General features: G+C 37.5%; 53 protein-coding genes, 8 tRNA genes and 1 other RNA gene (2 of these 62 running past the window's edge). 12 read left to right on the top strand and 50 right to left on the bottom strand.

Annotated features, from left to right (window positions below; genetic code table 11):
- The 18 genes from NZD88_RS07830 to NZD88_RS21335 form a co-directional block, all read right to left on the bottom strand.
- Positions 1–469 carry the beginning of an alkaline phosphatase family protein gene (locus NZD88_RS07830; RefSeq protein WP_259828550.1) on the bottom strand. Its footprint begins 815 nt before the window's first position, so only the first 469 of its 1,284 coding nucleotides appear in the window; it begins with the start codon at positions 467–469; the stop codon falls past the left edge of the window.
- 171 nt (positions 470–640) lie between these two features.
- Positions 641–1,423, bottom strand: a complete 783-nt coding sequence (locus NZD88_RS07825) for a T9SS type A sorting domain-containing protein (protein ID WP_259828548.1) — start codon at positions 1,421–1,423, stop codon at positions 641–643.
- 4 nt (positions 1,424–1,427) lie between these two features.
- Positions 1,428–1,955, bottom strand: a complete 528-nt coding sequence (locus NZD88_RS07820; protein WP_259828546.1) for an ankyrin repeat domain-containing protein — start codon at positions 1,953–1,955, stop codon at positions 1,428–1,430.
- Positions 1,952–2,497, bottom strand: coding sequence for a YceI family protein (locus NZD88_RS07815; protein ID WP_259828544.1), 546 nt, complete (start codon positions 2,495–2,497; stop codon positions 1,952–1,954). The genes NZD88_RS07820 and NZD88_RS07815 overlap by 4 nt, the downstream gene beginning before the upstream one ends.
- Positions 2,498–2,509: 12 nt before the next feature.
- Positions 2,510–2,851, bottom strand: coding sequence for a c-type cytochrome (locus NZD88_RS07810; RefSeq protein ID WP_259828541.1), 342 nt, complete (start codon positions 2,849–2,851; stop codon positions 2,510–2,512).
- Between the two features lies 1 nt (position 2,852).
- Positions 2,853–3,695, bottom strand: coding sequence for a DUF5777 family beta-barrel protein (locus NZD88_RS07805; RefSeq protein ID WP_259828540.1), 843 nt, complete (start codon positions 3,693–3,695; stop codon positions 2,853–2,855).
- A gap of 126 nt (positions 3,696–3,821) precedes the next feature.
- The gene (locus tag NZD88_RS07800) at positions 3,822–4,472 is read right to left on the bottom strand and encodes a Crp/Fnr family transcriptional regulator (RefSeq protein WP_169232892.1); all 651 of its coding nucleotides are present in this window, start codon (positions 4,470–4,472) and stop codon (positions 3,822–3,824) included.
- Between the two features lie 228 nt (positions 4,473–4,700).
- Positions 4,701–5,006, bottom strand: coding sequence for a DUF3467 domain-containing protein (locus NZD88_RS07795; RefSeq protein WP_034723398.1), 306 nt, complete (start codon positions 5,004–5,006; stop codon positions 4,701–4,703).
- 87 nt (positions 5,007–5,093) lie between these two features.
- On the bottom strand, positions 5,094–9,359 hold the full coding sequence (gene rpoC, locus NZD88_RS07790; protein ID WP_259828538.1) for a DNA-directed RNA polymerase subunit beta': 4,266 nt from the start codon (positions 9,357–9,359) through the stop codon (positions 5,094–5,096).
- Between the two features lie 82 nt (positions 9,360–9,441).
- On the bottom strand, positions 9,442–13,263 hold the full coding sequence (gene rpoB, locus NZD88_RS07785; protein WP_259828537.1) for a DNA-directed RNA polymerase subunit beta: 3,822 nt from the start codon (positions 13,261–13,263) through the stop codon (positions 9,442–9,444).
- A gap of 446 nt (positions 13,264–13,709) precedes the next feature.
- Positions 13,710–16,310, bottom strand: coding sequence for a T9SS type A sorting domain-containing protein (locus NZD88_RS07780; RefSeq protein WP_259828536.1), 2,601 nt, complete (start codon positions 16,308–16,310; stop codon positions 13,710–13,712).
- 41 nt (positions 16,311–16,351) lie between these two features.
- Positions 16,352–17,524 carry a hypothetical protein gene (locus NZD88_RS07775; protein WP_259828534.1) on the bottom strand — a complete coding sequence of 391 codons (1,173 nt, stop codon included), beginning with the start codon at positions 17,522–17,524 and terminating at the stop codon, positions 16,352–16,354.
- A 132-nt stretch (positions 17,525–17,656) separates the two neighbouring features.
- Complete coding sequence (locus NZD88_RS07770; RefSeq protein ID WP_259828532.1) at positions 17,657–18,205, bottom strand: hypothetical protein; 549 nt, start codon at positions 18,203–18,205, stop codon at positions 17,657–17,659.
- 274 nt (positions 18,206–18,479) lie between these two features.
- Positions 18,480–18,845, bottom strand: a complete 366-nt coding sequence (rplL, locus tag NZD88_RS07765; protein WP_034749652.1) for a 50S ribosomal protein L7/L12 — start codon at positions 18,843–18,845, stop codon at positions 18,480–18,482.
- Positions 18,846–18,891: 46 nt separating this feature from the next.
- Complete coding sequence (gene rplJ / locus NZD88_RS07760; RefSeq protein WP_259828530.1) at positions 18,892–19,488, bottom strand: 50S ribosomal protein L10; 597 nt, start codon at positions 19,486–19,488, stop codon at positions 18,892–18,894.
- Between the two features lie 17 nt (positions 19,489–19,505).
- Positions 19,506–20,198: a 50S ribosomal protein L1 gene (gene rplA / locus NZD88_RS07755; protein WP_169232899.1), complete on the bottom strand. Its 693-nt coding sequence runs from the start codon at positions 20,196–20,198 to the stop codon at positions 19,506–19,508.
- A gap of 11 nt (positions 20,199–20,209) precedes the next feature.
- Complete coding sequence (gene rplK / locus NZD88_RS07750) at positions 20,210–20,653, bottom strand: 50S ribosomal protein L11 (RefSeq protein ID WP_169232900.1); 444 nt, start codon at positions 20,651–20,653, stop codon at positions 20,210–20,212.
- A gap of 233 nt (positions 20,654–20,886) precedes the next feature.
- The gene (locus tag NZD88_RS21335) at positions 20,887–20,976 is read right to left on the bottom strand and encodes a T9SS type A sorting domain-containing protein (protein ID WP_169232901.1); all 90 of its coding nucleotides are present in this window, start codon (positions 20,974–20,976) and stop codon (positions 20,887–20,889) included.
- On the opposite strand from NZD88_RS21335, the gene NZD88_RS21330 reads away from it, so the two are divergent.
- On the top strand, positions 20,940–21,140 hold the full coding sequence (locus NZD88_RS21330) for a T9SS type A sorting domain-containing protein (RefSeq protein ID WP_423738656.1): 201 nt from the start codon (positions 20,940–20,942) through the stop codon (positions 21,138–21,140). The genes NZD88_RS21335 and NZD88_RS21330 overlap by 37 nt on opposite strands.
- A gap of 76 nt (positions 21,141–21,216) precedes the next feature.
- On the opposite strand, the gene NZD88_RS07745 is transcribed toward NZD88_RS21330, so the two are convergent.
- The 7 genes from NZD88_RS07745 to tuf form a co-directional block, all read right to left on the bottom strand.
- A complete protein-coding gene (locus tag NZD88_RS07745; protein ID WP_259828528.1) occupies positions 21,217–21,885 on the bottom strand; it encodes a hypothetical protein in 669 nt (222 codons plus the stop codon).
- Between the two features lie 8 nt (positions 21,886–21,893).
- Positions 21,894–22,541, bottom strand: a complete 648-nt coding sequence (locus NZD88_RS07740) for a hypothetical protein (RefSeq protein ID WP_259828527.1) — start codon at positions 22,539–22,541, stop codon at positions 21,894–21,896.
- Positions 22,542–22,555: 14 nt separating this feature from the next.
- Positions 22,556–23,173, bottom strand: coding sequence for a hypothetical protein (locus NZD88_RS07735; RefSeq protein ID WP_169232904.1), 618 nt, complete (start codon positions 23,171–23,173; stop codon positions 22,556–22,558).
- A 384-nt stretch (positions 23,174–23,557) separates the two neighbouring features.
- Positions 23,558–24,100 carry a transcription termination/antitermination protein NusG gene (gene nusG / locus NZD88_RS07730; RefSeq protein ID WP_073329689.1) on the bottom strand — a complete coding sequence of 181 codons (543 nt, stop codon included), beginning with the start codon at positions 24,098–24,100 and terminating at the stop codon, positions 23,558–23,560.
- Positions 24,101–24,117: 17 nt separating this feature from the next.
- Positions 24,118–24,324, bottom strand: coding sequence for a preprotein translocase subunit SecE (gene secE / locus NZD88_RS07725; RefSeq protein WP_034723808.1), 207 nt, complete (start codon positions 24,322–24,324; stop codon positions 24,118–24,120).
- A gap of 12 nt (positions 24,325–24,336) precedes the next feature.
- Positions 24,337–24,407 (bottom strand) — tRNA-Trp (locus tag NZD88_RS07720).
- A 54-nt stretch (positions 24,408–24,461) separates the two neighbouring features.
- Positions 24,462–25,676, bottom strand: a complete 1,215-nt coding sequence (gene tuf, locus NZD88_RS07715) for an elongation factor Tu (protein WP_169232905.1) — start codon at positions 25,674–25,676, stop codon at positions 24,462–24,464.
- Between the two features lie 343 nt (positions 25,677–26,019).
- Here tuf and NZD88_RS07710 point away from each other — a divergent pair, with 343 nt between their 5' ends.
- Positions 26,020–27,513, top strand: coding sequence for a DUF4394 domain-containing protein (locus NZD88_RS07710; RefSeq protein WP_259828526.1), 1,494 nt, complete (start codon positions 26,020–26,022; stop codon positions 27,511–27,513).
- Positions 27,514–27,599: 86 nt separating this feature from the next.
- On the opposite strand, the gene NZD88_RS07705 is transcribed toward NZD88_RS07710, so the two are convergent.
- From NZD88_RS07705 to rpsU, 15 genes are all read right to left on the bottom strand, one after another.
- On the bottom strand, positions 27,600–30,698 hold the full coding sequence (locus NZD88_RS07705; RefSeq protein WP_259828525.1) for an efflux RND transporter permease subunit: 3,099 nt from the start codon (positions 30,696–30,698) through the stop codon (positions 27,600–27,602).
- A gap of 209 nt (positions 30,699–30,907) precedes the next feature.
- The gene (locus NZD88_RS07700) at positions 30,908–31,993 is read right to left on the bottom strand and encodes an efflux RND transporter periplasmic adaptor subunit (protein ID WP_259828524.1); all 1,086 of its coding nucleotides are present in this window, start codon (positions 31,991–31,993) and stop codon (positions 30,908–30,910) included.
- Between the two features lie 3 nt (positions 31,994–31,996).
- On the bottom strand, positions 31,997–33,238 hold the full coding sequence (locus NZD88_RS07695) for a TolC family protein (RefSeq protein WP_259828523.1): 1,242 nt from the start codon (positions 33,236–33,238) through the stop codon (positions 31,997–31,999).
- Positions 33,239–33,487: 249 nt separating this feature from the next.
- The gene (locus tag NZD88_RS07690; RefSeq protein ID WP_259828522.1) at positions 33,488–34,858 is read right to left on the bottom strand and encodes a HAMP domain-containing histidine kinase; all 1,371 of its coding nucleotides are present in this window, start codon (positions 34,856–34,858) and stop codon (positions 33,488–33,490) included.
- Positions 34,859–35,539 carry a response regulator transcription factor gene (locus NZD88_RS07685; RefSeq protein WP_259828521.1) on the bottom strand — a complete coding sequence of 227 codons (681 nt, stop codon included), beginning with the start codon at positions 35,537–35,539 and terminating at the stop codon, positions 34,859–34,861.
- A 305-nt stretch (positions 35,540–35,844) separates the two neighbouring features.
- Positions 35,845–35,916 (bottom strand) — tRNA-Thr (locus tag NZD88_RS07680).
- Between the two features lie 42 nt (positions 35,917–35,958).
- A tRNA-Gly gene (locus NZD88_RS07675) sits at positions 35,959–36,031 on the bottom strand.
- A gap of 86 nt (positions 36,032–36,117) precedes the next feature.
- Positions 36,118–36,198 (bottom strand) — tRNA-Tyr (locus tag NZD88_RS07670).
- Between the two features lie 20 nt (positions 36,199–36,218).
- Positions 36,219–36,292: transfer RNA gene (locus NZD88_RS07665), tRNA-Thr, on the bottom strand.
- 94 nt (positions 36,293–36,386) lie between these two features.
- A tRNA-Gly gene (locus tag NZD88_RS07660) sits at positions 36,387–36,459 on the bottom strand.
- Positions 36,460–36,549: 90 nt separating this feature from the next.
- Positions 36,550–36,630: transfer RNA gene (locus NZD88_RS07655), tRNA-Tyr, on the bottom strand.
- A 17-nt stretch (positions 36,631–36,647) separates the two neighbouring features.
- Positions 36,648–36,721: transfer RNA gene (locus NZD88_RS07650), tRNA-Thr, on the bottom strand.
- Between the two features lie 107 nt (positions 36,722–36,828).
- A complete protein-coding gene (locus NZD88_RS07645; RefSeq protein ID WP_073329672.1) occupies positions 36,829–37,119 on the bottom strand; it encodes an HPF/RaiA family ribosome-associated protein in 291 nt (96 codons plus the stop codon).
- The gene (locus NZD88_RS07640; protein WP_259828520.1) at positions 37,116–38,003 is read right to left on the bottom strand and encodes a tyrosine-type recombinase/integrase; all 888 of its coding nucleotides are present in this window, start codon (positions 38,001–38,003) and stop codon (positions 37,116–37,118) included. Before NZD88_RS07640 ends, NZD88_RS07645 begins: the two co-directional genes overlap by 4 nt.
- A gap of 83 nt (positions 38,004–38,086) precedes the next feature.
- Positions 38,087–38,284: a 30S ribosomal protein S21 gene (gene rpsU, locus NZD88_RS07635; protein ID WP_034723363.1), complete on the bottom strand. Its 198-nt coding sequence runs from the start codon at positions 38,282–38,284 to the stop codon at positions 38,087–38,089.
- A 300-nt stretch (positions 38,285–38,584) separates the two neighbouring features.
- Between rpsU and ssrA the strand changes: the two genes are divergently transcribed.
- Positions 38,585–38,983, top strand: a transfer-messenger RNA (tmRNA) gene (ssrA, locus tag NZD88_RS07630).
- A 117-nt stretch (positions 38,984–39,100) separates the two neighbouring features.
- On the opposite strand, the gene NZD88_RS07625 is transcribed toward ssrA, so the two are convergent.
- Positions 39,101–39,313 (bottom strand): helix-turn-helix domain-containing protein, encoded by a 213-nt coding sequence (locus NZD88_RS07625; protein WP_259828519.1) that lies wholly within the window; start codon positions 39,311–39,313, stop codon positions 39,101–39,103.
- The gene (locus NZD88_RS07620) at positions 39,310–39,579 is read right to left on the bottom strand and encodes an aldehyde dehydrogenase family protein (protein WP_259828518.1); all 270 of its coding nucleotides are present in this window, start codon (positions 39,577–39,579) and stop codon (positions 39,310–39,312) included. The genes NZD88_RS07625 and NZD88_RS07620 overlap by 4 nt, the downstream gene beginning before the upstream one ends.
- A 447-nt stretch (positions 39,580–40,026) precedes the next feature.
- On the opposite strand from NZD88_RS07620, the gene NZD88_RS07615 reads away from it, so the two are divergent.
- Genes NZD88_RS07615 through pyk form a run of 5 tightly spaced genes read left to right on the top strand, consistent with a single transcriptional unit; the run spans position 40,027 to position 44,205 of the window.
- Complete coding sequence (locus tag NZD88_RS07615) at positions 40,027–40,266, top strand: acyl carrier protein (RefSeq protein ID WP_002976354.1); 240 nt, start codon at positions 40,027–40,029, stop codon at positions 40,264–40,266.
- Between the two features lie 34 nt (positions 40,267–40,300).
- Complete coding sequence (fabF, locus tag NZD88_RS07610) at positions 40,301–41,545, top strand: beta-ketoacyl-ACP synthase II (RefSeq protein WP_073329594.1); 1,245 nt, start codon at positions 40,301–40,303, stop codon at positions 41,543–41,545.
- A gap of 9 nt (positions 41,546–41,554) precedes the next feature.
- Positions 41,555–42,316, top strand: a complete 762-nt coding sequence (gene rnc / locus NZD88_RS07605; RefSeq protein WP_259828517.1) for a ribonuclease III — start codon at positions 41,555–41,557, stop codon at positions 42,314–42,316.
- Positions 42,294–42,767: an IPExxxVDY family protein gene (locus NZD88_RS07600; RefSeq protein WP_259828516.1), complete on the top strand. Its 474-nt coding sequence runs from the start codon at positions 42,294–42,296 to the stop codon at positions 42,765–42,767. Before rnc ends, NZD88_RS07600 begins: the two co-directional genes overlap by 23 nt.
- Positions 42,760–44,205, top strand: a complete 1,446-nt coding sequence (gene pyk / locus NZD88_RS07595; RefSeq protein WP_169232916.1) for a pyruvate kinase — start codon at positions 42,760–42,762, stop codon at positions 44,203–44,205. The genes NZD88_RS07600 and pyk overlap by 8 nt, the downstream gene beginning before the upstream one ends.
- Before the next feature lie 134 nt (positions 44,206–44,339).
- Here the strand turns inward: pyk and NZD88_RS07590 are convergent, their stop codons facing one another.
- The 6 genes from NZD88_RS07590 to NZD88_RS07565 all read right to left on the bottom strand — a co-directional run bounded on the left by NZD88_RS07590 (position 44,340) and on the right by NZD88_RS07565 (position 51,828).
- The gene (locus NZD88_RS07590; RefSeq protein WP_259828515.1) at positions 44,340–45,632 is read right to left on the bottom strand and encodes an aldehyde dehydrogenase family protein; all 1,293 of its coding nucleotides are present in this window, start codon (positions 45,630–45,632) and stop codon (positions 44,340–44,342) included.
- A 138-nt stretch (positions 45,633–45,770) separates the two neighbouring features.
- On the bottom strand, positions 45,771–46,694 hold the full coding sequence (gene hutG, locus NZD88_RS07585) for a formimidoylglutamase (RefSeq protein WP_259828514.1): 924 nt from the start codon (positions 46,692–46,694) through the stop codon (positions 45,771–45,773).
- Positions 46,695–46,832: 138 nt separating this feature from the next.
- Complete coding sequence (locus NZD88_RS07580; RefSeq protein WP_259828513.1) at positions 46,833–48,848, bottom strand: BCCT family transporter; 2,016 nt, start codon at positions 48,846–48,848, stop codon at positions 46,833–46,835.
- Positions 48,849–49,085: 237 nt separating this feature from the next.
- Positions 49,086–50,183 (bottom strand): DUF695 domain-containing protein, encoded by a 1,098-nt coding sequence (locus NZD88_RS07575; RefSeq protein WP_259828512.1) that lies wholly within the window; start codon positions 50,181–50,183, stop codon positions 49,086–49,088.
- Positions 50,184–50,185: 2 nt separating this feature from the next.
- A complete protein-coding gene (hutI, locus tag NZD88_RS07570; RefSeq protein ID WP_259828511.1) occupies positions 50,186–51,412 on the bottom strand; it encodes an imidazolonepropionase in 1,227 nt (408 codons plus the stop codon).
- 47 nt (positions 51,413–51,459) lie between these two features.
- Positions 51,460–51,828 carry a four helix bundle protein gene (locus NZD88_RS07565; protein WP_259828510.1) on the bottom strand — a complete coding sequence of 123 codons (369 nt, stop codon included), beginning with the start codon at positions 51,826–51,828 and terminating at the stop codon, positions 51,460–51,462.
- Positions 51,829–52,019: 191 nt separating this feature from the next.
- Here NZD88_RS07565 and ruvB point away from each other — a divergent pair, with 191 nt between their 5' ends.
- From ruvB to coaE, 4 genes are read left to right on the top strand one after another with little or no spacing between them, the layout of a single operon-like run.
- On the top strand, positions 52,020–53,042 hold the full coding sequence (ruvB, locus tag NZD88_RS07560; RefSeq protein ID WP_073329578.1) for a Holliday junction branch migration DNA helicase RuvB: 1,023 nt from the start codon (positions 52,020–52,022) through the stop codon (positions 53,040–53,042).
- Between the two features lie 6 nt (positions 53,043–53,048).
- Entirely contained in the window at positions 53,049–53,660 is a 612-nt protein-coding gene (locus NZD88_RS07555) for an FMN-binding negative transcriptional regulator (protein WP_259828509.1), read from the top strand.
- 14 nt (positions 53,661–53,674) lie between these two features.
- Positions 53,675–54,541, top strand: a complete 867-nt coding sequence (locus tag NZD88_RS07550) for an MBL fold metallo-hydrolase (protein ID WP_259828508.1) — start codon at positions 53,675–53,677, stop codon at positions 54,539–54,541.
- Between the two features lie 9 nt (positions 54,542–54,550).
- Positions 54,551–55,180, top strand: coding sequence for a dephospho-CoA kinase (coaE, locus tag NZD88_RS07545; RefSeq protein WP_259828507.1), 630 nt, complete (start codon positions 54,551–54,553; stop codon positions 55,178–55,180).
- A 124-nt stretch (positions 55,181–55,304) separates the two neighbouring features.
- On the opposite strand, the gene NZD88_RS07540 is transcribed toward coaE, so the two are convergent.
- Positions 55,305–56,153, bottom strand: a complete 849-nt coding sequence (locus NZD88_RS07540) for a thiopeptide-type bacteriocin biosynthesis protein (protein ID WP_259828506.1) — start codon at positions 56,151–56,153, stop codon at positions 55,305–55,307.
- Positions 56,153–57,671: the 3' portion of a lantibiotic dehydratase family protein gene (locus NZD88_RS07535; RefSeq protein ID WP_259828505.1), read on the bottom strand. Its footprint extends 677 nt past the window's final position; the window shows 1,519 of its 2,196 coding nt (coding positions 678–2,196); its start codon lies off the right edge, out of view; it ends in the stop codon at positions 56,153–56,155. The genes NZD88_RS07540 and NZD88_RS07535 overlap by 1 nt, the downstream gene beginning before the upstream one ends.

The following is a 57,671-nucleotide window of genomic DNA, read 5'->3' as shown; positions in this document are numbered from 1 at the left end:
AACCTACCCACATCAACGAAGCCGAAACCATTCCCTGTTTTTCAGCCAATCCCCAAAGAGGAACTCCGCCATACCAGCTTCCGTCTTCTGCATTTTTTTTATCACTCATGGCATAAAATTCTTTTCTCTTGTAATCGTAGAAAAAATTATCGATCAAGCCGTGATGTGATGGGTATAGGCCGGTAATCAAACTCCAGTGATTAGGAAAAGTGATGCTTGGATAGCTGGGAATCATGGCTTTGGCCTGAACTCCTTCTCCAGACAGTTTTAAAAGGTTCTCCGCATTGTATTTTTTAGCATAATCATAGCGGAAGCCATCCGTTGAGATCATGATCACATAAGGTTTCGTCTGTGCATCAACACTGTTATAACGGTTGGGAATGATAACCTGAGCCGTATCAACCGGTACTTTCTGTGCAAAAAGTGTTAAAGAAAAAATAAGCAGTAAAAAATGCAGTCCTCGCTTCATTATAGAAATTTTCAGCAAAGTTACTGTGTCGAAACCTGAGATGAAAGTTTAATGGGTTAAAAAATCATTAAAAACATTTTTTAGAATTATTTCCCCGAAAAAAGGCAGATAACCATTAAAAAGAAAACCTCTCACACAGGGTAAGAGGTTTTGTTATTTGAGTTTGTTTAATTATTCTTTAATCAGTTTTTCATACGTTAAGCTGCCATCTTGTAATGTAATTTCAAGGTAATAGCTTCCTGACCGCAAATCGGAAATAGTAAAACTGTCTCCGTTCAGTTTTACGGATCTTACTTTTCTTCCCGTTGACTCATACAAATCAATAGATTTTATCTTATTTGCATTTTTAAAGCTGACCATTTCTTTAGCAGGATTTGGATAAAGAATTATTTCTTTGCTGTCTAAAACCGTTTCATTAGTACCTAAAGTACTGCTAAAAGTAACCGCAGTAGTACCGCAACTATCTGCACCATGATAACCAACAGTAAGACTGCCTAATCTTCTTGCATAAGCAATATTCAATGGACTGTTTGGTGGAAAATTAAATACATAATCATTAGCATCACCAGTATTTAAAGCTCTTGTTCCTATTACGGTCCGCACTCCTGATGCTACTGTATTAGATGTTACTGTCCAGTTTTGAGTTGCATCTGTTGTAGGTGCTGTAAAACTTCCAGTAAAATTTCTATCAGTAAAATTTGTACCATCAAAAAGCACAACATCACTGCCTGCATTAGACATACCTGTAGCATTAAACGCCAATCCAAGCCAACTAGTTGATGGGCCTATAAGTGTGACTGTAACCAATGTGTTTGTGACATCTATTTTAGCAGAATACGTTAAATTTGTTCCTCCATTAGAGAAGAGAGGCACTGTTCCTGTCGAATATGCTTGGCTTTTTACATTAAAAAAAGCCAAAAATCCGATTAATAATAAGATAGTTTTAAATTTCATATGATCAATTTTTTAATAGGTTAATAATTTCCTGATTTTTAGAAAATAAAGCATATTCAAAAACTGTTTTGCCTTGTTTATCAGCCAGTGTTTTATCTGCTTTATTCTTTAATAACAGTTCTACCATTTCCTTGTTCTGGGACTGGACAGCATACATCAGTGGTGTTATTCCGCCGGCATTTGTAATATTCGGGTCAGCTTTATTCTGTAATAATTTTTGAGTGAGATTTTTATCTCCTTTAAAGACAGAAGCCGTTAAAGCCGTTCCTTCTCCGCTTGCATAATTTATATTTTTAACATGAGTAATCAAAAATTCAGCAACCGGAGTATTTCCCCTGTAACAAGATAAAATCAATGGTGAAAATCCATTTTCATTGGTCTGGCTGATAATATCCGGATTCTGCTTCATGAGTTCCTGGACTTCAGCTACGGTTCCGCTTCTGGCAATATCAAATATTGATTTTGCTTTTTCCTGAGCAGACATGACAGAAAAACTCAGGAAAATACTTAGGATTAAAATGATGTTTTTCATTGTTTTGTCATTACATAATTATATTCCACCTTAACATTTTCTGCGACTTTCTTGGTCACCATTTTAGGAATGGTCACATTGTGATCCACAGGTCTGGCCATAAAACTTCCCTGCATATACAACTTTCCATCTTTGGAATAAATGGAGGCTGCTGAAGACACGGCCTTATCTACCCCATGAAAATTCAGGGTGCCCTGAACGGTATATTTCTGCGGTGAAGCGGTAAGTTTCGTTTTATCAAAGTTCAAAACCTTTCCTTTGAATGTTGCCTTGGGATATTTTGCTGTTTCCGCATAGCTTTCATTAAAATGCTCTTCCATTAATTTGGTTTTAAAATGAAAGTTTTTAACGACGGAAACGGAAGCCATCTCTCCATTGTCTGCATTCAGAATAACAACATTATTACCATCTTTTGCAAATACATCTTCGAATAAAGGCACGGATGCCTCAAAGGTTACGCTGCCCGTTTTAGAGCTGTATTTCTGGGCTGAAGCAAAGCCTGTGAATAGCAGCATGGCACTCATTAATACTAATCTTTTCATATCCAATACTTTTTAATTTTCGGCAAGCCCGTCGGCTTTCCATTTTATGAAGGTGTTGATCTGAGTCTGGGATAAAGATCCGCCCTGTGGCATTTTACCGGGATCTCCGTTGGGTCTTTGTATCCTGTCGAGAATTCCATCAATGTTATTCTTTACATCCGTGTAAGTGGTCAAAGGTTTATAACTTCCAACGGCGTGACAACCAATACAGTTATTATCAACAATGGTTTTCACTTCAGCATTATATTTAACAGCTATTGTAATGGGAGTATTATCTGAAATTTCCTCATAGGTTCTGCTGTCACAAGCAATGAACAAAACAACTGATGACAATATGTATAGTATCTTTTTCATATTAAAAAACTCTATAAAGGTTAAACCCAAAAAATATCTGTCCTTTCCCCCACTTCCCTACTGCATTGGAGAGATAGCCAATGTCTGAATTGATCTGGGAATTCGAGAATAAAAGCTGGAAAACATGTCCCCCGGTTTCTATATCCATCCCTAATGAAAGAGGATTTTTATAGAAACTGTGATTGTCGAAATTCACAAAATACTCTGCGTTAAGAGAAATTCTTTTGGAAATTTTATATCGGCCGCCTAATCCGGCAAGAAACTGATTCTTGTCTTCAATGGCAGGATCATACAAATTTTTGTGGATGTATGAGGGAGTAAGCTGTAATGAAAACTTATCATTAAATCTTCTTGAGATTAAAGCCTGGGTAAGGTAAGCAAGTCTGTCGCCGAATTTAAGATAAGGATAATTGTCTTTATCCAGATCTGTATTTAACGCCATTACATTGTAACCCACGATGTCTGCAGGGAAATTTTCAGTTTGCTTTACCAGTTTATACTTTACGGCGCCTTCGAATGTTTTCATATTCGTTTCCCTGGAAAGACTTACTGAAATTCCGTCAGTAAGGCCATAGATGACGCCCAGCTTCGTAGAAGCATCATCGAGTCCGAAAAAGTTTTTAAAGCCGGTACTGATGTCTCCGAAACGGTGTGCTACGACAATGTACCATTCTTTTTTAGCAGAAAGCTTTGTGGATTGCCCTGTAACAATTTGCAGGGCTTTGAAGGCAGGTTGAGAAATTTCTGTGGTTGTTTTGAGTGTGTCAATATCTTTGAGCAGATCTTCCTGTGCAGAGACAAGACCTGAGGCCAATACCGACAAAAATAAGAGAGTTTTTGTCATATACAATTTTAATTAAATTATGATATGACAAACTTATCGAGTTATGAATTCAAAAGTAGGTGATAAAAGTCACCGAACAAATTGTTTTTATCAATGATAAAGATGAAAACATTAAAACACCATATATTAGATTGATCTAACATTTTCATTAACAGGTATTTTGATCCCTTCTTTGGTCTGAATAATTTCACCTTCATTTTCAATCTTTTTTAATACTCTGCTTACTACTTCCCTGGAAGTACCCAAATTATTGGCGATTTCCCGGTGTGTAATCTTTAATGGATTGTTCCCTGTCACTGAAATCTGCTGTTTGATATAGTTCAGAACTCTTTTGTCAAGTCTGTGGAATACCGCATCATTCACCATATTCATGACGTCTGAGAAACGTTTGTCGTATTCATGATAAAATACCCTGTTGATCTCCGGAAAGCGAATCAGCCATTCATGGATAACGGATACGGGGATCAGGATGACCTCAGACTCTTCTTCGGCAACGGCATACACTCTGCTGGTACAGTCTGTAAAGATCGATGAGAAGGTCATCAGACAGCTGTCATTAGGTTTTATATAGTAATAGATAAGCTCCCTGCCGTCATTAAGGGTAAAAACTTTGATAGAGCCTTTGATCAGAAAAGGGACATACTTATTTTTCTGTCCTTCCCTGATGATCTCGGTTTTTGCCTTGATGTCAGTCATCACTGCGTTTGCATGCAGTTCATTTAAAAAATTTTCACCTAAAAACCCGAATTTATTAAGAATAAATTGATCATTAACCATATCTGCTTATCATTTTCAAACAAATATATAAAATGCGATATTCATATACCATAAAAATAACGTTCTTTAATTATCTCTATTAAAATTTAACAATTCATTAATTAATGAGGTCATTTTAAATAAAAGTAAAAAATTGCACTTAAAAATAGTTAAATAAAATAACCAATATCCGGAATAAAAAATGCCCCGGTAAAAACCGGGGCATTCTTATGTATTGTAAGAAAAATCTTATGCTTGTACGTTGTTTCCTCCTAATACGAAAGGCTCAACTTCTTTGATTTCTCCGAACTGCTGCTCGTAGTTAGCAATGTTCTGTTGAAGAGCAGATAATACTCTTTTAGCGTGAAGTGGAGCAAGAATGATTCTTGATCTTACTTTAGCTTGTTGAACACCCGGCATTAACTGGATGAAATCTACTACGAACTCAGATGGAGAGTGGTTTACCAATGCTAAATTAGCATAAACTCCAGCAGCTACCATTTCGTTCAATTCGATGTTGATGTTTCCGTCTTGTGGATTTTGATTGTTGTCCATTGTTATAAAATATGTTTTTAAAATTCGAAATTTGAGATTGTGAAAATATAAAAATAAATCCAAACCTCAAATTTCAAATCATTAATTTTAGTTAAGGTCTTCGAATTCTTTTCTAGAACCGACAATTACATTCTGGTATTCTTTAAGACCTGTACCTGCAGGGATTCTGTGTCCTACAATTACGTTTTCTTTAAGACCACTTAAGAAGTCTACTTTACCAGCTACTGCTGCTTCGTTTAGAACTTTAGTAGTTTCCTGGAATGATGCTGCAGACATGAATGATTTAGTTTGAAGAGCTGCTCTTGTAATACCCTGAAGTACAGGCGTTGCTGTAGCAGGTAAAGCTTCTCTTACTTCAACTAAAGCTTGATCTTCACGCTTCAATTTAGAGTTTTCGTCTCTTAATTCTCTTGCTGTAATCATCTGACCTGGCTTGAATTCTTTAGAATCACCAGCTTCAGTTACTACTTTAAGACCGAATACTCTGTTGTTTTCTTCCAGGAAGTCGAATTTATGTTCTAATGCACCTTCAAGGAACTGAGTATCACCTCCGTCTACGATAGATACTTTTGTCATCATCTGTCTTACGATGATTTCAAAGTGCTTATCGTCGATTTTCACCCCTTGCAGACGGTAAACTTCCTGAATTTCATTAACAAGATATTCCTGAACTGCAGTTGGACCTTTAATTCTTAAGATATCGTCCGGTGTAATAGAACCGTCAGAAAGTGGAGAACCTGCTCTTACGAAGTCATTCTCCTGAACAAGAATCTGGTTAGAAAGTTTCACCAGGTAAATTTTTCTTTCCCCTGTTTTAGCCTCAACAATAAGTTCACGGTTACCTCTTTTGATTTTTCCGTAAGAAACTACCCCATCGATTTCTGTAACAACCGCCGGGTTTGAAGGGTTTCTTGCTTCAAATAATTCGGTAACTCTTGGAAGACCTCCGGTGATATCCCCTGCTTTTGCAGATTTTCTTGGGATCTTGATCAAGACTTTACCAGCCTTAATTTTTTCACCATCGTTTACCATTAAGTGGGCTCCTACCGGTAAGTTGTAACCTTTCTGTTCAACTCCTTTAGAATCTACCACTTTTAAAGTAGGTACGGCTTTCTTATTTCTGGATTCAGAGATTACTTTCTCTTCAAATCCTGTTTGTTCATCTATTTCAAGCTGGAATGAAATACCCTGGATAATATCCTCGTATTCTACTTTACCAGCGGTTTCAGCAATAATTACCGCGTTGTACGGATCCCATTTTGCAATAAGATCACCTTTCTTCACTCTGTCACCAGATTTAACTACTAACTGAGAACCGTAAGGTACGTTAGCAATCATCAACGGAGTTCTAGATTCGTTATCTGCAACCAATCTAAATTCTGTTGTACGTGAAACTACTACTTCAGCGTTGTTACCGTTTTCGTCTTCAGAAGTAATTGTTCTTACTTCATCCAATTCTACGATACCATCTCTTCTTGCAGTGATTGAAGGGTTTTCTGAAACGTTTGTAGAAACACCACCCTGGTGGAAAGTTCTCAACGTAAGCTGAGTACCTGGTTCCCCAATTGACTGTGCTCCAATAACACCTACTGCTTCACCCATGTGGATCATCTTACCGGTTGCCAGGTTTCTACCATAACATTTAGCACAGATTCCTTTTTTAGTTTCACAAGTAAGTGGAGAACGAACTTCAACAAACTCTAATCCTGCCGCTTCGATTCTTTTCGCCAATACTTCATTGATCACCTGATCTGCTTCAGCGATTAACTCGTCTGATTCCGGATCGTAGATGTTATGAAGAGAAACTCTACCTAAGATTCTTTCAGAGATCTTTTCAACGATCTCATCATTTTTCTTAAGTGCAGTAACTTCAGTACCTCTTAGAGTACCACAGTCGTCCTCAGTAACGATAACGTCCTGAGCAACGTCTACCAGTCTTCTTGTAAGGTAACCAGCATCGGCTGTTTTAAGAGCGGTATCTGCAAGACCTTTACGGGCACCGTGAGTAGAGATAAAGTACTCAAGGATCGAAAGACCTTCTTTAAAGTTGGCAAGAATCGGGTTTTCGATAATTTCCGCACCGGTAGAACCAGCTTTTTGCGGTTTTGCCATCAGACCTCTCATCCCTGATAACTGACGGATCTGTTCTTTAGAACCCCTCGCACCAGAATCAAGCATCATATATACAGAGTTGAATCCACCTTGATCGGTTTTCATTCTACCCATAATCATTTCAGTTAATCCGGCGTTGGTGTTTGTCCAAACGTCGATTACCTGATTATAACGTTCTGTATCTGTAATCAGACCCATGTTATAGTTGGCTCTAATTTCGTCTACTGTTTCAATTGATGTAGCAATCATTTTTTTCTTCTCAACAGGAACTACAATGTCACCTAATGAGAATGAAAGACCTCCTTTGAATGCGTTTGAATATCCTAAGTCTTTCATTGCATCCAGGAACTTCACTGTTGTAGGGAAATCCGTATCTGCCAAGACTCTACCAATAATGTTTCTCAGTGATTTCTTCGTTAAAAGTTCATTAACGTATCCTGATTGTTTAGGAACAATTTGGTTGAATAAAATTCTACCTAAAGAAGTTTCGATCAATTTTGTTTTGATTTCACCATCTTCTTTAACCGGTAGTCTACATCTTACTTTAGCATTCAATGAAACTCTACCTTCAGCATAAGCGATTTCCGCTTCTTCAGGAGAATAGAATGCAAGGCCTTCACCTAAAACTTTCATATCTTCTGTAGAGCTCAATTCTTTGGTCATGAAATAAAGACCAAGAACCATGTCCTGAGAAGGTACGGTAATAGGAGAACCGTTTGCAGGGTTCAAGATGTTCTGAGAACCTAGCATCAATAACTGAGCTTCAAGGATCGCTTCAGGGCCTAACGGTAAGTGTACCGCCATCTGGTCACCATCGAAATCGGCGTTGAATGCTGTTGTTACCAACGGGTGAAGCTGAATAGCTTTACCTTCGATCATCTTCGGCTGGAATGCCTGGATACCCAGTCTGTGAAGGGTAGGTGCTCTGTTCAATAGAACAGGGTGACCTTTCATCACGTTTTCAAGGATATCATATACTACAGGCTCTTTTCTGTCGATGATTCTCTTTGCAGATTTCACAGTTTTTACAATACCTCTTTCAATCAGTTTTCTGATGATGAATGGTTTGTAAAGTTCTGCTGCCATATCTTTAGGAATACCACATTCGTGAAGCTGTAAGTTTGGACCTACAACAATTACGGAACGCGCAGAGTAGTCAACCCTTTTCCCTAGTAAGTTCTGACGGAAACGACCTTGTTTACCTTTCAATGAATCAGAAAGTGATTTCAATGGTCTGTTTGATTCAGATTTTACAGCAGAAGATTTTCTTGTATTATCGAATAATGAATCTACTGATTCCTGAAGCATACGCTTCTCGTTTCTCAAGATTACTTCCGGAGCTTTGATCTCCAATAGTCTTTTCAGACGGTTGTTTCTGATAATAACTCTTCTGTAAAGGTCATTTAAGTCAGAAGTAGCGAAACGTCCTCCATCCAATGGAACCAATGGTCTTAGTTCTGGTGGTATAACAGGAAGTACACGCATAATCATCCACTCTGGTCTGTTGATCATTCTTGTATTAGCACCTCTTAATGCTTCTACAACGTTCAATCTTTTAAGAGCTTCAGTTCTTCTTTGCTTAGAACCTTCGTTGTGAGCTTTGTGTCTTAAATCGAAAGACAATGCATCAAGGTTGATTCTTTTTAACAGATCTTCAACAGCTTCAGCACCCATTCTGGCGATGAATTTGTTGGGATCAGAATCATCAAGATACTGGTTTTCCGCAGGAAGAGTTTCCATGATGTCAAGGTACTCTTCTTCTGTTAAGAACTCCATGTTATCGAAATCAGAACCGTCTAATTTTTTAGCAATACCTTGCTGAATCACTACATATCTTTCGTAGTAGATGATCATGTCTAATTTCTTAGAAGGAATTCCTAAAAGGTAACCGATTTTGTTTGGTAAAGAACGGAAATACCAGATGTGAGCGATAGGCACAACAAGATTGATGTGTCCGATTCTCTCTCTTCTGACTTTTTTCTCTGTAACTTCTACTCCACAACGGTCACAAACGATCCCTTTGTAACGAATTCTCTTGTATTTACCACAAGCACATTCGTAATCCTTTACGGGACCAAAGATCTTTTCACAGAACAACCCGTCTCTTTCAGGTTTGTGCGTTCTGTAGTTAATAGTTTCCGGCTTAAGTACTTCCCCTCTCGACTCTTGAAGAATCGATTCCGGTGAAGCTAAACCGATGGTTATTTTATTAAATCTACTTGATTTATTTTTATTTGACATTTTTTAGATTTTAGATTTTGGATTATAAATTTTGGATTATAAATTCTGAATTGATTCAAAATTCAATATTCAAAATTTAAAATTATTCCTCAAGTCTTACATCAAGTCCAAGTCCTTGTAACTCGTGAAGTAATACATTGAATGATTCCGGAATACCTGGTTCAGGCATAGATTCACCTTTTGCAATGGCTTCATAAGTTTTTGCTCTACCAATCACGTCATCAGACTTCACTGTCAGGATCTCTCTCAAGATGTTAGAAGCTCCAAATGCTTCAAGAGCCCAAACCTCCATCTCTCCGAATCTCTGACCACCGAACTGAGCTTTACCTCCTAACGGCTGCTGAGTAATCAATGAGTAAGGACCAATAGAACGTGCGTGCATCTTGTCATCAACCATGTGACCTAGTTTCAGCATGTAGATAATACCTACCGTAGCTGGCTGCGTAAATCTTTCTCCGGTACCTCCATCATAAAGGTGAGTGTTACCGAATTTAGGAAGACCTGCTTTCTCTGTATACTCCGTGATCTGATCAAGAGTTGCTCCATCAAAGATTGGTGTAGCGAACGTCATTCCTAATTTTTGACCAGCCCATCCAAGAACTGTTTCATAAATCTGACCGATGTTCATACGAGAAGGTACCCCAAGTGGATTCAATACGATATCTACCGGTGTTCCGTCTTCAAGGAATGGCATATCTTCTTCACGAACGATTCTTGAAACGATACCTTTGTTACCGTGACGTCCTGCCATTTTATCCCCTACGTTCAACTTACGTTTCTTAGCGATATATACTTTAGCCAATTTCATGATACCAGCCGGAAGCTCATCTCCGATAGAAATAGCAAATTTCTCACGGTTTTTAACTCCCTGGATATCGTTGAACTTGATTTTATAATTGTGAATTAATTGTTTAACCAATTCATTCTTATCGTTATCTACCGTCCAATCTGCACCGCTTACGTTGACGTAATCTTCAACTGAAGTCAATAATTTATGAGTAAATTTCACACCTTTACCGATGATTTCCTCATCAAGGTCGTTGGTAACTCCCTGAGAAGTTTTCCCTCCTACCAGTGTGTTTAATTTTTCAATTAAAGTATTTCTCAACTCATCAAACTTAGCCTTGTAAGTGTTTTCAATTTCTTCAAGTTTAAGTTTTTCTTCAGTTCTCTTCTTTTTATCCTTAATATTTCTGGAGAACAATTTTTTGTTGATTACAACACCTCTTAATGAAGAGTCAGCTTTCAATGAAGCATCCTTTACATCACCGGCTTTGTCACCAAAGATTGCTCTAAGAAGTTTTTCTTCAGGAGTTGGGTCTGATTCACCTTTTGGAGTGATCTTACCGATCATAATGTCTCCAGGCTTCACTTCAGCACCAATTCTGATCATACCGTTCTCGTCAAGATCTTTAGTAGCTTCTTCAGAAACGTTAGGAATATCTGCTGTTAATTCTTCCATACCTAATTTGGTATCACGAACTTCCAGAGAGTACTCGTCTACGTGGATTGAAGTAAACCAGTCTTCACGTACAACTTTTTCGTTGATTACGATTGCATCCTCAAAGTTGTATCCTTTCCAAGGCATGAACGCTACTACTAAGTTTCTACCAAGAGCCAATTCTCCCTTTTCGGTAGCATAACCGTCGCAAAGCACCTGTCCTTTTTCCACTGTTTCACCTACTCTTACGTTTGGTCTAAGTGTAATTGTTGTACTCTGGTTGGTTTTTCTAAACTTAGTTAATTTATATGTTTTCGTAGCGGACTCGAATTGTACTAAATCTTCGTCATCGCTTCTTTCATATTTAATAGTAATCTGATCAGCATCTACATACTCAACAGTTCCTCTACCTTCAGCATTGATCAAGATTCTTGAATCTTTAGCAACCTGCTGTTCCAGACCTGTACCTACGATTGGAGCTTGTGGCTTCAATAGAGGAACTGCCTGACGCATCATGTTGGATCCCATCAATGCACGGTTCGCATCATCATGTTCCAGGAATGGAATCAATGAAGCTGAGATACCAGAGATCTGGTTTGGTGCAACGTCGATAAGGTTAACCTGAGAAGGTTCAACTACCGGGTAATCACCGTCCAGTCTTGCAATAATTCTGTCTGTTAAGAATTCTCCGCCATCCGTCAATTCAACGTTCGCCTGAGCAATTACTTTATCTTCTTCATCTTCTGCATTCAGATAAATAGGATCAGCATTCAGATTTACTGTACTGTTCTCTACTTTTCTGTATGGAGTTTCGATGAAACCTAGGCTATTGATTTTAGCATAGATCCCCAGAGATGAAATCAAACCGATGTTTGGTCCTTCCGGAGTTTCAATCGGGCAAATTCTTCCGTAGTGGGTATGGTGAACGTCACGAACCTCGAAACCTGCTCTTTCTCTTGATAAACCACCAGGCCCTAGTGCAGATAATCTTCTCTTGTGAGTGATCTCTGAAAGCGGGTTGGTCTGGTCCATGAACTGAGAAAGCTGGTTGGTACCGAAGAACGAGTTAATTACTGATGTTAATGTTTTAGCATTTACAAGGTCAAGCGGAGTAAATATTTCGTTATCTCTAACGTTCATCCTTTCCTTGATTGTTCTTGCAATTCTTGAAAGACCTACACCGAACTGTCCTGCCAATTGCTCTCCAACAGTCTTGATTCTTCTGTTAGAAAGGTGGTCAATATCATCTACCTCAGCTTTAGAGTTTACCAATTCGATCAAGTGTCTTACGATCGCAATGATATCTTCTTTTGTAAGAACCTCAGTGGTTGTAGGGATATTAAGACCTAACTTTTTGTTTAGTCTGTAACGTCCTACTTCACCAAGTGAATATCTTTGCTCGGAGAAGAATAATTTTTCAATGATTCCTCTTGCTGTTTCCTCATCGGGTGGATCTGCATTTCTTAACTGACGGTAGATATACTCTACTGCTTCTTTTTCAGAGTTCGTAGGGTCTTTTTGTAGTGTATTCTGGATGATAGAGAATTCGTTTGCATTTTCTTTGTGAATCAGGATAGATTTCACGCCAGCATCAAGAATAAGATCTAAGTGTTCTTTTTCAAGAATAGTTTCTCTGTCCAGGATGATTTCGTTTCTTTCGATAGAAACTACTTCACCTGTATCTTCGTCTACGAAATCTTCGAACCAAGTGTTCAAGACTCTCGCAGCCAATGTTCTTCCTTCTACTTTTTTAAGGGCAGCTTTAGAAACTTTCACTTCTTCAGCAAGGTCGAAGATCTGAAGGATATCCTTATCAGATTCATAACCGATAGCTCTTAACAGGGTAGTTAATGGTAACTTTTTCTTACGGTCGATATACGCGTACATTACGCTGTTGATATCTGTTGTAAATTCCATCCAAGATCCTTTGAAAGGGATAATTCTTGAATAGTACAGTTTAGTTCCGTTTGCGTGGTAAGTTTGTCCGAAAAATACACCAGGTGAACGGTGAAGCTGCGTAACGATAACTCTTTCAGCACCATTGATGATGAAAGATCCACTAGGCGTCATATAAGGAACCGGGCCTAAATACACATCCTGAACCACTGTTTGGAAATCTTCGTGCTCAGGGTCTGTACAATACAATTTAAGTCTTGCTTTAAGAGGGACTGAATAGGTCAATCCTCTTTCCACACACTCGTTAATTGAATAACGTGGAGAATCTACCAAATAATCAAGGAATTCCAATACAAACTGATTTCTAGAATCTGTGATTGGGAAGTTTTCCTGGAAGGTTCTGTATAAACCTTCGTCTGTTCTGTCTTCTGGAAGGGTATCAAGCTGGAAAAAATCTCTGAAAGACTCTAACTGGATGTCCAGGAAGTCAGGAGTGATAATTTTTCCTTTAGCTGATGAGAAGTTAATTCTCTGATTCCCCCTTGTAGTTGCTGTTGTTTTACTCATAAAACTTTTAAGAAAGGGTTAAAAAATATTTTGATTCATTAAAAAATATCAGGAAAGAAAAAGAAAAGAGAGAAAAGATAAAAGACTTCAAATGTTTGGCGCTATTAGAAATAATCTTTATTCTTTGTTCTATATTCTTAAAATCTAGCCTAACTGCAACGCTGGTATATCTTTTCACAGCGTAATGCAAAATATTCTTATTCTTTTGAGGCAGAATTACCTGTAGTATCTATACACAAGAAACCCCTTTCATTATTTTCCATGAAAGAGCTGATTTTCAATATTTTATAGATTTTCGTACAATGATTCGCGCCAAAAGAGGGACAAAGGTACAAAATTTTACGTACATAGACAAATAAAACCACTTCATTTTGAGATCGTTAAAACTTTTTAAACAAAAAAGGCCACCCCTAGGGATGGCCTCTCATTGGTAGAAATATGAAGAATTATTTTACAATGATCTTATAAGATTTCACCGTTGACTTCGTTTCTATTTTCACAATATAAACACCCGCCGGTAGTGAAGCTGTACTGATTTCAGTATTTCCAGAGAATTTATCTGACTTGATCAACTGCCCCTGAGCAGAGAACAAGGTATACACTCCTCCTTCTTCAGACTTAACATTAAGGTTTTCGCCTGATTTTACAGGATTTGGATATACTTTAACATCATTAGCCTTTTCAGTGATATCAGAATCAGCAATTCCTTTTGCATTAGCATTCTGACCGTTTTTCAACAGAGAAGCATATGGTGAAAGTGGAGAATTTGGCGCTCCTCTTTTCACAAGGTCTGTATCCACAACTGCCTGAATACCGTCTTTGTCAAGGTCAACAATTCTGGAGATAAATCCTGCTCCGAAATCATCCAGACTGTCTTTACCAATTGCATAAAGGTCAAAGTCAGATCCGTTAGAATTCAAGTCAACGAAATCTGGTTTATCATCACCATCTGTATTTTTAAGAGGGTATTTTAAGATTCCAGAATCCGGAGAGGTTTCTAAAATATCTGCGATACCATTAGTTCCCACTGCAATATTGCTGTCGATTATACCATTATGGTCAGTATCGATCTGGTTGATTACTGATGTTGGAATACCAGATTCAAATAAATCTAAAATACCATCATTATCAGAATCTAAATCAAGGTAACTTGGAATTCCGTCTCCCAATACCTGAACCGGCCCGTAAACCCCTTCTGTATCGTCATCTTCAAATTTACCATTCTGATCAAGGTCTTCTAAAGCATCTGAAATTCCGTCATTATCAGAATCAAGATCACAAGCATCTTTAATACCATCTCCATCTGTATCCAGTGAAGGCGATTTATCATTTACTGCTGTACATCCTTCTGCACAGTCAGGAATACCATTACCGTTTGTATCAATACTGTCATTACCGTTTGGACACTGGTCGAAACAGTTAGGAACACCATCATTATCATCATCTCTGCTTGCAAATGCATTGTAGATGTTATAATTCTGAGGAATACGAATTCCTGTTCCGCTGTAGAAAGTCACTTTAATACGGTTGAAAGGTTTTGTTGCCTTACCTCCTACATAAAATTTATTAGAATCTGTAGTGAAGAAGTTTCCACTGATCAAGCTTCCTGTACTTGTGAAAGTATCTGTCTGCGTATTATTATTGTAAAGTGTTACCGTGATATTTTCAAGAACACTTACTCCAATCAGGTTAGCTGCTTTTTCCAATGTGAATCCTGCATAAGTATTGGCAGGAAGCAATGTATTGCTGCTTACTGTAGCATATGCTGAGAAGATACTTAAAATTGAAGCTGCAGGAAGAGTCGCAGTGGCATAATTAGAAGTATTGGTATCTACAATCGCTGATGCGTTTGTCATTTTCGCAAGGATAAGACCAAGGAATCCAGGACCTGAAGTCCAGCTAGATCCTGTTACCAGATTACCGGCAATAGCAGAACCACTTGTCTGAATTTTATCATTACAGTCACAAGATGCAGGCTCTTCGAACGCATAGTACACTTTAAGAGACCCCAAATTCACCCCTAAAGTCTGCGTTACTTTCAAACGAACTTCGTTAAAAGGCTTAGAAGCCGTCAATGTCACTTTTTGTTTTCCTGAACCAAAACCTAAAACTTTGATATTAATCAGTCCACCTCCATCAGATAATGCTTTAGAGTCCTGAAGCTGTCCGTATAAATAAGTTTCTACAGTAATGTTTTTAAGGAATTCTGCACTTAAAAGTTTTCCTTCATCATCAGGAGAAATCACAAAACCAGTTTTGTTCCCCGCAGGATACACCTGGTTTTTATCTAATACTCCTACTGAATAAGATCCAAGAAGCCCCGCAGGCAATACAATAGATCCATAAGAGTTTTTGTCGCCATCTCCAATTCTTTCTTTATTCTGAACAAAAGAAAGTGGAGCAAGGAAACTGCTGCTTCCTGATACATTACCATCTACACCGCTTCCCGCAATAATATCATCACAGATACCATTCTGGTCAACAGGCACTTTGGCAGGATCGAACGCAAATGCATAATACACATTCATTGAACTGAATATAGACAGCACATTGGTTTGGTACAACCTTACCTCATTAAAATCTTTTGTTGTTTTTAAATGAAGGAAGATTCTGTTCTTGCTCCCACCGAATGCAGGAACAGATAACAATGTACCGCTGGTAGTTGTTTCCTGAAGAACTCCATTTTTATAGGTACTGATTCTTAGTGAACTTAACAAATCTACCGTAATGAAGCTTGTTCCAAGATCTACATTAAACCCGGTGATGTATCCAGCCGGATATGTAGTATTGGTATTCTTTACAGAAATACCGTTTCCACTCAAAAGGGACGCAAAATTCCCCATGCTTACACTGTTATCAAGGTTTGCATCCACTACAGGATTCATACTTCCGCTATAACATGCCAGACAGATTCCTGAATTGTTAACAGGCTTCGCTTCTACACCCATTCCTCGAATAGGCTCGTAACCCTTTTGGGCAGATATTGCGGCGGACATCATGAATATCATGAGTATTGCTGCAAATCTATCAAATAATTTTCTTGCCATTTTTTTTGTTTTTTTTTATTAAGTTTTGTGTTTAATTATATTTATAAATTCTGCCATACATAAGTGGCATTCCCACTTTGTCTGCAACCAACGAAATTACCGGATGTTACCCCCAGCACAGTGGTTACCTCATATATTATTGATCCTGCATTACCAGCATCACATGTAGGTCTTGTAGCAGTAGATTTGATTTGTACAGCTTTACTTACTTCCAAATCTGCATAGTTTGTGGAATTAGGATTTATATTGATACCCACATCCGTAAGGACCGTACCTACAGCTCCCTGCCCTGAAAACACTTGTGTAGTGTTGGCATAAGTTGATTGATTACCCAGTGAAGAGCCCCCAATTCCTATTGCAATTGAACCTGTTCCGCCCACACTGTTATTACTTCCGAAAGCAAAATTATTCAGCGTGACTACGTTATTGGCCCCAAAGGCAAAACCACCACCTGAAGCATCATTGGAATACCCTACTGCAACAGCTACAGAATTTCCTGTTTTATTAAATCCTCCGAAGGCGAAGTTATTAGAAGATGTCGCTGTATTTCCGGCACCAAAAGCTTTACCACCAGCCGTCACAACGTTTGCTGATCCAATAGCTATTCCCGGAAAGTTGGCTGCTGAAGCAGTCGCTGTATTTCCTCTTCCCAGTGCTATATTATTTGAAGTATTGTTGACTGTATTGGTAGTTCCCCATGAAAGGCTTGAAGCATTCTCACCACCGCCTGTCAGGCCACCTGCAACATCAAGAACTGCGTGAACTTTATTAGCCGTAATCATGACAAGATCAGCAGCTCCTTTAGGTCCCAGATAATTTTCGGAAACCGGCGCTGCTCCCAAAGCTTCTGCGGCTGTAGAAATTTCACCAACAGCATTTCCCTTCACCTGCCATTCTGTACCTGTTTGTTTTTGCCATTGTGCCCCATCAAAATAATAATATCCGGGAGTGGTTACATTGACTGTTTGGTTAGCTGGTGCAATATCCGCTAATGTCACATAGACCAGTGCACCAATTTGGGCTGCTCCATATGTCTTTTTATTCAACTCCGTTTCAGTCAGTCTAGGAGCTATGATTCCATCCATCTTAGTTGTGACTGAAGGAGATCCTACCACATCAAGGGTTGCCTGCCCCTGATTTGTATTAATTCCTACTTGCGCGCTTGCTCCAAAACATATGGACATAGCTGCGATCGTAAATAATCTGTTTTTCATTTTTAGTAATATTTGTCTTTTTTTTTGTGTGTTTTTTTAAGAAGTATAGAGAACCTTTCAGACTCTGAGAAAGAGTAGAAAATGATAATTTCTCGTTAAAGCGAATGGATAGGACGTATCTAAAGGATACGATTAAGATATTTTATCCGGAAATTCAATGATAAGATTAAAACCTCCAAGACTTTTAGAATCTTCCATGGGATATCTGCTAGATCTTTTATAGTCTTCAATTGTCACATCAGCATCTATTGGGTCAAAGGATTGATGCCTGGTATACAATTTATGTAATGTTATAAAAGAGCATATTTTATCTGGAGAAGCATACCCTACAGGTGAATGAATATGATTAAAATTACCTGTTGCAAAATGAGGGATATTTTTAAATCCAGATTCACTTGGGTTCCGTTCCCTACTAGTGCGTATTTTTGCAAAGATTTTATCACCGAAAGAGATGTTATAAGATTCAAAATCGAAGCTGACAGTACTATTTTCTACCGAATATTCCGCGTAGTCGCCAGTCATGTATTCATAACTGCTTATCATATCAGGACAGCAGTTTGAGACAGGCGATCCCTTCGCTGCTGAAGATGTAATGCTGAAACTTCCAATCTGCAATGCAGCCAGCATACTGATACAATACGCTACAGCAGAGCCGTAGAAGATAAAGTAACTTCTTTTCAAAATTATGTGTGTTTTTTTCTCGGTGCAAATATAGTTATTTTTCAAATAAAACAATATTTTAATATTAATTTTAATTATAAATAAACAATTCCATGAATAATAAATATTTAATTAAGTTAAATTTTATCAAATCATCAATAATAATAAAATATGAAACTATATACGTTTAACATATTTGAATACTATTGTGGAAAATTTTAATTTAAATCTGATAAAAACAAAAAAAAAGCCCGGACATTGCTGTCCGGGCTTTCTATTTTTATAGTAAATTGAATTATTTCAATTCTACTTCAGCACCAGCTTCTTCTAATTGCTTCTTAAGAGCTTCAGCTTCGTCTTTAGAGATTCCTTGCTTAATTGCAGCAGGAGCTCCGTCTACGATATCTTTAGCTTCTTTAAGACCAGCACCAGTTAAATCTTTTACCAATTTAACGATAGCTAATTTAGAAGCACCTGCAGACTTAAGAATTACATCGAATTCAGTCTTTTCTTCAGCAGCTTCTCCACCACCTGCAGCAACTACTACAGCAGCAGCAGCTGGCTCAATTCCGTACTCATCCTTAAGGATAGTAGCTAATTCGTTTACGTCTTTTACTGTAAGGTTTACTAGCGTTTCAGCTAAATTTTTTAAATCTGACATTGTTGTAATGTTTTTGTTGATTATTTATTTAATTTTTTGAGAGTAATTATTCAGCACTTGGAGTTTCTTCCGTGCTTTCTGCAGCAGGAGCTTCTGGAGCCGCCTCAGCAGGAGTTTCTTCTACAGCAGGTGCAGCAGCTTCTTCAGCTTTAGCTTCTACTGTTTCAGGTTTGTTTTGAAGAGCAGAAACAACTCTTTGAATTGGAGATTGAAGTAATCCAATGATTTCTCCGATCATTTCTTCTCTAGACTTGATGTTCGCAAGTGAAGATAAGTTTTCGTCTCCAACGTAGAAAGTTTCCTGAACAAAAGCAGACTTTAAAGCTGGCTTATCTTCTTTCTTTCTGAACCCTTGAATTAATTTTGCAGGAGCGCTTGCCGTATCAGCAATCATCAATGCTGAATTTCCTTTGAACGTTTCAAACATTTCAGAGTAATCTACTCCTTCCATTTGCTCCATTGCTTTTTGTAAAAGTGTATTTTTCACCACTTTCACTTTGATATTCTGCTTGAAAGCCTGTCTTCTGAAGTCAGAAGATTTAGCAGCGTTCAAACCGTCTAAATCTGCTACGTAAACTACTTTCGCATCCTGAAGCAAATCTTTGATCTCTTGTATTGCTACAACTTTTTGGTCTTTTGTCATTGTCTTAAGGATTATTATTAGTTAACAGATTTACTATCAATTGCAATACCTGGGCTCATTGTAGAAGACAAATAAATGCTCTTCACATAAGTACCTTTAGCAGCAGTTGGTTTCATTTTGATCAATGTCGAGATTAGTTCCTGAGCATTTTCTTTGATTTTGTCAGCATCGAAAGATACTTTACCAATACCAGCGTGGATGATCCCGTACTTATCTACTTTGAAATCAATTTTACCTGCTTTCACTTCAGTTACTGCTTTACCAATTTCCATGGTTACAGTTCCTGACTTAGGGTTAGGCATAAGACCTCTTGGACCTAATACTCTACCTAATGGACCTAATTTACCCATAACAGCTGGCATAGTAACGATAACGTCAACATCTGTCCAACCATCTTTTATTTTTTGTAAATATTCGTCAAGACCTACATAATCAGCTCCAGCTTCTTTAGCTTCAGCTTCTTTATCTGGTGTAACAAGAGCTAAAACTTTAACATCTTTACCAGTTCCGTGAGGAAGAGATACTACACCTCTTACCATTTGGTTTGCTTTTCTTGGATCTACACCCAATCTTACAGCGATATCTACAGAAGCATCAAACTTTGCAGTGCTTACTTCTTTTACAAGAGCTGAACCTTCTTCAAGGTTATAGATTCTACCTTTTTCTACTTTGCTTAAAGCTTCTTTTTGCTTTTTAGTTAATTTTGCCATTTCAATAAGTTTTAAGCGTTAGTTGGTTTAGTTCCTGTTACTTTTAACCCCATAGATCTAGCAGTACCAGCTACCATAGAAAGAGCAGAGTCTATTGTAAAGCAGTTAAGGTCTGTCATTTTATCTTCAGCGATTTTCTTTACCTGATCCCAAGATACAGCACCTACTTTGTTTCTGTTTGGTTCACCAGAACCTCCCTTGATTTTAGCTGCATCCATTAACTGGATCGCTGCAGGTGGAGTTTTAATAACGAATTCAAAAGATTTGTCTTCGTATACTGTAATTACTACAGGTAAAACTTGCCCTGGCTTATCTTGGGTTCTTCCGTTAAATTGCTTACAAAACTCCATGATGTTCACACCTGCAGAACCCAATGCTGGACCTACTGGTGGAGAAGGGTTAGCTGCGCCACCTTTCACCTGAAGCTTTACCATTTTAAAGACTTTCTTAGCCATTTTTAATTTTTTTAGTTTGAATAATTAATGAGTTTGGAAGCATTATTTATTCAGCAGATAACCGACTCACATACAGTAAATCTACTTTTCGGACTGCAAAATTATGAAATATTTTTGAATTAGCAAATAATAATCTCGTAAATACATGAATAAAAGTCAAATATGTGACAAAAAAAAATTACCGCTCATTTCTGAGCAGTAATTACACTTCTTATTAATAGTTAGCTTAATTATTATTTTTTAATAAACTTTTCGGTTACCACTTTATTTTTTGTTTTGATTTCCAATAAATACATTCCTAAGAAACACTTTATTCTTTTCAAAAGAACGACAAAAACTTCAAATTGATCCTGTTGACAAAAAACTTGTCAAAAGAACATCGAAACCAAACCATATCAACACTCCAGATTTACCAAAAGGAATTTATATTCTAAAAGCCACTGATCCATCAGGAAAGTTATTGTTTAAAAAATTTATTAAAGATTAAACCCATTCATTATTCAAAACAAGAAAGAGGCGACCTTTTGAGGTCACCTCTTATATAAAAGCTATTGATACTCTATTTAGAATCCTGAAGGCTTGTTAACCGTACGTGCAGAACCATTTGTCCCTCCCAGATCAGAATTAATATCATTGATATTCTGTTTCGTGATCAGTCTTTTATAGGCCATCAGATAGAGGTCTATTGTAAAATTATTATAGGTTCTTCCGGGGTTTGCAGAGGTAAGAGCGATAAGCTTACTGTCCGTAAATCTGGCTCGGATATGCCATGTCCCTTTACTTTTGAATGCCGTTACATCCGGAGATCCCTGTCTGTTGTCATTGATTCCGTTATCCCCGTAATCAAGAGCTACGTTGGTGGTACCATCATTCATCTTAAATGAATAATTATGGACTACGACCAAAAATTTATCCTCATCAATTTTAGTATCATAATCTGTAATTCCCGCTCCGGATATTCCCGTAAGAGAAAGTTTAAGATAATTAAACAGTCCGCTGCTTTCCAGTTTAGGGTCATACAGCTGCAGAGAATTTTCAGAGGTAGCCAAAAAGCTTCCCCCGGTCATTGTAGGCTCTCCCGGATTTCTTAGATATAGTGAATTGGTGTACGTGTTTCCATTGACATCAAGTGTCTCTTTGGGATCAGTCGTTTTGATCCCTACTCTTCCTGACTGGGCATTCACAAACATTCCCAGAAATAGTATCATTATACTATACATTCTTCTTTCCATGATCATCATTATTGAAGCCCTAAAGGCGTATTGGTTGAAACTCCTGAATAAATGGGTGAAGCAGAAGCAGAGACAGATCCGGTGAATGTTCCCCAATCTTTCACCAGCGATTTTTCAAATACATTAAGAGTAAGCGTCCATGTTCCGTTCACTGAAGATACTGTGCCGGCTCCTTTAAAACTTAAATTAATCGCATGATAATTTTTCCCACCGTTCGTTACCTGCGTCACTTCCGTAGAATAAGCTCCGAAAGATTTAGGACTGGTAGAAGTATTGGCAGCCGAAACAGCACTTGTAAAAACAGCACCGGTAATGGCTACTACATATTTACTGGTTTCCAAGTCTGTATTGAGATTAACGACTTCATCCTGGCTCACATTTTTCAGAATAACATTATAGGTATTCACAGGGGCTACATTACGAAGTGAAATATCAAGCATCTTGATCTTTCCTACAGGGGAAGTGTCTTTTGAACGGGTCAGAAGAAAATAATTTCCTCTTGCCGGTGAATTTACGGTATCTACCAGATAAGATTCTACTAATGTTTCTCCTGCTACATCTAAAGTTCCCTGAGGATTAATGGTATTAATTCCCACTTGTGCTTTTGCATTAAATAAGGCCACTGCCACAAGGAATAATGTGGTGATTTTTTTCATTATGTACATCTTTATTATTGAATTAGTGGAGCGGTAGCTGCCCCCGTTGTAGAAGCTCCGAGATCTTGAGTATTATTGATTTCTTTTGCATAGGCTTTGTCAAAAACCAGCAGATTAAGTGTCCATTCCCCAGTAGGAAAAGAGCTATCCGGAGCAAATCCCTGATAATCGGCTTTCAGTTTCCATGTTCCGTCGGAAGAATACGCAAAAATCTGAGGTACAGGAGTAAGCCAGTCTGCAGAATAGGTTCTTACAGCTTGTGTAAATCCGAATGAAGAAATCACTACAAGAAATTTGTTGGAGTTGATTTTGGTATCAAACTGATTCACCCAGTCTTTATCTGAAGGGTCACATGTGATCTTAAACTGAATAAGATTTATGGGAGCCGGAGAATTAGGCACAAAAGAATCGTTGTAGGCCGTAATTTTATTTTCCGGAGCCGGAGACTTAATGACGAATGTGTAATTTTCGTCAGCTCCTAATTTTTCTAACGGACTTTTGAAGATCATTCCTGATGTTTTCATCGTCCCATTCACTGAGAGTTCTTTTTCAGGATTGGAAGTGTTAATACCCACCTGTGCGTTCATAGATACAGCACTTGCCAGAAGTACTGTCGAAATAATTTTAGTCATTGGACTTATGTATTGTGTTTGTCTTTATTAATTCCTCGGCTGATTGATGTCCTCTTCTTTCTAAATGGCATACGAAGTTGCTATACTTCTGCTATGCATTGTATAAAATTAAAAGGATAAAGTTTTAAGGATTAATCGCTCAATACTTTACAAGAAACATGCCATGTGGAAATAAACGATAAACAAATAATTATTTATCACAACGAAAAACAACTATTTAATTAGCTATTCGATAAAATTCAATCAAAATAAAGTGTATTTAATATGGAATTCATAATAAAAGTATCTTCTGCAATATTTTTTTTACAAATTTCAAATTACGAACATATCAGGAACAAAAAAAGACCGCTTAAAAGCGGTCTTTATATATTTAAAAAGTACTATTTATACTTTTTCTACTTGCATATAGCTAAGCTCCATTGGAGTTTTTCTACCGAAGATCAATACAGAAACTTCGATTTTCTTTTTGTCTTCAAGAATTTTCTCAACAGTTCCATTGAATCCATTGAAAGGACCGTCAATAACCTTAACGTTTTCACCTACAATGTATGGAATCTCAACATCGGTAGCGAATTCAGACAACTCGTCCATTCTTCCCAACATTCTGTTTACTTCAGACTTTCTCATCGGAACAGGATCTCCTCCTTTCGTTAAACTAAGGAAAGATATCACTCCCGGGATGTTCTTAATCGCGTGAGGAATTTCACCCATCAGATCAGCTTCGATCATCAGGTATCCAGGATAGTAAGGCTTCTCTTTAGGAACTTTTTTACCGTTTCTTATCTGAATAACCTTTTCCATAGGAATAACCACTTGAGTAACATACTGCTCAAACCCTAGACGTTTGATTTCTGTCTCAATATAGTTTTTCACTTTATTTTCCTGTCCGCTGATTGCTTTCAGCACATACCATTTCAATTCGCTCATTATGGGAAAATACTTTTTTAGTTGAACACGTTAATTAGCATTCCAATTATGTTGCTGATTGCTTTTGAAAACAACTCATCAACTCCAAAGGTAAACAATGCCAAAATCACTGTAGCTATAGTTACTACAATAGTGGAAGACTGAAGATCAGACCACTTTGGCCATTCAACTTTATGTCTGAATTCGTTATAAGAACCTTTTAAAAAATCAACAAATGAACTCATAATTAATATTTGCACGGGCACAAGGATTCGAACCCTGATCAACGGTTTTGGAGACCGGTATCCTACCATTGGACGATGCCCGTAGATAAAAAGCTTCCGAGAGTTTCCTTCCGGAAGCTTTATTTATTTTAAGATGATTAGTCTAAGATTTCAGTTACCTGACCTGAACCAACTGTTCTACCTCCTTCTCTGATCGCAAATCTAAGACCTACGTTAAGAGCGATTGGCTGTAACAATTCTACAGTGATCTCTAAGTTATCACCAGGCATTACCATTTCTACACCTTCTGGTAAGAAGATCTCACCTGTAACGTCAGTAGTTCTTACGTAGAACTGAGGACGGTACTTGTTGTGGAATGGAGTGTGACGTCCACCTTCTTCTTTAGAAAGGATATAAACAGATGCTTTGAATTTTTTGTGTGGCTTAACAGAATCTTTCTTAGCGATTACCATACCTCTCTTGATGTCAGTTTTTTCAATACCTCTCAACAATAGACCTACGTTATCTCCAGCTTCACCTCTGTCAAGGATTTTTCTGAACATCTCAACTCCTGTAATAGTAGAAGTTAATTTTTCTTCACCCATACCGATGATATCAACAGGATCACCTGTATTGATAATACCAGCTTCGATTCTACCAGTTGCAACAGTACCTCTACCTGTAATAGAGAATACGTCTTCGATTGGCATCAAGAATGGCTTATCAGTATCTCTTGGTGGTTGCTCGATCCAAGTATCAACAGCATCCATCAATTCTTCAACGCTCTTGAACCACTTATCGTCAGTCTTAGCACCTCCTTCAGCTGTAGCAGCAGTAAGAGCACCTAATGCAGAACCTTGAATTACTGGAGAGTTATCTCCGTCGAAATCGTAAGTAGATAGTAAGTCTCTAAGCTCCATTTCAACAAGCTCTAATAACTCAGCATCATCTACCATATCAACTTTGTTCATGAAAACAACAATTCTAGGTACGTTTACCTGACGGCAAAGTAGGATATGTTCTCTAGTCTGAGGCATAGGACCGTCAGTTGCAGCACATACTACGATAGCTCCGTCCATTTGAGCAGCACCAGTTACCATGTTCTTTACATAATCCGCGTGACCTGGACAGTCAACGTGAGCATAGTGTCTTTTTTCAGTTTCGTATTCGATGTGAGCTGTATTGATAGTAATACCTCTTTCTTTTTCTTCTGGAGCAGAGTCAATTGCAGAGAAGTCTTTTTTCTCAGCAAGACCTTTGCTAGCTAATACAGCAGAAATAGCAGCTGTAAGAGTAGTTTTACCATGGTCAACGTGACCAATAGTACCAATGTTCAAGTGTGGTTTGTTACGATTAAACGTTTCCTTTGCCATGATGTGAAATTATTTATTTATTGTTTATTCAAATTTTCAGTGTGCAAATATAATGATTTTTTAAATATCAAAACCTTTTTTCTTTAAAAAAATTCAACATCTTGATCCAAACAATTGCAAACCCCAATACTTCTAAGTATTGAGGTGCAAATTTACACAAATTTATTAATTGAAAGAAACCTTATAAGTGTTTTATTCAAAATATAGTCAAGGTAATCTGTTATAATAATTGTATCGTTTTAATAATGAACAAGATAAAAATTCACTCTAGTAAAAAAAAACTAATCAAAATCCATCTTGTCATTAATCTCGTATATCATTATGAACCATTAAAAATAATATGATGAGAACACTATTACATTTCTTTCTGGTACTGATTACCATGACCACTTTTTTTTCGTGCGATAATTCTGATGATGCAATGATGACCCCGGATACCAATGTTACCGGTCCCGATCTTATGGCTTACGGCCTGACAGGAATGAACGAACTCGTTTCTTTTAATGCCAATAACCCTAAAACATTTGCTTCCAAAACAGCAGTGACAGGAATTCCGGCAGGTGAAAAATTAATGAGTATCGACTTCAGACCTGCTACAGGAGAATTATATGCTTTGTCGAATGCAAGCAAATTATATATCATTAATACGTCTTCTGCATCTGCCAGGATCGTGAGCTCTACAGCTTTTACTCCAGCGATTTCCGGAAGTATCGCTTCTATTGATTTTAATCCAACGGTTGACAGAATCCGTCTGGTCAGCAATTCAGGGCAAAATCTACGTCTTCATCCTGAAACAGGAGCTGTAGCATCTACCGATACCAATACTTCTGCTACAGGCATTACCGGAGTGGCTTATACCAACAGTAAAGCAGGAGCTTCGTCTACTGTTTTATATGATATTGATCCTGTTGCCGGAAAATTATTTAAGCAAGATCCTCCGAATAACGGAACTTTGGTAGAAGTGGGAAATCTTGGAGCAACCTTCTCCGGACAGGCTGCTTTTGATATTAAATATGATAACAGTACAGCATTAGTTGCTTTAAGTGACAAACTTCACATTTTGGATCTGAATAGCGGTAAAACCACTTTTATAGGAACACTTCAACAGGCTATAATTGACATCGCGATTCCTACTGAAGCTGTAGCTTATGCTATTGACAGTTCAAATAACCTTCAGATATTTAATCCGAACAACCCGATGCCCGTTTCTAAAACAGTGACAGGATTACAGACCGGAGAAAATATTTTGGGAATAGACTTCCGTCCGTTAAATGGACAATTGTATGCTTTGGGCAGTTCTAGCAGAATGTATACCATCAATTTAGGAACAGGTGCGGCTACGGCAGTAGGAAGCTCACCTTTCGCTATTTTACTTACAGGAACTGATTTTGGATTTGATTTTAATCCGATGGTTGACAAAATAAGGGTAGTGAGCAACTCCGGACAAAATCTTCGTCTGGATCCTGTAACCGGAGGGATCACTGCCGCAGATACCACAATCACTCCGGTTACGGCTATGATCAGTGCAGCGGCTTATGCTAATAATTTTACCGGAACTACGGCCACTACTCTATTCGTCATTGATCATAATACGGATAAACTCTATCAGCAAACTCCACCCAACAACGGAACTTTAGTGGAAACGGGTTCTTTGGGAATCAATATGACGAATGCTAATGGTTTTGATATCGGAAGCGCAAGTCAAAAGGCTTATTTAATGGCTACGGTAGGGACCTCAACAAAACTTTATACTGTAAATACGACATCGGGAGCTGCCACGGCAGTTTCTGACTTTCCTAATGCTGTAAAAGCTTTTGCAGTAGGCTTAGGATTTTAAAAACCCATAAAAATTATTTCGATACGAAGAAGCGCGGAAAACATAGTTTTCCGCGCTTCGCTTAATATAAATAGATAGAAGAATAATTAAATCTGCTGGGACTTCTTCGTCCTGTTGAAGATCCAGAATATAATCGGGAAGATCAACAAGGTTAATACAGTTGCCGTAATTAACCCTCCGATAATCACAATAGCCAAAGGTTTCTGGGATTCTGAACCAATCCCGGTGGACAGGGCTGCAGGCATTAACCCTATTGAAGCCATTAGTGCGGTCATAATAACAGGACGTGTTCTGGATTTCACTCCATTGAGTATGGCAATATCTAAACTCAATCCGTCCTTAACATTCTGATGGAATTCCGTGATCAGGATCACTCCGTTCTGGATACAGATCCCGAGCAAAGCGATCATTCCGACTCCGGCAGATATTCCAAAGTTCATTCTGGTAATATGCAGGGCAATTATTCCACCGATCAATGCAAATGGCACATTAGCCAGTACCAGCAATGAGTCTTTCATGTTTCCAAAAAGGATGAACAATAAGAAGAAGATCCCCAAAATACTGATCGGAACCACCTGCGCCAATCGGTGTGAAGCTCTCTGCTGGTTTTCAAACTGCCCCGTCCAACCGATGGAATACCCATCCGGAAGGTCAACATTGGCTACTTTTTTCTGCGCATCGGCAATAGTACTTCCTAAATCCCGGTCGCGGATCGAGAATTTAACCCCGATATATCTTTTAATATCATCTCTGTAAATAAATGCGGCTCCGTTATCTTTTACAATGGTACTGATCTCTTTCAGGGGAATTTTTGCGCCATCCTGCGTAGGAACCATTAGCGAAGCAATATCATTTTCATCTTTTCTGTATTCCTGGGAATAACGGAGACGGATCGGAAATTTTCTTTCTCCATCAAACATTTCTGAAGCTGTTTTTCCTCCAAAAGCCATCTCCAATACGGATTGTGCATCATCCGGCATTACTCCGTACGCAGCCATTTTATCTCTGTCCAGCACAACACTTACTTCCGGCTGTCCGATATTTTTAATGATTCCGGGATCTTTTACCCCGTCTACATCTTTGATCTGTTTTAAAACTTCATCAGCTAATTTGTCTAAGGTTTCCAGATTATCACCATAGATCTTGATCCCGTTCTCTGCTTTGAAACCAGCTACGGCTTCTGCCACATTATCGGAGATCGGTTGGGAATAATTAAAGGTAATCCCCTGGTAGCTTCTGAGTTTTTTATCAATTTCTTCAATAAGTTCTTCATAACTGATCTTGCGTTTCCATTCATCTTTAGGTTTAAGGTTGACGGCAAACTGTACAAATCCAAATCCGTTCGGGTCTGTTCCGTCATTACTTCGTCCCGTTTGAGCAAGAACATCGGTCACTTCAGGAAAGCTCATAATGTCTCTCTTTAAAAGGTCAGCCGTTTTTAAGGATTCCTTTAATGATGAACTCATTGGCATTTCTGCCGTGATCCAAAGCGAACCTTCATTCAGCTGCGGCAGGAATTCTGTTCCTAAGAATTTCCCGGAGAATAATGTTGCCACCATGAAGGATACCGCAACGATTAAACTCATTTTTTTATGTTTAAAAGTATAGTTGAATCCTTTCAGTACCATTCTGTCCCAGAAATTCACAAACGGGTTGTTTTTTTCTTTTACGTTCTTGTTTAAAAGGATATGCGAAAGAACAGGAACTAAAGTCAGTGTAAAAATCAAGGCTCCGATCAAGGCAAATCCCAAAGTAAATGCCAAAGGCGAGAACATCTTCCCTTCTACTTTCTGGAAAGAGAAAATAGGTATCAGTGAGGTGATAATGATTAATTTTGAAAAGAAGATGGCCTTTCCTAAACCTGTTCCCGTCTGTTTGATCCAGCCTCCTTTTGAGAGTTTATTAAATTTTTCTGTTCCGTATTTAAGGGCTTTGTGGTCGAGCATCACAAAGAGCCCTTCCACCATGACGACGGCTCCGTCAATAATGATCCCGAAATCTACAGCTCCCAATGAAAGAAGGTTGGCACTCATTCCTGCCAGTTTTAAGCATAAAAATGCAAACAACAGCGACAGTGGAATAATAATGGAAACGATAAAAGTCGTTCTCCAGTCCGCCATAAAGATTAAAACGATCACGGTAACTAGGATGATTCCCTCGATCAGATTGTGCATCACAGTGTGTGTTGTAAAATCCATTAAGTTGTCACGGTCATAAAAGGTTACCATTTTGACATCTTTTGGAAGGACCTTTTCATTAAGTTCTTTGATTTTGGCTTTTACTCCGACGAGAACTTCACGCGGGTTCTCTCCTTTTCTCATCACTACGATTCCTTCAACCGTATCTTCATGTTTGTTAAGACCTGCCTGTCCTACTCTCGGCATAGAGCTTTCATGGACATCTGCTACATATCTTACCAGCACCGGGTTTCCGCTGTCATTCTGAATGGTGATATTTCCGATATCTGCCACAGATTTTACCAGCCCTATTCCTCTTACGACATAAGCCTGACCATTTTTTTCGATCACATCACCTCCTACATTTAAATTACTTTTGGTAACAGCATCGTACACCTGAAGTGGAGTCAGGTTATATTTATCCAAAGCTCTCGGATCGATACTTAATTCGAAAACTTTGTCTTGTCCTCCGAAAACATTGATGTCTGCTACGCCAGGAACCCCTCTCAGCGCACGGTCGATCACCCAGTTTTGCAGGGTTAAGAGTTCTCTGGAATCTTTTGTTTTACTTTCCAGGGTATATCTGAAAATTTCCCCGGTAGGCCCGTAGGGTGGCTGAACTTCCGGATCCACCTCATCAGGAAGGCTTACGGTTCTTAATTGGTTATTGACCTGATTTCGGGCAAAAGTATCATCCACCCCGTCGTCGAAAAGAATTTTAACGATAGAAAGACCGAACATCGTGGTACTTCTGACACTTGTTTTCTTCTGAACCGGGCTCATGGCCAATTCGATGGGCGTAGTGACAAAACGTTCCACTTCTTCTGCGCTGCGCCCATTCCATTGGGTTATAATAACGATCTGGGTATTGGTAACATCGGGAAAAGCTTCAATGGGCATATTTTTGAAACTTATAAAACCCGCAATGGCCAAAATAGCGACCCAGATAAAGGTAAATGCTTTATTTTTTAACGAGAAAGCAATTATATTTTTAATGAATTTATTCATGATAGATTAAATTGATGACCTAAAAAAGCCGTTGAAAGAAACATTATTTTAAGTCCATTACTATTTTAATTGAACCATTAAGCGCAGTTTAGGCTTTAAGCTTGATTAAGGAAATATCTGAAGATATTTTTCAGCTTCCTTCTTATATCTGCTCTCAGATACTTAATCCCTCTTAACAGCTTAAAATACTCTTAATGGTTTAAAACGTATTAACTATTTAAAGAGCGGTAGATCAACAGCTGGTTGTTGGTGATCACTTCTTCTCCTTCAGACAGACCTCTGGCTATATAGGTAATGTCTCCTACCTGTTTTAATATCTTTATTTCTTTAATTTTTATATCGGTTCTGGATTTGAAAACCACAACAAAACTTCTGTTGTCATCAAAAATCACCGCTTTTGAAGGGATGGTAAGCGCTGTATTGCTTTCGGAACTTGAAACTTTGATTGTTGCTTTACTATCAGGAATCAAAAGACCGTTGGCATTATCCAGGACAACTCTTGCCTGCATGGAATTGGTTTCCGGATCGATGATCTTGAATATCTTATCTATTCTACCATCAAAAATTTTATCCGGATAAGACAGTGTTGACACTTGTGCTTTCATTCCCAGGCTTATTTTTTCAATATCAGATTCATTGACGTTCATGATGGCCCAAACGTTTGTTGTATTGGCAACATCAAAAATATTTTCGCTTCTGTCGCTTCTCAGCTGCATGTCTTTATTAATATTTTTCTGAACGATATATCCGCTAATGGGGGCCACAACACTGTAGATATTGCCTTTTTTTACATTATACACCGTACTTACAGCTGTTGCTCTCTGCATCTGGTCCTGAGCTTTCTGCAGTACGCTTTTGGCTTCAAGTACTTCTCTTTCCGTATTCAGTTTGCCTTCGTACATTTCTTTGGCGACACGCAGGTTATTCTGGGCCACCACCATATCGGTCTTTGCATCGCTTACATCTTTTTGCACTTCAGCCAGCTCCGTGCTTCTGATCGTAGCCAGCACCTGCCCTTTTTTTACGTAATCTCCAAGCTCTACATTTACGCTTAAAACATTTCCACCTACTAAAGGATATACATCGATATAGCTGTTTTTATCAGCAGATATTTTACCATAAAAACTATACTGATCTTCTATATTTTTTTTCTCCGCTTTGGCAAAAGAGATCGAGCTCAGCATGGTGTTGCTCAGTTCAAAACCTTTTTTGGCCTGTGGGGCTTTTTCTTCTTCTTTTTTTGCACATGATAACAAAGAAAGGGCTATCAGTACAGGGATTATATATTTTTTCATTGCTTAATAGAAGATTTTCGTTTGTATGAGTTGATTAAGTTGTTCTGCAGACTGCATGATTTCATTTTTCATATCATAAATCTGGAGTGCAGTTTGTCTGTAGCTGTCCATGAAATCTGTAAATTCTATGAGGTTGACGTTTCCTTTTCTGAAATTCTTCAGCATTCCGTCATAGACCAGTTCCATATTGCTAAGGTCCGTGGTTTTGATCTCCGCGAGCTGATCGTATTGACTTTTCCAGGTTTTATAAGCGGACTGCACTTTCGTTTCAAGATTCAGTTTCTGATAGTCTGCATTTTTCTGGTTTTGCTGAATGGCATAATTGGCCTTTTCCACATTCCCCTGATTGGATTTCCATAATGGCAGCGGAATCCCTATCATAAGATTAACCTCATTTTTAAAGGTTCCTCCGTTCTGGTCCCATCCCGCTCCCACATTCAGATCCGGAACATTGAGAGATTTCTGCCACTGTGCGTATAGTTTGCTGTTGTCTATTAATTTTAGAAAATACTGATAGTCGGAATTATTTTCCAGTGCTTTTTTCTTTAATTCACTTTCGTCTCCGAAAGGCTGTGCGGCAAGGATTTCTTTTGCATCAGCATCAGAAAGCTGGGGTTCTATATCATCTGAACTTCCCGTGAGTACCTTTAAATTCTGCTCAAATTCAAGAATATTCTTATTGATACCAAGTTTATCATTGTTAAGCTGGATTACTAAGCTCTGCAGTCTTACTTCGTCTTTAAGGGAAACATTACCTTTTGCAGATTGAGCACGGTAAGCACTTAGGAGATCATTCATATAGCCAAGCTGCTTGTTGGTATTATCGAGTTTCAGTTTTTCGTAATACAGGTTGAAGTAGCCGGCATGGAGCTGGGTTCTCAGATCTACCAGAAGCTGTGAAAACTGAAGCTGGGCCAATTCTTTGTTTGATTTCGCGAAAGCAATTTCATTTTTCTTTTTCCCGCCCATATAGATGAGCTGAGTGATCTCTGCTCCTTTAGCACGTCCTATATCAAAGACTTTTTTACCTTCGGGATTATAAGCATTGATCTGCCCGCTCAGTTGGGGAAGTTCCCAAATCTTAGCCTGCAGAATATCTGCATCAGCCATATTGATGTTGTATTGTTCTGCGAGAAGCTGAAGATTGTTTTTCTGAAAAGCCTCTTCACAGTCCAAAAGTGACATCTGCTGCTGCCCTGCCATGAATGAGGAAACGGCAATAAACAGCCCTGCAATTTTGTTCATTCTATCTTTTTTTATGGTACAAAATTGCCATTATGCGATTAAAATGGCCTTAAAGGAGCCTTAAAAAAAAATTAAATTTGATTTAGAACCACGATAAATACTACATTTATTGAAATATTTATTTAAAATGAATGGAGAAAACTGTCGTAAGAATAGACCGGGAATTTCTAAATGGGAAAAACTTTAATATGGAGCAATCCGTCTGGCTTACGGTTGTAAGACAAAGTAAATTCTGATGCAGCGATAAAATTAAAGCTGTTTATTAAATGTAACGGCAAATTTATTGGTGTTTTCGGCCGGAGAAGTATATCTGATTTCTGCACCGTGGTATTCCAGAATCCTTTTGACAATCCGCAGACCAAGACCCGAACCGGAAATATTCTGAGAATTATTCCCTCTCATAAAGGCTTCAAATAGTTTTGTCTGTTCTTCTTCAGGAATGGTATTTCCATGAGAAATCACATCAACATTAAGCTGATCATTGGTTTCGGTGATTAAAACATCTACTTCTGCATCATCCGAATATACAGCTGCATTTTTAAAGAGATTGATAAATACAATCACCAATAAAGAATGGATGCCACTTATGGTTAGCAGGCCATTTTCCGAGGTGTCTTCAGAGATCAGGAAATCCAGTTTCAGGGAAGGGTAACTTTTTTCGACCGCTTCGAAAGCTTCAAATATCACTTCATCAATCCTTACTTCTTCATAAATACTCTGGATATTTTCTTTGTCGAATTTTGTAAGCAGCAAAAGAGAATTGGTAAGATCAGACAGCTGATAAACATCCCGCTGGATCTGTTTTAAAGAGGAAAGGGTTTCGGGAGAATGTTCTTCAAATTTGATCAGATTTTCAAGCTGAAATGCCATCCTTGTAATCGGAGTCCTGATCTCATGAGAAGCACTTGCTGTAAAATCTTTCTGCGACTGAAAAACATCATCCAGCCTTGCAATCATCGTATTAAAGGATTTTGCCAAAACATTGATCTCATCATTAGACTCCTGAACAGGAATCTGTTTTGTAAGTTTATGGGCGGTAACTTCCGAAATTTCAGTATTAAGATCTTCCAGGGGACGCAGAAACTGTCCCATAAAATAGTAGCTGAAAAAACCGATCAAAAGAGTACTCATCACATAAGCTGTGATCAAAAGGTATTTAAGGTATTCAAGTTTTGATTTTCCATTGGTATCAAAAGCGCTGGTAAGGATATAATAATTTTCGCCATTGATATTCCGAAGCGCTGCGTAGATCTCAGGAACTGTTTTCTCTGTGTATATGATCTTCTTTTCATCCAGCTCTTTAAGAAGAGCACTATCCCAGATTACATTACGGTCCTTGATCGTACTATAAATCAACTCTTTATCACTATTGAAAATTAAGATCGTTTCATTCAGAAGGATGTTGTCTGAGTTTTCGTTAAAAAAGATAGGAGCTTCTACTTCAAAATCTTTAGACTTTGAAATGAAGTGGGAAGTAAATTCGAGACGCTGCCTGAATCTTTCTTTAAATTCATCTCTCCTAAAATCATTAAAAGACATATAGATAACGGCCATCACCATTGCAAAAAGCAGGGAGAAAGCGATGCTGATCGTTAAAGCTATCTTTCTTTTTAAAGACATCTACAATGTACTTAGGTAGTATCCGAAACCGGAACGGGTATGAATAAGTTTTAGTTTAAAGTCTTTATCAATCTTCTTTCTCAAAAAATTGATGTAGACTTCTACAGTATTGGTGTTCGTATTGAAGTTATGCTCCCATACGTGCTCAGTGATCTGCTGTTTGGAAACCGTTCTTCCCTGTGCTTCGGCAAGATAAACCAGCAACTGGAATTCTTTCAGAGTAAGGGCTATTTCATTGCCGGCTCTATAGACTTTCTGTTCTGTTTTATTGATGATCAGGTCATCTACTCTGATGATATCCTGATCAGAGGCATCGGAAGGCGATTTTCTTCTCAACAATGAATTCATTCTCAGTAGAAGTTCTTCAAACTGAAAAGGTTTTACCAGATAGTCGTCAGCAAGTCTCGTAAATGCATCTTTTTTATCGGAAATATCTCCGTAGGCCGAAATGATGATAATGGGGGTATTTTTATCGAAAGAACGGATGGTCTGACAAACATCAAGTCCGTTGATCTTGGGAACATTGATATCCAGCAGATACAGGTCATACGTATTGTTCCTAATCTGACGGAGAAAGGTTTCACCATCGTAGATTTTATCGCACGTAAAGCTGTTTGATTCCAAAAACCGGCAAAGTTCTGCTGATAGAATAAGGTCATCTTCCAATAAAAGAATATTCATCAAAAATTATTTGATACGAATTTAACGAAAAATTATGACTATTCATGCTAATTGGCGTTGCTATATTAATCGTTTTCTACCGGAAGTATTAAATTAAAAGATAAGATTTAACGCTGATTCAGTTGAAGGAGGTTATTATTCTTTTTCCTGTCTTCCAAAGCGGTCTTTTAGATCCCTTTGATGATCTCGCTAGGATCTCTGTCCCTAAAAACAATCTTTCCGCTTCTTTGAAATTCCTTTATGTTAATTTGAGTCTGGAAATTTTGGGCAAAAAAAAATCCCGAAGGAAATTCGGGAAATTTGAGAGCCAACTACGGGACTTGAACCCGTGACCTCTTCCTTACCAAGGAAGCACTCTACCGCTGAGCTAAGTCGGCACTAACTAAAAAAAATCACACTAATCAGCGTGATTTTCTTTGAGCGGAAGACGAGGGTCGAACTCGCGACATTCAGCTTGGAAGGCTGACGCTCTACCAACTGAGCTACTTCCGCAATTTTGTTTCCAAAACTATTGGTAAACGCTTTGCAAATCTAGGAAAATCCTTTTAAATCTGCAAGATTTTTTTTAATATAAATTGTGGGAAGAGCAGGATTCGAACCTGCGAAGCCGAAGCAACTGAGTTACAGTCAGTCCCATTTAGCCACTCTGGAATCTTCCCAAAATATTATATTAAAATTGAGCCTCCAGAGGGACTCGAACCCACGACCTGCTGATTACAAATCAGCTGCTCTAGCCAACTGAGCTATGGAGGCAATTTTAATGTTACGACTGAAAGCTGTTGAGAAAATTCTACTCTGAGCTTTTCAGTTGTTTAAAAAAAATCACGCCTAAACTGGTGTGAAATTGAGCGGAAGACGAGGGTCGAACTCGCGACATTCAGCTTGGAAGGCTGACGCTCTACCAACTGAGCTACTTCCGCAATTTTGTTTCCAAAACTATTGGTTTAACGGTTTGCAAATCTAAGAAACTTTCTTTAAACCTGCAAGACTTTTTTTCTAAATATAAACTGTGGGAAGAGCAGGATTCGAACCTGCGAAGCCGAAGCAACTGAGTTACAGTCAGTCCCATTTAGCCACTCTGGAATCTTCCCGAATGTTTATATTAAAGAGCCTCCAGAGGGACTCGAACCCACGACCTGCTGATTACAAATCAGCTGCTCTAGCCAACTGAGCTATGGAGGCATAATAAAAAGAATTCAAAAGAACGCTGTTCCCTTTTTGCGATTGCAAAGATAGAACGGTTTTTTTGAATTCTCAAACTTTTTTATGACTTTTTTTATCTTTTTTTTCTACGCCATCTCTTTTTTCTTGATTAGTAGCTTTTTAGCTGTATCAACACAAAGGTCTAAACTTTCTTCAAAAGTTTCAGATGTCTTTTTTACTACGATATCGTCTCCCGGAACGGCTAAAATAAGTTCAGCAGTTTTGTTACTTCTATCCGAGGTATTTTCAACTTTTAGGAAGACCTTGCACTCATGAATTTTATCATAGAAGGTTTCCAATTTGCTTACTTTTTTGTCAATGTGTGATTCTAATGGTTCGTGTGGTGTTAAACCAATTGATTGAACTGTAATCTTCATAATTCTTCTTTTTTAGATGCTCTAGGGTGAGCCTGATTAAACACTTTTTTCAATTGTTCAATATTGGCATTCGTATAGACTTGAGTACTTGCAAGACTGGAATGCCCTAATATTTTTTTTACTTTGGAGATCTCCGCCCCATTATCCAAAACATGCGTAGCAAAGCTATGCCGAAGGATGTGAGGACTTCTTTTTTCTTTCGTTGTTACAAGACTAAGGTACTTATTAACTACCACATAAACAAATTTTTCTGAGAGTTTTTTACCCTTTTTATTGACAAAAAAATATGATTGATGGTCGTTCTCAGGTTGCCTTATTTCAAGATAACGTCTAAGCAGATCCGACAAGTCCTGGGAGATCGGAATAAAGCGTTCTTTATTTCCTTTTCCTATGACCTTTAGCTCGTTTCCGTCTAAATTAACATACTCAAACATCAGGCCACAAAGCTCGGCTTTACGGATCCCGGTCTGGTATAATACTTCAATAATGCATTTTTCAAGGATATCATCCGTCTTTAGTAGTATATCATCGCTCAGCGTCTGCATTTCTTCCTGAGAGATAGGAATCTGTTTTTCAGCATAAAACTTGAGAGAAGAGATGCTTTCGGTGGGAGAAACTTTGATCTCCCCTATTTTTAAAAGAAATAAATAAAAACTTCGGAGTGAAGACAATTTTCTATTGATGCTTCTTTTTGAAATATTATTTTCACTTAATTCAACGATAAAATTCCTGATCACTTTTTTATCTGCCCGGGAAATATCTTCGGAAGCTTCTGTTTTGAGATAGAAATGAGAAAAATCCTCAAGATCTTTTTTGTAGCTTGTAACGGTATGAGGCGAATACCTCTTTTCAAACTGTAAATATTCTAAATATTTATGCAACATCACGTAAGGTATAAAAACAAAAATCCACCTCTCAAATATACGAATATTTAAGAAGTGAATTTAGTATGTGGTTAAGAAAAATCTTAAGCCTGCTCTTCCTTGCTAAGCCCTCTTTGTTTGTAAGCGGCTTTCAGTCTAGATTGTCTTAAAGTTACAGAAGGCTTAATAAACGCTTGTCTAGATCTCAATTGACGAACTGTACCCGTTTTATCAAATTTTCTTTTATATTTTTTTAATGCTCTGTCGATGGATTCCCCATCTTTTACTGGAATTATTAACATATTTTACATCTCATTTTGGGTTGCAAAACTAGACATTTTTTATTAAACCACAAAATTTAACTCTGATTTAATAAAAAAAAAAGCAAATAACTTATCCACAAAAACACATCAGAATGTGGATAAGTATGCATTGCCATATAATCTAAACCTTATTTTATGTCTAAAAATCAATCCATTAGACATCATTTCATTTGAGAAAACATTGCCAAACTATCCTATGTCAGCATAATTCCAAAAAGTAGACTACATTATGAACGGTATATAAACAAAAAACTTTATCTTTGCAGTCACTTTATTCATGGGGTTGACTGGTTTCGACAGCAAGATCAATGGGTAAGTAAGCATGCAGAGAACCGTAGCGCGATCTCTTAAATCCCTTGCTACACAACTTTAACTGGCAACGAAGAGTTCGCTCTTGCAGCTTAATCCGAATAAAGTAAGATTCAAGCGCTTTCCCGAAGATAGTAAGGAAGCAAGATATCTCACAAATGCTCCGTTCTACGGCGTTTGATCCTGAGATATAGGAATGTAGAAATAAGGTTTCAGATGCTTTGGCTGAAACTCGAAAACCTCAGAAGATAAGCTGGATGTTGGGTGTCTGCCCTCTGCCTTCAGTCGAAAATCAATGGTAGAATAAGCATGTAGAAATCTTATGTGTTGCTTGTTTGGACGAGGGTTCGAATCCCTCCAACTCCACTAAAAGAGAGTCTGTCTTCAGACTCTCTTTTTTTATTACAAATCGTTCTTTAACTCCTTATATAAGATTACTGTAACATACCAATCGTAGTTGCCGTCATCTTAGATATCAAATCAACGCTATGTGGAGAGTCTGCTCGGCGGCAGACCGTACTGTTTCTTGAAAGCAAATGAAAAATGAAAAAAGTCTTCAAAACCGAGATCCAAATAGATATCCGTTGCCTTTTTGCCTTTTTCCAAAAGACAATGAGCTTCCTGAAGTCGTTTTTCGAGCAGCCATTTTCTAGGAGCAGTGCTGAATATCTTTTCAAAATAACGCAAAGTTTCTATCATAAGTTTAAAGCACTTAGTTCTTTTCCCCGCCTTTCAACAGTTTTCTTTAGATTTTTAAGAATTTCAATGCGTTCATCCACACTTGTTTTCGAGAATGTTTTAAAAGCTTCTTTTGCTGCTGCAATTGCATTCCTGGTATCATTTTCATCTTCCAAAATCACTTCTCCAATGTTTTCACGGTTCGTTGGATTGATCAAATCGAATATTTCAATTCCCTCTACTCCTACAAATTTGCCATTGAAGTAAGATTTGTCTATACGTTTCATCTTCCTTATTTTAATTGAACAGGATAAAGTTCTTACAATTCCCAAGTATGTACTTTGCTGCATGGCTCAATTCAACTTTATTAAAAAGATCAGAATCTATCTGTAAGTTCATCTATAATTGAGTTGATAAAAAGTAAAAAAGGCCTATCATTATTAAATTCAACAGAAATAAACCTGTTACGGAATATGATTATTTAATTCAATTCCTGACTTGAAATACGCTTGATTTACCTTTTACTGTAAACGATTTTTGCATCATCCCTAACCGAAATACCCATTCATTTTACTTATGACCTGCATAGTAAACATAAATAGCTGAAAACTAAAACACTAAAACTTCTTACTATAAAATAAGTATAGTCTACCCACAAAAAAGACTAAAAAAATGTTTTATCGTGAAGAATTTTATATATTTGCACCATCTAACAATTAAAAAAATAATTTACTATGTCAGACATTGCATCAAGAGTAAAAGCTATCATCGCTGATAAGCTTGACGTTGAAGAAACAGAAGTAACTCCTGAAGCTAGCTTCACTAACGATTTAGGAGCTGATTCATTGGATACCGTTGAGTTAATCATGGAATTTGAAAAAGAATTCAATATTCAAATCCCTGATGATCAGGCTGAAAAAATTACTACTGTAGGGCACGCTATCGCTTACATCGAAGAAGTAGTAAATAAATAATATTCTTCAACAAAAAAGAAAATTTTAAAAGTTTATGGAATTAAAAAGAGTAGTTGTAACCGGTTTTGGCGCAATAACACCAATTGGAAATAATGCAAAAGAATACTGGGAAAATCTTCTTAAAGGTGAGAGCGGTGCTGCTCCGATTACTCTTTTTGATGCCAAAAACTTTAAAACTAAATTCGCTTGCGAAGTAAAAGATTTCGATCCATTGCAGCATTTCGATAAGAAAGAAGCAAAGAAAATGGACCGAAATACTCAACTTGGGCTTGTAGCCGCAAGAGAAGCGGTAGCACACTCCAGAATTATGGAAGACAATGTTGATAAAAACAGAGTCGGAGTAATTTGGGGGTCAGGAATCGGAGGTTTAGAAACTTTCGAAACAGAGGTTTTAGGATGGGCGAATACGGAAATTCCAAGATTCAACCCATTCTTTATTCCTAAAATGATTGCGGATATCACTCCTGGACACATTTCCATTGAGTATGGTTTTCACGGGCCGAATTATACTACGGTATCTGCCTGTGCATCATCTGCCAATGCACTAATTGACTCCAAGATGATTATCCAGTTAGGAAAAGCTGACGTGATTGTATGCGGTGGCTCTGAAGCAGCCGTTACAGCAAGTGGTGTCGGTGGATTTAATGCGATGATGGCACTTTCTACAAGAAATGATGATCCTACCACAGCTTCAAGACCGTTTGATAAAGACAGAGACGGTTTTGTATTGGGCGAAGGTGCAGGATCTATTATCCTTGAAGAATATGAGCACGCGGTAAAACGTGGTGCTACCATTTATGCAGAATTATTAGGTGGCGGTATGAGTGCAGATGCACATCATATGACAGCCCCTCATCCTGAAGGCTTAGGCGCTTATCTGGTAATGAAAAACTGTCTGGAAGACGCAGGCTTAACTGCTGATGAAGTAGATCATATCAACATGCATGGTACCTCTACTCCATTAGGAGATATTGCAGAATCCAACGCAATTTCGAGATTATTGGGCGAGCACGCTTTTGATATTCAGATTAATTCTACAAAATCAATGACTGGTCACCTTTTGGGTGCTGCTGGTGTTATTGAGGCTATTGCTGCATTAGGAACTATTATTCATGGTATCGTTCCGCCTACCATCAACCATTTTACTGATGATGAAAATATTGACAAAAGATTGAATTTCACATTCAATACAGCTGTTAAGAAAGATGTAAAAGTAGCCATGAGCAATACTTTTGGATTTGGCGGGCACAATGCTTGCGTTCTATTTAAGAAAATCTAAATTCAATGAATGGAGTTACAGAAATACTTTTCTAAATTCCTTCTCAGACAAAGAAAAAGAAAATTAACGGAGAGAGACTACTTCCTTAGTACCGAGCTAAAAAAAATGCTGGGTTCAGAGGTTCAGAATGTTGCTCTTTACCGGGAAGCTTTTTCTTTAAAAAGTTCTTCTAAAAATCAAGACAGCAATTACGAACGACTTGAATTTTTGGGGGATTCTGTTTTGGGTACAATTATTTCCTGTCATCTGTTCCAGACCTATCCTCAGGCCAACGAAGGATATCTGACCCAGATGAAATCTAAAATTGTTAATAGGAAGAATCTTAATAAATTAGGTGAAGACCTGAAGCTTATCGATCTTTTGCAAAAGCAGGGATCCGCAGCGTTGGGCGAAAATATTTCCGGAAATTTATTTGAAGCACTCATCGGTGCGGTCTATCTCGACTTCCATTATGAAGCCTGTAAAAGGATCATTCTGGAAAGATTGCTGACGCCTACCGAAATTAATAAGCTTGAAAATAAAATTGTAAGCTACAAAGGCCTTCTGCTCGAATGGAGCCAGAAGAAAAAAGTAAATATAAAGTACGAAACCTGCGAAGAAATTCAGGCCAATAAAGCCATTGTATTCAGATGCCACGTCTGGTTGGGAGAAGAAAAAATTGCCAACGCGACGGAAACTTCCAAAAAGAAGGCAGAAGAAAAAGCAGCGCAGAGAGCATTTTATATTTTAAATAAAAAAGAAAACATACTTGGAAATCCAAAAACTTTATGATCTAGACGATATAGAATTTGAAGATATTGCCATAGGATTGGTAAGATTAGCAAAAGATGTACCTGCTCATGAGTTTTTCTACAAAATAAATCAAATCAACGGCCTTACCTTTTCCAGAAAGAAAGATGTGATTATTCACGGAGCGTATTATGATTATTATTTTCCGAGATTTGAAGCTTATCATAAGTTTACAAAGACGTGTTTTACATTCATTTCAAACCGGTCTTCGGAAAGTAAGCAAAAAAAACTGCAGACTGAGCTCTTTACAGAAGAAGAAAACATTAAATTTTTATTAAATAATCAGGTAGATGTAGAATATATTCTGCATACTTCGGAACAAATTCCTGATTTTTCCGTAATTTTGCTCCCGGAAAATCTTGTGTTTCCGATACAAGATTACACATTAGGTTCTGAAGAGGAACTTTATCAAATTATCCAGTATTATGAATAAGTATTTAAAGAAGACAAAAATTATTGCAACACTAGGACCAGCTTCGTCATCGAAGGAGGTAATGTTAGGACTGATGAAAGCAGGTGTTGATATTTTCAGAATAAATTTTTCACATGCAGACTACGACTTAGTTCGAAATAATATTGAAATTATCAGAGAGCTTAATAAGGAATATGGCTATTCTATAGGAATCTTAGGAGACCTGCAGGGCCCAAAACTTAGAGTAGGCGTTGTAAAAGAAGGTTCTTACCTGAACCCGGGAGACATTCTGACCTTTACCAATGAGAAAATAGAAGGTGATTCCACGAAGGTGTATATGACTTACCAGCAGTTTCCTCAGGACGTAAAAGTAGGGGAAAAAATCCTTATTGATGACGGAAAACTGATGTTGGAGGTTATTGAAACCAACGAAATAGATACAGTAAAAGCAAAAACCATCCAGGGTGGACCATTAAGCTCTAAAAAAGGAGTTAATTTACCTAATACGAACGTTTCTCTTCCAGCTTTAACGGAGAAGGATATCCAGGATGCTAATTTCATGCTTGATATGGAGGTTGACTGGATTGCATTGTCGTTCGTTCGTCATGCCCAGGATATTATCGATTTAAAAAAGTTGATCAATGCACATCCGAACGGTAAATTCAAAACACCAATCATTGCTAAGATCGAAAAGCCGGAAGGCGTTAAAAATATTGACGAAATTTTATTGGAATGTGACGGATTGATGGTTGCCCGTGGTGACCTTGGTGTAGAAGTTCCAATGGAAGAAGTTCCAGCGATCCAGAAAACTCTGGTAGAGAAGGCAAGATTCTATTCAAAGCCGGTGATTATTGCTACGCAGATGATGGAAACAATGATCAACAGTCTTACGCCTACCAGAGCGGAAGTAAATGACGTTGCCAACTCTGTATTGGACGGTGCGGATGCAGTAATGCTTTCAGGAGAAACTTCTGTAGGAAGATATCCGATTCAGGTCGTTGAAAACATGACGAAAATTGTAAAAAATATTGAAACCACTCATTTTTACCAACATAAAAATGAGCCTATGGAAAAAGATTACAACTGTATCGATGAAAGATTCATCACCAACAGAGTATGTCTTGCAGCGGTTAGAATTGCTAAAACAACGAATGTTTCTGCGATTGTTACCTTAACGCACTCAGGATATACCGCATTCCAGCTTGCCGCTCACCGACCGAATTCACAGATCATTGTATACAGTGGAAACAGAAGAGTGATCACAATGCTGAACCTTCTTTGGGGGGTTCATGCGTATTACTATGACATGAAGAAGTCTACGGATGAAACCATTATTCAGGTGAATATGCTGACTCACAACCACGGTTATATCGAAAGTGGTGATTTTGTCATCAATATCAATGCTACTCCATCTTACGAAGGCGGAAAAACTAATACATTGAGACTGACGACAGTTTAAGCAATAAGCAAAATTACTTTTTGACCAGATACAAAAAATTCCCGGAAATATCTATTTCCGGGAATTTTTATATTTTAATGCGTATAGTTTGTTACATTAATGCATTATACTTTTTACATCGTACATTATACAAATCAATTTCCAACGATCGTTCTCGCCGTTACAAACTCTTTTAAAGCCAATAAAGACAATTCCGTTCCATATCCTGAACCCTTGCTGCCACCGAATGGAAAACGTGGATCAGAGCTCGTCATTCGATTGATATTTACCGTTCCTGATTCCAGGTTTTCGATAAAGAATAACTGACGGTCTGCTTTCTTCGTCCACACGGAATTTGAAAGTCCGAAAGGAATATCATTGGCCATTTGTAAAGCTTCTTCATCACTTTTAGCGATCATTATCATTCCAAGAGGTCCAAAAAGTTCTTCTTTTAAAATAGGATTTCCTGCCTGAACACGAATTAAACCGGGTTTAAATTCATTTTCAGAAATTCTTTCCAAAGGAATAATAATTTCCGCACCATTTTCCAATGCCCTGTTGAATTGAGCTTCCAACTCATCGGCAAGGTCAGGTCTAGCCATTCCCGCTAATTTCGTTTCTTTATTTAAAGGATCTCCAACTTCATACGTTTTATATTCTTCAATGAATTTCGGCAAAAATTCACCTTCAATTTTTTCATCAATAATAAATCTTTTAGCGGCAGTACAAGTTTGTCCGCAATTTTGAAGTCTGGATTTCGCTCCTGCTTTTGCAGCAGCATCCAAATCTGCATCATCGAAAATAATGAAAGCATCACTTCCTCCCAATTCCAACAAAGATTTTTTGATATTTAAACCAGCAATTGAAGCGACTTCTCCACCAGCTTTTCCGCTACCTGTAAGACTCACTCCTTTTACAGCATCATGCTCAAGAATTTCTTTTACAGCTTTATGTCCCACTTCCAGATTCTGGAAAACACCTTCCGGAAAACCTGCCTCTAAAAGAACCTCTACAATGGCATTTCCACTTCCGAAACAAATTGAAGCGTGTTTCAGAACTACTGTATTTCCAGCCAAAATCGCAGGAACAGCAAATCTCAATACCTGCCAGAAAGGAAAATTCCAGGGCATTACTCCTAAAATCACACCTTTCGGAACATAATGAACTTCAGAATAAGAAAATTCAGATTCAACTTTTTCGGGTTTTAAAATATTTTCAGCATCTGCATAATAATTCATCATCAAAGCACATTTTTCTACCTCAGCAATCGCTTCTGAAATAGGTTTATTCATTTCAGTCGTAATGATTCTGCCGAATTTTTCCGAATTATTCTTTAAAATTTCTGCCGCTTTAGTGATTAGCTTTTGCTTTTCTTCAAACGGTACTTTTCTCCATTCTGAAAATGTCTTATCTGCTTGAATAAGCTTATTTTCAATTAACTGTTCCATAATCTAATTTCTGTTTTAAATTCAAAAATGAATTTATTAATGCCTTTATTCTAAAAGCATCGTGAAAGTAACAAATTTTGTTCCTTAAAGGGTAAATAAAGGAATGATTTTCTCTATTGAAATAATATAATTTTATCCTCAGATCATAAACCATTCATTCACAAGACACGCTGCAAGCCTCGCCGTTCTTTCCTGAATATCCAGGGAAGGATTGACTTCTGCTGCATCCAGCGCTATCAGTTTTTTGCTTTTCAAAATATGCCTGTATAAATGCATAAAAGGCGTATCTGCAAAGATACCATTATATGCGGAAGCAGAAACTCCCGGAGCGATTGATGCGTTGAAAACATCCATACAGATGGTAAGGTAGATAAAATCTACACTTTCCATCAGTTCATCAATGCGCTGATAGATTGAAGGAAGATTTTCAAAAAAGAGTTCATCGGCAAGGATATATTTCATTCCGTACTGATGGGCTGTATCAAACAGTTTCAGGGTATTCGAATTTCTCTGAATCCCGATGTGCAGCGAGTTGATCTGTCCTTCCTGTGCAATCTGCCAGAATCCGGTTCCTGAGCTTGCTCCTACCCCATTCTCCGGCTGTCTGTTGTCAAAATGAGCATCGATATTGATGATCCCGATCTTTTGTTCCGGGAAGGCTGTTTTCACGCCTAAATAGTGGGCATAAGTCACCTCATGGCCTCCGCCCAAAACAAGTGATTTTCCTCCTTTCAGCAGTACTTTTGATACGTTTTTAGCAAGACTGTTCTGGCTACTTTCCAGGTCACCGTTTTCACAGGTCACATTCCCAAAATCCAGAAGGGAAAAATCCGGGCGGATGACAGGAAAGTTAGACATATTCTTTCGGATCACATCCGGAGCGTCTTTCGCGCCCTGTCGTCCTTTATTCCGTCTCACTCCTTCATCTACAGCAAAACCATGCAGCACAAAATCATCTGCCGCAATATGGTCGTAATTATGTTCTTCTTTAACTCTTTGGAATATTCTGTGGAAAAGAAGTTCTTCCCCGTCTAGTCTGCCTTGCCAAGTGTCCTGAAACATAGGTTTTAAATTAAATTTTAGTTACATCGTTTTATCCGGTAAATCTAAATAATATTGTTTAGATATTAAAACGCTCCTGTATTCATTTTCAACAGCTTTCCATGACATCTGTCATTCCACGGAGATGTCCTTTTCAGGTCATTCTTTTCCCTGATTGGCATTACTGCTGATGAACATTTCGTTGCGTTCTTCTGAAACAATTTCCAGGAATCGCTCGTAATGCTTGAGTACATCGGAAATCAGTTCATTTTTGGTAAAATACTGCACATCGTATCCTTCCCTTCCATCTCCAAAATAGGATCTTGGATAGTGGGTTTTCTTATCATCCAGATCGGGAAGATTTTCTTCATTCATCATGTATTCAGAAACAGTTTTCACCTTATTTTCAACTCCATAGATAAAATTATTGACCACGCCCTGGTGAATTTCTATTTCTGTTCTGACAGGATTTTCGTAATGATTAATTTTTGCATCGATCCCATTGGCTGCAAATTCCTGCTGCAGATCTGTAAAGGCTTCTTTTGTTTTCACCTGAATAAAATGATCTACCGAAGAATTATCTTTAAAGGAAACAATGTTTTTTAAACGCTCTTTCCAAAATTCGCCTGACCATGGAACGGTGGATGCAGAAAAGTTGGTATCATAGTATTTCTGATCGATAATAAGTCCCTTCATTAAGCTTACTATAAATAAAAGGACAATGATTGAAAAGGGCAATGCCGTAATTAAAGTCATACTTTGAAGGGCTTTTAAACCACCTGCATTTAATAATAAAAGGGAAAGCACCGCGAGCAAAATACCCCAGAATACAATTTGCCATTTAGGAGATTTTTTTGCATTTTTAGTAGCGATACTGTTCATCACAAATATTCCTGAATCGGCGGATGTCACGAAGAAAATAATGATGATGGCAATAACAAAAAATCCGGTCAGGGTTGACAAAGGCATATATTCTAAAAATCGGAACATCAATGCATCAGGATCGGATGCCATCTGACTTAATTTTCCGTTGGCCACATTCAGATCGAACCAAATAGCACTGTTTCCGAACACAGACATCCAGATAAAATTGAATAAGGTAGGAAGTACCAAAACTGCCAGAATAAATTCCCTGATGGTTCTCCCTTTGGAAATTCGAGCGATAAATAACCCTACATAAGGCGACCATGAAATCCACCACGCCCAGTATAAAATAGTCCAGTCATAAAACCAAGGCAACGCATTTTTTTCGTAAACGTGGGTATTGAAGGTAAGATTGAAAAAATTATTAATGTAGTTTCCCAATCCATCGGTAAAGCTTCCTATTAAATAGACCGTTGGCCCTAATATCAGTACAAAAAGTAAGAGGATAATGACGCCCATTACATTGATATTGCTTAAAATCTTTACGCCTTTATCTACTCCGCTAATCGCTGAAAATACAGAAAGAGAAATAAGGCTGATCACAATAATCACCTGATTGGTAAAACTATTTTCCGCAGTGATATGAAGTATATTTAGTCCTGAACTGATCTGTACCACTCCAAATCCTAACGTCGTGGTCAATCCAAAGAAGGTACAGCATAATGCAAACACATCAATTGCATTTCCCCATTTACCATTAATCTTATCTTTCAGCAATGGATAAAAGCAGCTTCGTAATGAAAGCGGCAATCTGTACCGGTAAGCAAAATATGATAAGGAAAGTCCTACCACTCCATAAATGGCCCAGGCATGAATTCCCCAGTGAAAAAAAGTATATAGCTGTGCCTGTTTTGCCCTGCTAACGTAATGATTATCTGCAAAAACTTCGGAAGAATAGTGTTGCATGGGTTCTGCCACACTAAAATAAATCAGTCCGATTCCCATCCCTGCTGCAAACAGCATTGAAATCCAGGAAAAGAATGAATATTCAGGTTTGCTATCGTTAGCCCCCAGCTTAATGTTCGCATATTTACTAAACAGCAGATACACTAAAAAGATCACAAACAGAGTGACCGCCCAGACATACACCCAGTTCAGATTAACAAATATGAACTGTTTAATCTCATTCAGGATATTTTCTGTCGGCTTAGGATATAGGGCCGAAAGAAAACATGTTCCAATAATAAAAATCAGACTTGGGATGGTTACCCCTTTATTGAAAGTAGATTTTACATTTTTAAATTTCATCATATTTATTTTCGTATTAATATTGACAGACACCTGGCATAGCCCCGGTAGAAGTACTCAAAGAAATAATATGACTGCGTTATTTTCCTTATCAAGGATGTACTTAAGAACTATAGAAAATTACTGTTTTATACAATGAATCAACAGTAATGGGGTCACAATATAAGAAAACTTATATAAAAAATAAAAATCGAAGACTGTTATTCCGTCTCATCTGCCTTCCGAAAAAAAAAATCTGATTTAATTTACATTATAGTGTTCAAAGCTCTGCCAGTATTTATCTTTATAAATTTCGAGGGAAATTTTATATTGAGGGTTTTCTTTTATGATCTGATCAAAAACTTTAGAAGGCTGCCTAAAATCTTTGCTCGCGAAGTAAATACTTTTACAACTGTCTGCTGTTTCTCTCCCGATGTACAGATGCCCATCTTTAGGATTGAGAACTTCCACTGCATAATCTTCGATGATGTTCATGGTATTGTAATCTTTTTCTTCCGGGAAACCATCGTTTTTGCTTCCGTCATAAGAAAATTTCAGGACTGAGATCCAAGGATAGGAAGCTTTTGCATCATATTTTAATAAAGAAGCATTCACCGTAGCCATAAGCGGCATCCCATTTTCTAAAGTTGCCTCAAGAAGAGAAAACTGGTTTTCATTTTCTAAAATTTGCGAATCTTTATACTTTTCTGTAAATTCTCTTTCTCTCCAGAGAAGAAATTCTCTTAGTTTTTCTATCGGAATCAGTTCCTGCTCTGCTTCGTTTTTACCGATAATGCTAAAGGTATCAATTTGAGTGGCAAAATTCAGCTCGCCCAGGAAGTTATCCAGAAAAATACAGATTCCCGTCGTAGCTGATTCTCTGTTTTCTTCGGTTAAATTTTCATAAACAAAGGCCAGGTCTATTTCATCCGGATAACCATCTATGTCGTTTGAATAAAAGTAAATATTGTTTTTTGTAAACTCACAGTCATTCATTCTCACCCCAACATTTTCAATATCTGTTTCAGGTTTGAGAGCGGTAAACTTCCAGTGATCAAGCTGTGGAGCAGCGGCAATAAGTTCTTCTGCAAAAATTATTTTTTTCACATCTCCTTCTACCGTAATAATAAGTTCTGCTATATTTTCATCACTCATTCCTGCAAGGAAATAATAGCCATCGTTGATCTTGCGAAGTTCGGGAGATATGATATCAAAAAACTGATCTTCAATATGTTCTCTCCCTTTTACCACTTCAAAAAAAATCTTTTCTTTGGTCAAAAACCAATCCCAAAACTCCTTATAGGTTCTGGTCTCTTTTTCCGGCTGTTTTTTGCCCAGAAGTTTATCAAATAATCCCATACTTAATGAACTTGATTTCCACTGATATAAACATTCTCAGCATTGAGACTTCCCTGATTGTAAAGCACATTCTGGAAATTATCCGTTTTAAAAGTCACAAAATCTGCTTTTTTACCGGCTTCCAGTTTTCCTATGTCTTCAAGACCTAAGGCATACGCTGCACGGAAGGTCATTCCTGCTAACACCTCAGCTGTTGTCAGTTTTTCAAATGTTGCTAAAATGGAAGCCTGGGTAATTAAATTTCCCATGGGGGCAGATCCTGGATTCCAGTCACTGGCAATCGCTACGATGGCACCTGCATCCAATAATTTTCTGGCCGGTGTGAATTTTTCTCCCAATCCTAAACTTGCTCCCGGAAGTGCTGTTGCTACAGTATCTGATTTAGCTAAAAACTCAATATCTTCATCAATAGTCGCTTCCAGATGGTCTGCAGATTTAGCCCCTACTTCTACTGCAATTCTTGAACTTCCCGGTGTAAACTGGTCTGCATGAACAGTAATATCAAAACCTAAATCCTTAGTTTTAAGTAAAAAATATTTACTTTCTTCAGGCTGGAAAGCAGATTTCTCAATAAATATATCTACACGTGTTGCAAGTTCTTCTTCTTTGACTTTAGGCAAGATTTCGGTAAGGATATACTCTAAATATTCCGGATTGCTTCCTTCAAAATCTCTTGGCTTCAGGTGTGCAGAAAGACATGTAGGAACCAGTTTAGCTTCGGTCTTTCCTTGTGCTTTTTTAATTATCCTAAGCATTTTCAGTTCATTCTCTACATCCAATCCGTAACCGCTTTTTACTTCAATGGTTGTAATTCCCAATGATATCAGGAAGTTGATTCTTTCCAGCAAAGTTTTTAGTAATTCTTCTTCTGAAGCATTTCTTGTGTGTTGTACAGAACTCCAGATTCCCCCACCGCTTTCAGCAATTTCCAGATATGTTTTTCCTGCATTACGCATGGCAAAATCATTGGCCCGGTTTCCTCCAAAACAGATATGAGTATGTGAATCCACCAATCCGGGAAGAACAATCTGCTCTCCTTCAATGGTTTCTATGTTTATATTTTGATTTTCAGATTTCAGTGTTTCGAAATTTCCAATTTCCTGGATGGTCCCGTCATTCACTACAATTCCTCCGTCTACGACAATATCGATCTGCTCATCGGAAAGTTTTCCTCTTAAAGGAAGATTGGCCAATGTTACGATCTGTTTGAAAGGTCCTATTAATTTCATTAGTTAGGTTTAGATTAAGATTAAGGCTAAGATTGTTTAGGTATAGATTAAGTTTGACTGTTATTCTTTAGATAATTCGTAATTTTATTTAAATCGAATATCACTTCATCAATCAATATCTGTATTTCTAAACAATCATTTTCTGAAAAATATTTTACCCTGTTTCCATACATCAAATGACTTTTAGTTTCAAATGCTGAGCCTCTGGAAATATCATAGAACCTGCTTTTATCTTTAGCAGTCCTTCTTCCAAAACCTTCGGCAATATTTGCAGCAATACTTTGCGCAGACCTTCTTAGTTGCGAAGTGAGTGCATAGTCTTCCTCTTTAGGTAAGTCAGCAGATATAAGGAAACACCGTTCAGCAATATCCATTGCTTTTTGCCAAACAGGCATTTCGGTAAAATCTTTTATCAATTTATTATGTCTATTTTTCCTCTCAAAAATACTTAAAATATATTAATATCCTCAATCTAAATTAGCTTCTGCCTTTACCTTAGCCTCTATCTCAGCCTCACTATTCGCCTTTTTCCTATCCTTGAATTTTCTTAATCTAAACCTCAACCTTAGTCTAAATTTGCTATCTTTGAGGTAAATGAAATGAATTAATGCCAGATTTTTTACATCCAGATAAGGAAAACTACTCGCATGAAGAGCTTATGCAGGAAGAGCAGATCCGTCCCCAGAGTTTTAAAGACTTTGCCGGGCAGAGAAAAACTTTGGAAAACCTTGAAGTTTTCGTGAGTGCTGCCAAACGACGCGGTGGAGCTCTCGATCATGTACTTCTGCACGGTCCGCCGGGTCTGGGTAAAACAACTTTAGCCAATATTATCGCTAATGAACTTGGCGTAGGCTGTAAAATTACTTCCGGTCCTGTTTTGGATAAACCGGGAAGTTTAGCAGGCTTGCTTACGAATCTGGAAGAAAATGACGTTCTTTTTATTGATGAGATTCACCGTCTTTCTCCTATTGTAGAAGAATATCTGTATTCTGCTATGGAGGATTATAAGATAGACATTATGCTGGAAACCGGCCCTAATGCAAGAAGTGTTCAGATTGGTCTGAATCCTTTTACATTGGTGGGAGCAACTACAAGAAGCGGAATGCTGACGAAGCCGATGTTGGCAAGATTCGGGATCCAGAGCAGACTTGAGTATTATTCGGTTGAGCTTTTATCGATGATTATTCAGAGGAGTTCAAGGGTTTTAGGAAGTAAGATTTATGAAGATGCAGCGATAGAAATCGCGAGAAGAAGCCGTGGAACTCCGAGAATTGCGAACGCTCTGTTAAGAAGGGTACGTGATTTTGCTGAGATCAAAGGAAATGGTGAAATTGAGATCAACATTACCAAATATGCATTGAATTCTCTTAATGTCGATGAGTTCGGATTGGATGAAATGGATAATAAGATCATGCGTGTCATGATAGAAAATTTTAAAGGAAAACCTGTAGGAATTTCTGCGCTGGCTACTTCTATTGCTGAAAACCCTGAAACATTAGAAGAGGTTTACGAACCTTTTTTGATTCAGGAAGGATTCATTATCAGAACACCAAGAGGAAGAGAAGTGACCGACAAAGCCTATAAGCATTTAAATATAGCCATCCCGAGAAGTCCCGGAGAATTATTTTAACCATCTATGTTTATTCCAAAACTATACAGAAGTGAAGATTACAATCTGATGAAAGAAATCATCAGGGAAAATGCTTTTGCTTTACTTATTTCTTCGGTTGAAAAAATAAGGGCTACTCATTCTATGATGATGCTTAATGAAGATGATCCTGAGAATATGTTTGTGGAAACTCATATTTCAAGAGCTAACCCTCAGGCAAAAATATTAAAGGACGGAGATGAAGTTCTGTGCGATTTTCTAGGTGCTCATACGTATATCTCAAGCAGCTGGTACGACCATATGAATGTTTCAACATGGAATTATGAAGCGGTACAGATCCACGGAAAGGTACAACTGATGAATCATGACGAATTGTATCAGCATCTGGAAAAATTAACGTCCAAATATGAAAATTTTCAGAAGTGTCCGGTGATGGTGAAAGATATGGGAAGGGAATTTGTAGAAAAGGAAATGAAAGGCGCTTTCGGGCTGAAAATAATTCCGACAGAAATATTCATCAAGCAAAAACTTTCTCAGAACAGAAAAGAGCATGATTTTCAAAATATCATTTCGGAGCTTGAAAATTCTGATGAGAACGGAAGAAAGATTGCTGAAAAAATGAAATTAATAAAGAAATAATAATCAAAATATATATGAAATTATATCCTATACAATGTGGAAAATTTAAACTGGATGGCGGTGCCATGTTTGGAGTCGTCCCAAAGAGTTTGTGGGAAAAAACCAATCCTGCAGACGAAAAAAACCTAATTGAACTGGGAACAAGATCCCTGCTTATAGAAGACGGCAAGAAACTGATTCTTGTGGACTGCGGTCTTGGTAATAAACAAGATGATAAATTCTTCGGTCATTATTCTCTTTGGGGAGATGACAGTCTTGATAAAAATTTAAAGAAATTCGGTTTTGTAAAAGAGGATATCACCGATGTTTTCCTTACTCACCTTCACTTCGACCATTGCGGAGGTGCCATCGAATGGAATGACGACAGAACAGGATACAGACCCGCTTTTAAAAATGCCCAGTTCTGGACCAATGAAAACCACTGGAAATGGGCTACAGAGCCTAATCCAAGAGAAAAAGCAAGTTTCCTGAAGGAGAATATCCTTCCGATACAGGAAAGTGGGCAACTTAACTTTTTACCTCTTCCTACTACAGGGAACTACGGTTTTGCGCCTGATTTGAAAATGGATGTGATCTTTGTAGACGGACATACGGAAAAGCAGATGCTTCCGGTAATCCAATACCAGGAAAAAACAATTGTTTTCGCTGCAGACCTTATTCCTACGGCAGGACATATCAACCAGGTTTATGTGATGGGATATGATACCAGACCTCTTCTTACTATGGAAGAAAAAGGAAAGTTTCTGAAACAGTGCGTAGATAATGAATATTTACTGTTCTTTGAACATGACGCTCGCAATGAGTTAGCGAGCCTTAAAATGACTGAAAAAGGAGTAAGATTAGATGAAATTCACAGTTTTAATGACGTTTTTGGATATTAACTTTTGATTATGGAAGAATTACATTCAGAGACACAGAAAGCAGAACCGGAACCATCACCCAAGATCATTGGGCTTACCGGCGGTATAGGCTCAGGAAAGACTACTGTAGCCCATTTTATTGAGGAGTTTGGATTCCCAGTTTATTATTCTGATGACAGGGCCAAAACCATTGTAAATGACAGTGAAGACCTAAAAATAAAGATCAAAGAATTGCTGGGCGAAGAAGCTTATGATTCAAATGGTTTTTACAATAGAAAATATGTAGCAGAAAAGGTGTTTAACAATAATGATCTGCTTCATGAATTGAACGAAATCATTCATCCCGCTGTAAAGATTGATTTTGAAGAATGGCTGAAAAAACAGACCAAGTATTTAGTCTTCAAAGAAACAGCGTTATTGTTTGAATTAAAACTGAACAGACAGTGCTACCAATCTCTTCTGGTGACTGCAGAAGATAATATCAGAACCAAAAGGGTAATGGACAGAGACGGAAAAACCTACCGTGAAGTAGAATCCGTCATGGAAAAGCAAATGCCTGAAAAGGATAAGATCAAACTAGCAGACTGTATTATTTATAACAACACCAACCTGGAGGATCTTAAGGAACAGACCGAACGGATCATTTTCAGTATTGAATAAAAAGAACCTCGTTAGAAATACTCTAACGAGGTTTTTAATGATAAAAAACTAGAGAGACTTAAGCTAGAAACTAGTAAAACCCTCTCCCTTTATCAGGCTGCTTTAGTAGTATGTAGACTTTCCTTTACAAAGACTGATAAGCACAAGTTTTATAGTAACGTACTAAATAATCATAAATCACCATTTCAAACAAACGCTGATTAGAAACAAATAGCCTGTTGATGTTCATGTGAAATATGCTTTGGAAGAAACTCTGTAAGGACATTTCTAAAGATTGGTTTTCTTGATGGTCGATCATATTTTGCAGTGCTGAATTGCTTACTTCGATATTGAAAATGACAGCATTTCTCTCTTCTAAAAACTCATCTGATTGAAGAAAGTCTACATATTTTGGCTTAAACTCCCGATATTTTTTATCCAGTTGAGAATTCAATTTTTTATCAGCATTAAATTCCTGTTTAAAAACAGCATTAAAACCTTTGATCCAATCCAATTTTTCTTGGACTGAAAGGTCAAGTTTATTTAGAATGCGATCAATATAAAAAAGAGAAATAATGATTTTATCTTCATCGTCGTAATCTAAGCATTGCAAGGTAAATTCGCTGCTTTTACAGAACAAACTTTCGGCTTCTTCAATAGTATTCTGTCCGTATCGCTCTATTTCTCTATTATAAGTATCTATTACGATATTTGAAATTTCTCCACTGTCTACATATTCTTGCAGGGTTTTATTAATTTTATAGAGAACTTCACTATAGCTTTCGGTACAGTTCAGTTTAAATCTCAACCGCATATGTGTTTGGGGGTCATTATAGCGAATGAAAAACCATTTTGAAATATAATTATTCTCTTGAAAATATTCTATTAACGGGACAATAGCTTCTTCTAAAATAATATCAGAGGTTTTGATCCCTGTGTAGATCTTCAGATACAACCATTCACTTCCAATAGTAAATTTTCTTCTCTCCATCATCATTTATCTTTTTTATGCATCGGAAAAATAAACTCATGTTTAAAATCGTCATTCTCATTATACAAGAATTCTTCAATTATGATTGACTTTTCATACTGTACAGAATCAATGAACATTTTCAGCAGATCATAATTTTCCAAATTAATGGTAAGCTTGTTATCGGATTTTACCCATTGTATCCATTGGGGGATTCGTTTTTTGCTTCGCCAATCTCTCATCAAAACAAGAAATTTTTCTTGATCATTAATCAATGATGAAAACTGTTTGATTTCTTTTTCTGTCATCTTCCATGAAGCTTTGGATAAAATAATGTTCTTGTATTCTACCCTTGGCAGAAAATTATAAATGTTTTTTAAATTTCCCCAGTTAAAATATAGTCCGGTTCTAGTATTCTGAGAATATAAGTCACATAAAAAATGATAAATAGGCAAAGGGTCTGCGGAATAATTATGAGCATTAGTAAGATAAGGTTTAATCTCTTTATCAAGTTTCTTAGAGCGTAAAACAATTCTGTCATTTTTTAGAGAAATATACAAATCATCAACAGAAATTTGATTTTCATCCGGTAAAATAGATTGAGCCAAATAAGGAATTTCATATTTTCTTAAAGTAGGTCTTCTTATTATATTTCCAATCCGCGCTTCTGGTAAATGAATTATTTCTGCTAAAATAAAGTCCTGGCTTAATTCTTCTTCTTTTTGAGCTATTTTTGTGGTTAAATTTTGTATTTCTGATTTATCACAGCAAAACCTCGCTAGTAAGTTGCCAGCACTACTTCCGCCTCCCCCATTTAAAAATAGTTTCTCTTGGTTCTTTTCAGAAACAATTTCAGCCATAAAAGAAATTGTATTTGGAAGGTCATTCCAGTTTTCTCCAAAATCTATAAAATCTTCGTCCGATAATTCGATTATATATTTATTGCTTAATAAAGCTTCTTGAATTTTCTCGTTTAAAATTTGCTGAATCGGATCAAGTTCTATTGTTAAATTTAATCGTTTTTGAGATAAAGGAAGCTCTAAATCTTCAAGATAAGGATGGAGTCCTTTTATGGTAGCGTCCTGTCTATAGCCAATTCCTACTTCTATATCTAAAGCATAGCTCAAAGGGACTTCTTGTGTTTCAAATCTTTCATAAAAAGCTTTTTTGAATTTCTCGAAGTGAGTTTCCTTTTGATAAGACGTTATTTTATTGAGAAAGCTAATCCCTTCTTTTAATTCTTTTTTCCAAAATGAGGAAAGTTTTAACGCTTCTTGATAATACACATCAGTTTGGAAAAGATGATTTGATTTATATTCTACATTAAAACATTGAATCAATTTTTCTATTTCATTATAACACGAAATTGGATTTCCTAATATCTGATCTAATTCTCCCAGCTTTTTTTGTATTGAAAGTAAGGTTTCAACTTCAGTTTTAGCTTCTATTCTTGTTAAAACAGAAATTATTACTTCTAAAAAATCATTTCCTGCAACAGTAGGTTCTAATTCACTTACTAAAAACTGATTATCAATCAATTCT

The sequence above is a fragment of the Chryseobacterium pyrolae genome (assembly GCF_025153485.1).
GTDB lineage: Bacteria > Bacteroidota > Bacteroidia > Flavobacteriales > Weeksellaceae > Chryseobacterium > Chryseobacterium antibioticum.
Note: the sequence above shows the minus strand (reverse complement) of the source record. Positions and strands in the feature narration are given on the sequence as shown.

What these genes read in the sequence shown, in the direction of transcription:
- NZD88_RS07555 (WP_259828509.1), top strand. Translation starts at nt 53,049, where the DNA reads ATGTTTATTCCAAAACTATACAGAAGTGAAGATTACAATCTGATGAAA.
- rplL (WP_034749652.1), bottom strand. Translation starts at nt 18,845, where the DNA reads ATGTCAGATTTAAAAAATTTAGCTGAAACGCTAGTAAACCTTACAGTA.
- hutG (WP_259828514.1), bottom strand. Translation starts at nt 46,694, where the DNA reads ATGTTTCAGGACACTTGGCAAGGCAGACTAGACGGGGAAGAACTTCTT.
- tuf (WP_169232905.1), bottom strand. Translation starts at nt 25,676, where the DNA reads ATGGCAAAGGAAACGTTTAATCGTAACAAACCACACTTGAACATTGGT.
- rplK (WP_169232900.1), bottom strand. Translation starts at nt 20,653, where the DNA reads ATGGCTAAGAAAGTCTTTAAAATGGTAAAGCTTCAGGTGAAAGGTGGC.
- ruvB (WP_073329578.1), top strand. Translation starts at nt 52,020, where the DNA reads ATGCCAGATTTTTTACATCCAGATAAGGAAAACTACTCGCATGAAGAG.
- NZD88_RS07550 (WP_259828508.1), top strand. Translation starts at nt 53,675, where the DNA reads ATGAAATTATATCCTATACAATGTGGAAAATTTAAACTGGATGGCGGT.
- secE (WP_034723808.1), bottom strand. Translation starts at nt 24,324, where the DNA reads ATGAGTTCATTTGTTGATTTTTTAAAAGGTTCTTATAACGAATTCAGA.
- NZD88_RS07740 (WP_259828527.1), bottom strand. Translation starts at nt 22,541, where the DNA reads ATGAAAAAAATCACCACATTATTCCTTGTGGCAGTGGCCTTATTTAAT.
- NZD88_RS07615 (WP_002976354.1), top strand. Translation starts at nt 40,027, where the DNA reads ATGTCAGACATTGCATCAAGAGTAAAAGCTATCATCGCTGATAAGCTT.
- nusG (WP_073329689.1), bottom strand. Translation starts at nt 24,100, where the DNA reads ATGAGCGAATTGAAATGGTATGTGCTGAAAGCAATCAGCGGACAGGAA.
- NZD88_RS07640 (WP_259828520.1), bottom strand. Translation starts at nt 38,003, where the DNA reads ATGTTGCATAAATATTTAGAATATTTACAGTTTGAAAAGAGGTATTCG.
- pyk (WP_169232916.1), top strand. Translation starts at nt 42,760, where the DNA reads ATGAATAAGTATTTAAAGAAGACAAAAATTATTGCAACACTAGGACCA.
- fabF (WP_073329594.1), top strand. Translation starts at nt 40,301, where the DNA reads ATGGAATTAAAAAGAGTAGTTGTAACCGGTTTTGGCGCAATAACACCA.
- NZD88_RS07805 (WP_259828540.1), bottom strand. Translation starts at nt 3,695, where the DNA reads ATGACAAAAACTCTCTTATTTTTGTCGGTATTGGCCTCAGGTCTTGTC.
- coaE (WP_259828507.1), top strand. Translation starts at nt 54,551, where the DNA reads ATGGAAGAATTACATTCAGAGACACAGAAAGCAGAACCGGAACCATCA.
- NZD88_RS07745 (WP_259828528.1), bottom strand. Translation starts at nt 21,885, where the DNA reads ATGGAAAGAAGAATGTATAGTATAATGATACTATTTCTGGGAATGTTT.
- NZD88_RS07705 (WP_259828525.1), bottom strand. Translation starts at nt 30,698, where the DNA reads ATGAATAAATTCATTAAAAATATAATTGCTTTCTCGTTAAAAAATAAA.
- NZD88_RS07810 (WP_259828541.1), bottom strand. Translation starts at nt 2,851, where the DNA reads ATGAAAAAGATACTATACATATTGTCATCAGTTGTTTTGTTCATTGCT.
- rpoB (WP_259828537.1), bottom strand. Translation starts at nt 13,263, where the DNA reads ATGAGTAAAACAACAGCAACTACAAGGGGGAATCAGAGAATTAACTTC.
- NZD88_RS07685 (WP_259828521.1), bottom strand. Translation starts at nt 35,539, where the DNA reads ATGAATATTCTTTTATTGGAAGATGACCTTATTCTATCAGCAGAACTT.
- NZD88_RS07575 (WP_259828512.1), bottom strand. Translation starts at nt 50,183, where the DNA reads ATGGGATTATTTGATAAACTTCTGGGCAAAAAACAGCCGGAAAAAGAG.
- NZD88_RS07690 (WP_259828522.1), bottom strand. Translation starts at nt 34,858, where the DNA reads ATGTCTTTAAAAAGAAAGATAGCTTTAACGATCAGCATCGCTTTCTCC.
- NZD88_RS07645 (WP_073329672.1), bottom strand. Translation starts at nt 37,119, where the DNA reads ATGAAGATTACAGTTCAATCAATTGGTTTAACACCACACGAACCATTA.
- NZD88_RS07735 (WP_169232904.1), bottom strand. Translation starts at nt 23,173, where the DNA reads ATGACTAAAATTATTTCGACAGTACTTCTGGCAAGTGCTGTATCTATG.
- NZD88_RS07700 (WP_259828524.1), bottom strand. Translation starts at nt 31,993, where the DNA reads ATGAAAAAATATATAATCCCTGTACTGATAGCCCTTTCTTTGTTATCA.
- NZD88_RS07820 (WP_259828546.1), bottom strand. Translation starts at nt 1,955, where the DNA reads ATGAAAAACATCATTTTAATCCTAAGTATTTTCCTGAGTTTTTCTGTC.
- NZD88_RS07625 (WP_259828519.1), bottom strand. Translation starts at nt 39,313, where the DNA reads ATGATAGAAACTTTGCGTTATTTTGAAAAGATATTCAGCACTGCTCCT.
- NZD88_RS07590 (WP_259828515.1), bottom strand. Translation starts at nt 45,632, where the DNA reads ATGGAACAGTTAATTGAAAATAAGCTTATTCAAGCAGATAAGACATTT.
- NZD88_RS07580 (WP_259828513.1), bottom strand. Translation starts at nt 48,848, where the DNA reads ATGATGAAATTTAAAAATGTAAAATCTACTTTCAATAAAGGGGTAACC.
- NZD88_RS07540 (WP_259828506.1), bottom strand. Translation starts at nt 56,153, where the DNA reads ATGATGGAGAGAAGAAAATTTACTATTGGAAGTGAATGGTTGTATCTG.
- NZD88_RS07800 (WP_169232892.1), bottom strand. Translation starts at nt 4,472, where the DNA reads ATGGTTAATGATCAATTTATTCTTAATAAATTCGGGTTTTTAGGTGAA.
- hutI (WP_259828511.1), bottom strand. Translation starts at nt 51,412, where the DNA reads ATGAAATTAATAGGACCTTTCAAACAGATCGTAACATTGGCCAATCTT.
- rpoC (WP_259828538.1), bottom strand. Translation starts at nt 9,359, where the DNA reads ATGTCAAATAAAAATAAATCAAGTAGATTTAATAAAATAACCATCGGT.
- NZD88_RS07620 (WP_259828518.1), bottom strand. Translation starts at nt 39,579, where the DNA reads ATGAAACGTATAGACAAATCTTACTTCAATGGCAAATTTGTAGGAGTA.
- NZD88_RS07795 (WP_034723398.1), bottom strand. Translation starts at nt 5,006, where the DNA reads ATGGACAACAATCAAAATCCACAAGACGGAAACATCAACATCGAATTG.
- NZD88_RS07825 (WP_259828548.1), bottom strand. Translation starts at nt 1,423, where the DNA reads ATGAAATTTAAAACTATCTTATTATTAATCGGATTTTTGGCTTTTTTT.
- NZD88_RS07710 (WP_259828526.1), top strand. Translation starts at nt 26,020, where the DNA reads ATGAGAACACTATTACATTTCTTTCTGGTACTGATTACCATGACCACT.
- rplA (WP_169232899.1), bottom strand. Translation starts at nt 20,198, where the DNA reads ATGGCAAAATTAACTAAAAAGCAAAAAGAAGCTTTAAGCAAAGTAGAA.
- rplJ (WP_259828530.1), bottom strand. Translation starts at nt 19,488, where the DNA reads ATGACAAAAGACCAAAAAGTTGTAGCAATACAAGAGATCAAAGATTTG.
- NZD88_RS07775 (WP_259828534.1), bottom strand. Translation starts at nt 17,524, where the DNA reads ATGAAAAACAGATTATTTACGATCGCAGCTATGTCCATATGTTTTGGA.
- NZD88_RS07815 (WP_259828544.1), bottom strand. Translation starts at nt 2,497, where the DNA reads ATGAAAAGATTAGTATTAATGAGTGCCATGCTGCTATTCACAGGCTTT.
- rpsU (WP_034723363.1), bottom strand. Translation starts at nt 38,284, where the DNA reads ATGTTAATAATTCCAGTAAAAGATGGGGAATCCATCGACAGAGCATTA.
- rnc (WP_259828517.1), top strand. Translation starts at nt 41,555, where the DNA reads ATGGAGTTACAGAAATACTTTTCTAAATTCCTTCTCAGACAAAGAAAA.
- NZD88_RS07695 (WP_259828523.1), bottom strand. Translation starts at nt 33,238, where the DNA reads ATGAACAAAATTGCAGGGCTGTTTATTGCCGTTTCCTCATTCATGGCA.
- NZD88_RS07780 (WP_259828536.1), bottom strand. Translation starts at nt 16,310, where the DNA reads ATGGCAAGAAAATTATTTGATAGATTTGCAGCAATACTCATGATATTC.